We start from the raw sequence: 57,671 nt of genomic DNA, 5'->3' as shown, positions 1-57,671 counted from the left end.
ATGCGGCAACGGTGGATGCACAGGGTAACTGGACGGTCACGCTTAGCAGCGCAGTCTTGCAGGCACTGCCTGAAGGCGCGAATACGGTCGTCGTCAACGTCAGTGATGCCACGGGCAGCAATAGCGGCAGCCTGAGCACGTCGGTCACGGTCGACTTCACACCACCTGAACTCAGCCTTAATCCTGTTACCGGTGATAACCAGATTAACGCGCTGGAAATCCAGCAAAATATTCCGATTACCGGCACCGCATCGCTGGCCGATGCAGGGCAAACGGTGACGGTGACACTGCAGGGTGAAACCTATCAAACGCTGGTTTTGTCGGACGGCACCTGGCGTCTTGAGATTCCAGCCAGCGTGATGCAGGGCTTGCCGGATGGCACCTATCAGCTGGACATTACGCTGACGGATGCCGCAGGCAACCAGACGGCGTTAACCCAGACGCTGACGCGCGTTGCAGACAGCGCGGCATTGCCTGTACTGACCGTTGATGCCATCAGCGATGATAATTATGTTAACCGGGTTGAAGCGGCTGCAGAGTTAACCATCAGCGGCGGCAGTACTAATCTGACGGCGGGTCAGGTGGTAACTGTCTCGCTGAATGGTCAGAATTATACGGGTGAAGTGCAGAATGATGGCCGCTGGACAATTACCGTCCCGCAGGCGGATGTGAGTGCATTACCTGACGGACAGCTGAGCGTCGTCGTCAGCGCCACCGACGCTGCAGGCAACCCGACCAGCAGCAACGTAACCCTGAATGTCATCGCCAGTGACGCGGCCCAGCCGACGCTGAGTGTGGACGTGGTCGCCAATGATGACATTATTAACGCAATCGAAGCGGGTTCGGACCTTGACGTGAGCGGCGGCAGTACGCATCTGGCGCAAGGAACGGTAGTGACCGTCACGCTGAACGGCGTCGGCTATACCGGTTCGGTGGATGCCAGCGGCAACTGGACGGTGTCAGTGCCGTCTTCAGCCCTGAGTGGCCTGCCTTCTGGTTCACAACAAACCTTTGTCATCACGGCGGATGATGTGGCAGGCAATACGGCCCTGACCAATCACAATGTGTCTGTTGATACGACCCTGCCGGTATTGAGCGATATCAACCTGAGCGCAGGCGCGTCACTTAACCAGGCGGAGTCGTTGCAGGATTTAACCGTCAATGGCAACAGCGATCCGGGCGCGCAGATTACCGTCGTGCTGAATCAGATCACTTATACCACCCTTGCAGACGGTAACGGCGCCTGGTCACTGGCGATCCCGGCTGCGGATTTGCAGCAACTTAATGATGGACGCCAGACGTTCACCATTACCGCCACGGACGTCAACGGTAATATCACGACCAATAACAGCACCACGCTGGATGTGGCCTTCCGCACATTGCCTGAGCTGACGCTGGATACGCCGTTTGGTGATGGGCTTGTCAGTCAGGCTGATGCGGCGGGCGAGCTTACACTCAGCGGCAATGCCACCAATCTGCCAGAGGGCACCCCGATCACGGTGACGATCGGCGATCAGACGTTTAATACGGCGGTCGGCACCAACGGTGCCTGGACCTTAACGCTGGCACCGGGCGCGCTGGACGTATTGCCAGATGGTGCAACGCAGGTGGTTGTCACCGCCAACGATGCAGCAGGGAATCCAGCTGAAGTCAGCGCTGGTGTAGAGATCCTGGTGACGACACTGGCCGATCCAACGATAACCCCAACGTTGTTTGGCGATAACATCATCAATACCAGCGAAGCGGCCTCGGTGCAGTTAATTACCGGCACGGCGCCGTTTGGTGACGGACAAACCGTCAGCGTCAGCGTAGATGGCACACCGCTTAACGTGACCATTGATGCGAACGGCAACTGGAGCGCCAGTCTGCCGCCAGACGTGATAGCCGGGCTGGCGGATGGAACGCACACGATCAGCGTGACCACCACTGACCGTGCCGGAAATACTTCGGCGACTGCCACGCAAGACTTCATAACGGCCACTGCCCCCATTGCGCTGCCGACGATCAATACGCCATTTGGTGATGGTCGTATCAACGCTGTCGAAGCGCAAACCGATGGCACGTTAAGCGGCAACCTGAATATCGATAATGCAGCATCCGTTACGGTAACGGTTAACGGCACAGCCTATGCCGCGACCATCAATGGTGATGGGACCTGGTCACTGGGTCTGCCTTCAACCTTATTGCAGTCACTGCCAGACGGTAACTGGCCGGTCACGCTGACCGTGACAGACACCAACGGCAATACGGCATCCATCAACAGCAACATCGTGGTTGCCATACAAACGCTGCCAGATGTCAGCCTCAATTTGCCATTCGGTGACGGCGCATTGAATGCCAGTGAAGCAGCACAAAATCAGACGCTTACCGGTTCGACAGGCATTAGTGGGGATGGTCAGACGGTAACGGTCATCCTCAGCGGCTTTAATAACGATCAGCCGCTCAGTGCCACCGTTCAGCCTGACGGAAGCTGGTCACTGGTGCTGACGCCCGATCAAATGGCGCAGATCCCTAACGGCAGCCATGTGATTACCGTCACCGCCACGGATATTGCGGGCAATACCGACAGCACCACGCTTAATGTGGTCACCGCCGTCACCGTTCCTGTGCCAACCTTTGCCGACCTGCAGTTTGGTGGCGACAATGTGCTGAACATCAGCGAGGCCGCTGCAGGCGTAACGCTGACCGGTACGACCGGCAGCACCGGTGCAAACCAGGCAGTAAGCATCAGCGTGGATCTCAACGGAACACGCTATCCTGGGACGGTCGATGCGAATGGCAACTGGAGCGTCACGATTCCGCCTAATGCATTAAATGCGATTGGCACGGGTCCCCACAGCGTCACCGTGAATGTGGTGGATGCCACGGGTAACCCCGCCACCGCGCAGTTTACCTTTAACGCCGATCTGACCCCGCCGGCACCGAGCGTCGATCCGCTGCCACGTGACGGCTATGTCAACGCCGCTGACGTGACGAGTGGCATCTCTCTGACGGGCAGTACTGGTGAGGCCGGTGACGGGCAACAGGTGGTGGTGACCATTGGCACCACCACGTTCAATGCCCAGATCGCGGCGGACGGGAGCTGGACATTGCCGTTGAGTAACGCGCAGCTGGAAGCCTTTACCGACGGCACCTATCCGGTTTCCATCACCGTCACCGATCCCGCCGGAAACAGTACGACGCTCAGCGAATCGCTGGTGATCGATACCACGGCACCTTCGATCACCGGGGTGACGTTTGCGGGTGATAATGCGCTTGATTACGCCGAGAGTATTCAGTCTCAGGTATTGACCGGGGTCGCTGAGGGCGCGGAAACCGGCACACAGTTAACCGTTTCCTATAACGGCACCGTGCTGGGTACGGCGGTCGTGGGCGCGAATGGCGCCTGGAGCCTGACGCTGACGCCAGAGCAAATGAGCACCTTTACACAACCGACCACCACCTTAACGCTTGCCGTTAGCGATCTGGCAGGTAATCCGGTCACCCAGGATCTGACGCTACAGGTTGACCTGACACCGCCACCAGGCCCGCTCGTCACGCTGGGCACTGTGTCGGGTGACAATATCATCAGTACGGTCGATCAGCAGGCGGGCGGCGTTGTGGTCAGCGGAACATCGCAAAACCTGGGGGATAGCGGCGTCGTCACCGTCGTGATCAACGGGGTGGAGTACAGCACTACGATCGACGCTAACGGTAACTGGACCACGGCAACGCTGCCGGTCAGCGATTTCGGGAGCACTGACGGACCTGTCACCATCACCGTCAACGCCACCGACGGAACGGATACCGTGTCCACCAGCGGTACGGTTCAGATCGATCTGACGGCACCTACACTGACGATTAACAGCTTCGCAGGCGATGATGTGGTTAACGCCAGTGAGAGTTCAACGCGTCAGACGATCAGTGGTACAGCAGACACCAGCGAAACGGGCCGCACGGTGACCGTGACGCTGAACGGTAAAACCTACACAGGGATCGTCCAGAGCGACGGAACCTGGTCCACCAGCGTGCCAGCCAGCGATATGCAGGCACTGGCCAACGGTGAAACGACCATTACTGCGCAGTTGACCGATGCCGCCGGTAACACAGGTACCGCCAGCCGTAATATTGACGTTGATACGACCGCACCATTGATTGAGATTGATAGCTTCCTCGGCGATAACCTGGTTAATGCCGCCGATCTTGCCGTCGGGCAGGTGTTAACGGGCAGTGCAACGGGGGCAGAAGAGGGACAAACCATTTCTCTGTATGTCGGAGATGGTGCCCCCATCGCGACAGGTGTTATTGGCGCTAACGGCGTCTGGAGCATTGATTTAACACCGGAGGTGCTGTCCAGCCTCAATGATGGTGCACTGGTGTTTGGCGTTCGCGTCAACGATCAGGCGGGTAATCAAACGGATGCCACTATCACCGTGAACAAGGTGGTTAACGCCGCCTTAACGCTGGTGGTTGATTCCGTGTTTGGTGATGGCACGCTGAGCGCGATCGACACGACGGTTGCTCAGACCATTACCGGTACAGCAACGTCGGCGGGTGTAGGCGCAACGGTCGCGGTTACGCTTGGCGGCACCACGCTGACCAGCACTGTCGGTCAGGACGGTAAATGGGCGATTGTCGTGCCGCCATCTGTCCTGGGTTTGCTGAGCGATGGTGAACTGGCTGTGAACGTGACGCTAACCGACGCGGCAGGCAACACCCGCAGCGTTGGCGAAACGGTCACCGCGATTGTCGATGCCGTGCCTGTAGTGGGTAACCTGACCGGCCTGTTTGGCGGTGATAATTTGCTGAACATTGCCGAAGCGGCGGTCAATCAACAGATTGGCGGGGTGATTGAGAACGCGGCGGTAGGTTCACGCGTGACCGTTATCCTGGGAACTCACACTTATAACACCACGGTTCAGGCCGGTGGTAACTGGAGCGTGACGCTGCCGTCCAGCGATCTGACGTCGTTACTTGATGGTAATCTGACCCTGGGCGTTACCGTTACCGATGCCGTTGGCAATGTCGCCAGCAACAGCGCGACTATCGGTATCTTTACGCAAACCCCAACCATCAACCTGACGTCACTGTTCGGCGATGGTGTGCTTAACCTGGTCGATATTGCCACCAGCCAGACCATTAGCGGCGTGGTGAACAACGTTGCTGCAGGTTCACTGGTCACGCTGAATGTGGGTAACAGCCAGGTAACGGCAACAGTGGGCAGCAACGGGGCTTTCACCGCCACCGTAACGCCGGATATTCTCGGCACCCTGGCACAGGGTAATCTCACCGTTAGCGCAACGGTCACCGATCCAGCAGGAAATACCGCCTCCACCAGTGCCGGTATTCGTGTGGATACTCTTGCGCCTACGCTTACCATCAGCCCGCTGTTTGGTGACGGCTTGCTGAATGCCGCCGATGCGCTGCTGGGGCAGACCATTGGTGGCGTCGTGAGCGGTGCAGAAGCAGGTTCTCGTGTCGTGGTGACCGTGGGTGGTCAGCAAATCGTCACGGCAACCGACGCCAGTGGCAACTATTCGGTGGCACTGACGCCAAGGCTGCTCCAGGGCCTGACGGACGGTACCTTGACGGTCGGCGTCAGCGTTACGGACAGCGCCGGTAATACCGCCAACAGTTCAGCTTCTGCCATTGTAGGTATCAACAATTTACCTAAAGTGACACTCAACCCACTGTTTGGGGATGGCGTACTGAATATTGCCGAGTCGCTGATAACCCAGACGGTTAGCGGCACCGCAACCGGCGTAGCCGCCGGCAGTACGGTAAGGCTGGCGATTGGCAGCACCACGTTAACAGCGGTGGTCAACAGTGATGGCACCTTCTCGGCAACGGTTTCACCGGCGATTCTGTCAACCCTGCTCAGCGGTAATTTTACGGTGGGTGCCTCGGTAACCGATGCTGTGGGTAATACTACGTCCACCAGCGCGGGCGTGCAGCTGGCCCTGACTCAGCCTTCTCTGACGGTCAATACCGTGTTTGGTGACGGCATTCTGAGCGCCGCCGATCTGGCTTCTAACCAGACCATCAGCGGCACATCAAACCTGTCTGCGGGGGCGACAGTCAGTGCAACGCTAAACGGCATCACCTATTCAACGAAAGTCATCAGCGGCGGCAGTTGGACAATCAGCGTGCCAAAAACCGATTTGACGGGCATCAGCGATGGCGTTAAAGCCGTTGCGGTGACCGGCACGGATGTTAACGGCAATACTGTGACGGGCAGCGGTAGCCTGAGCGTCATCAGTAACACCGCGCCTGCCTTGACGATTACCTCGCTGTTTGGCGATAACGCGTTGAACGTGGCGGATGTTAAAACTACCCAGACCATCAGCGGTACAGCCACTAACGCCGAAGGTTCGGTGGTGCAGGTGACGATTGGCAACCAGACCTTTACGACCACGGTCAGCAGCAATGGAAACTGGAGTATTCCTGTCGCTGCTTCCAGTCTCGCGGCGATTGCAGATGGGCTCTATACCATCTCGGCCAGCGTGATAAACGGCGTGGGTAACACGGGCAATGCATCGGCTCCGCTGGGCGTCGCCAGCCGGACTACGCCAACGGCGGGCATCAACAGCTACTTCGGTGGTGATGGTTATCTGAATATCACTGAGGCGAATGTTGCAGAAACCATCAGCGGCACCAGCAGTAATGCGGTTGGGGGGCAGGTTTCCGTTAACGTGGCGGGTAATATTTTCACGACCACGATAGGCAGTAACGGTACATGGACAATAAGTGTGCCGTCAGCCACCCTGAAAGGCATTGCAGACGGAAGCCATTCTGTTGCCATCACCGTCACCGATGTGGGCGGTAACAGCACCACGACCACAAGTAGCTTTACGGCACTGTCGCACAACCAGCCCCTTGTGGGCGCGGACCCCGTTCTGAGCGTAGTGTCATCGTTGGTAAATGGACTCACCGTGCAAGGGGGTTCGCTTAACGCGGCTCAGGGTACAAAAGTCAGCGTCACCTTGCTACTGGCGAACGGCAACAACGGACCGACGATCAATACCACGACGGATGCGCTGGGACGTTACTCCGCTAACTTCAGCCCTTCGCTGTTGTCGGTAGGTGGACTGCTGCTGTCCTTAAATACGCTGGCTAAGATCACCATTACGGATGTGGCCGGTAACAGCTACACCACAACCAATACGTTGCTGGCAGGTGCTGTGTTGCCGGTGGCCACCACGTCGGCCACCGAATCCGTCGCGCTGTTCTCGGTGGTGGACGACAGTGCTGCGTCCAGTCTGGATACGCATCACAACACGCAGTCCACTGAACAGGCAACACCTACGGTGCATGTGGCTTCAACCCTGACTACCGAGGCCGATGTGGCCGCGCCGGTCAGTGCGGCGGAGGAGAATACGGCTGTCGCGGCGGCTGCCGTGGCTGAAACCGCAGTAGATCAAACGCCAGCAGAGGAAAGCTACAGCATTGGAGGCGTGGTGATTACGCTGGCCGATGGCACGACGTCAGAAGGTGCAACGGTCAACGGTAGCAGTGGTGCTGATACGGTCACGGTAAGCGATCTGCACTTTAACCATATTGATGGCGGAGCCGGTACCGATACGCTGGTGCTGAACGGTGAACATCTGACGCTGGATCTGACCGATCTTGGTCTGAAAGTGGAAAATATTGAAGTGCTCGATCTCGGTCAGAGCGGGACGAATTCAGTGAAACTGGATCTCAACGAGGCACTGAATATTACTGACAAACAGAGCGATGATCTGATGATTAAAGGGGCAGATGGCAGCCTGGTCACCCTGGTTAACAGCCTGGGCGGTACGTGGGAGATCAGTGGAGAGCGCATGGTGAATGGCCAGTCCTATGAGGTCTACCATAACTCGGCACTCACCAATGACAACACGCTTGGGGATGTGCTGGTCCAGCACAATCTGCAGGTACACGTCGTCTAAATTGCCACATCGTAGTTAAGCAGTGACTCACAGCAGCGGTTGCGTAAGCACCCGCTGCTTTTTTCTGCAAAATTGCGGGCCGCCACGCTCTGTGAGCGATGCGCAAAATGGACGCACTGGCTGGAGGCCAGCCTGCTTATAAACCTGCACCAGGCCTTGCGTTGCCGTTTCGGGTAAAGGCTTCCTGTCTGAGTAAAGGGGGCCTCATAGCGCAAACCCGCGGGCCGTGGAAACCTCTGCGCAGTTACCTGTATCCATACGACGGGTTGGCCGCAGCCTTACTTTTGACGCTTTGGCATCCTGCATTGCCGCTTTTAAGAATGGTAAGCCCTGTAACTTCTTCAAACAGGTTGTTGTTTATTTTTTCTTAACTGGTAAAGGAGGATGCAACTGATTAAAAAATCGCCTTTCAGTAAAGATATTTGATAATTGGTGATTTTTAGAATGAACCGCTGGGGGATATGTACTATTAATATTAACTCGCGCTTAGCGGTCTCTATTAAACGCATTAAGTAAATTAACAATAAAATGCGTAATGCTCATCGTGACCTTGCTTTTTTGTATGCTGAAATCACCAGGACGTCTTCAAATGATCATAAGAAAACCTGTTGGTATGAATAATGAACAAAGCGCGTTTAGCCCTGTTTTTTTACGCCCTGAATGGCGTGGTATTACCCGCGGCGTTTGCCGCACCGCTCCCCAAAGCGGAATTTAACTGGCGAGCGGCACCGAGTGAAGAGCAGGTCGCCATTTTAACGCTGCGAGATTCCATATTACGCGCCTTCTCACGTAACCCGAAGATTTCAGAGGCGGCAGCGCAGATTCATATCGGTGAAGGCGATCTCAGTGCTGCGCAGAGCGCCTGGTATCCTCAGCTATCGCTTCAGGGGGCGGCGGGGCGCTCTCATCAAACCGACTCCTCTGGCAGCCTGAATAATAATGGTTCCGGCGGGATCGTGCTGAGCCAACTGCTGTATGACTTTGGCCGCACCAATGGCGCAATAGACGAACAGCATGCCTTGTCGGATGCCTACCAGTTTAGTTTATTCGACGCGATGACGCAGGTCGCTAAAGAGGCCTTGCAGTCTTATCTGGAGGTCAAACGCTACCAGGCGCTGGCCGCTACCGCGCAGACCAATATCGCCTCGCTTGAACACGTGCGTGACATCGCCAAAATGCGCGCGGATGCCGGGCTGAACTCTCAGTCTGACGTCCTGCAGGCCGAAACACGTATCGCCGCCATGCATGCCACGCGTGAGCAGTATCTGGCGCAATTGCGCTCTGCTAACGCACAGCTTACCGTCCTGACCGGCGTGGTGCCTGCCACGCTGCCTGAACTGCCCCAGGCACTGCTACAACAGCAAATTACCCTGGACAAAATTGCCTATGAAAGCAGTGCTGCGGTGCGCAGTGCACAATACAAGCAGGAAGCCGCCAGGGAGCGGGTACGTCAGGCTCAATCGGGGCACTGGCCCAGCATCAAGGTCCAGGCCGGTCGGACACGTTATGAAAATGACACTCGCTCATACTGGGATGATGAAGTCCAGCTTCAGGTCGAAGCGCCGCTCTATCAGGGCGGTCTGGTCAACGCCAAAACACAGTCAGCAGAAGGCGATAGGCTCGCCGCGCAGGCTGCGGTACAGCAAGCCAAACTCACGATTAATCAAAATGCCTCCACATCTTACGCCGACATGATTGGCGCTCAGCAGCGTCAACTGGCGGGTGAGGCGCAGTTAGCCAGCGCTGAACATACACGCAACGTTTATGCCGATGAATACCGGCTGAGTAAACGCAGCCTGAATGATCTGCTCAGCGTCGAGCAGGATGTTTTTCAGGCCGACAGCGCGCGGATAACTGCGCTTTACGACGGCTGGGATGCCACCGTCCGCTATGCCGCTGCGGTTGATAACCTGCTCGACATCATGGGTATCGACCGTCAAAAAAGCAGTGGCGATCTTCTTCCTTCGTTGCAATAGCGAACCCGTTTTAAAAGGCGTTTACGATGAGTGCACAAAACCCGACGACCGATAACTGGATTGCTGCGATGTTGCGCGTGGCGGCCCGTTTCGGCAAACCTGCAGATGGAAAAACGCTGCGCCAGCAAATGCGCTGGTTTGAACACCTGCCGGTGGCACAGCAGCTGGAGCGCCTGTGTGGTCTCCTTGGGCTCCATCTCACGATGGTGCCACAGAACAAACTACGCTGGCGGCAGGAGATCACGCCCGTTGTGCTGGTCATGGAAAATAACAGCGTTGCCGTGCTGGAAGAGATCGATGCTGACGGCGGCGCACGCTACTGGCTGAGCGAAGGCGGTGACGTGATTCGCGAAGGCGAGCTGGCCGGTCTGCTCTCCAGAGCGCAGGGTGACATTGGCGTGATTGGCGTAGCCGCACGCGGCAGAGATGCCCGAATCGATGAGTTCGTGCAGCCCTATGAACCGCACTGGTTCTGGAAAAACTTTCGCGGCATGGGACGTCGCATCGCGGAAATCTCCGTGGCGTCGGTAATCAGTAACGTGCTGGCGCTGGCCGGTATTCTCTTTTCAATGCAGGTCTACGACAGGGTGATTCCCGCCCAGTCCGAGGCCACCTTGTGGGTGCTGTTTGTCGGCGTACTGATTGCCGCCGCCATTGAATATCTGATTCGCCTGATGCGCACGCAGGTGTCTGACCTGATGGGCAAACGCATCGATTTAAAAGTTTCCGCCATGCTGTTTGCCCGGGCAATGAATATCCGCAATGAGTCACGGCCCAAATCCACCGGGTCCTTTATCTCTCAGCTGCGCGAAATCGATCAGGTGCGTGAGTTACTGACCTCAACCACCGTCGGCGCGGCTGCAGACTTGCCTTTTGTCATTCTGTTCCTGTTTATCATGTCGTTTATTGGCGGCTGGCTGGTACTGATTCCATTGGCCGCTATTCCGTTAATCATTATTCCGGGCATGTTAGTCCAGTTCCCGATGGCGCGGCTGGCGAAAGCCGGATTGCGCGAAGGCGCGCTACGAAACGCCGTGCTGGTTGAAACAATCGAAGGCATTGAAGACATCAAAGCGCTGCAAGCCGAACCCTATTTTCAGCGCCAGTGGGAGCAGACACATGAGGTCAGCGCCGCGATCGGTAATCAGCAACGCCTGTGGGGAGCCAGACTGACCGGCTGGGCAGCGACCGTGCAGCAACTGACCTATGCGGGCATGCTGGTGTTTGGGGTTTACCTGGTGCTGGACTCACAAATCACCACCGGAACGCTGGTCGCCTGTAGCATGCTTTCTTCGCGCACTATCGCGCCGCTGATGCAGTTAACCATGGTCTTTTCACGCTGGCAGCACGCCAAAACCGCCATGAAAGGGCTGGATGAGCTGCTGAAAAAACCACTCGATAAACCTGATTCCGCCACCATGGCGCACTGCCCGACGCTGACCGGGCATTATGAACTGCGCAACGTGCACTATACCTACGACGAAGAAAACGAAAAGAACGTGCTTAATGTGCAGCAGCTGAACGTCAAGCCGGGTGAAAAAATCGCCATTTTGGGGAAGGTCGGTGCGGGGAAATCCACCTTACTGAAGATTCTGGCGGGCCAGGCGCAGGCCAGTCAGGGAAAAGTGCTGGTAGACGGCGTGGATATGGCCCATATCGATCCGACCGACCTACGCCGACAGCTCGGCTGGCTGTCCCACGATTCCCGTCTGTTTTTTGGCACGCTGAGGCAGAATTTGCTGCTCGGCAATCCCCACGCCAGCGAGCAGGACATGCTACAGGCATTACGCATCAGTGGGGCACTGTCGCTGGTCCAGCAGGATGCGGCCAGTCTGGATCGCATTATCAATGAGGGCGGGCGCGGGCTGTCAGGCGGACAGCGGCAAATGATTATGCTCAGCCGACTGATTCTGCGCCAGCCGCAGGTCGTGCTGCTGGATGAGCCGACCGCCTCCATGGATGAGCAGCTTGAAGAGCATGTTATCCGCCAGATGCAGGGCTGGATCAGTGGACGCACGCTGATTCTGGTGACGCACCGTCCCGCTCTGTTGAAGATGGTCGATCGTATTGTCGTAATGGAAAACGGCCGCATCATCGCGGACGGCGCAAAAGATCAGATTTTACGGCGCGCGACCCACAACGTCGCGGATGCCAGTCAGGGAGGTGCGGCATGAGCGTGGTGATGGACAAAGATCTGGCCAAACATGAACGGCGTACGTCGGCAATCATCTGGTTATGTACGGCGGCGCTGGCCATTTTTCTTGTATGGGCGCACATGGCGATTCTTGATGAGGTCACGGTAGGCACCGGAAAGGTCACGCCATCCACCCGCGCACAGGTGATTGACAGCCTGGACGGCGGCATCGTTAAGCAGCTCAATGTGCATGAGGGCGATATCGTCGAAAAGGGCCAGATACTGGCCACGCTTGATCCCACCCGTTTTCAGTCAAACTTTGGCGAAGTACAAGCCAGAGTGCGCACGCTGCGTGCGTCCTCAGAACGGCTCAACGCTGAACTGTCGGGGATTCCGCTTACCTTCAGTGCAGAGACGCAGAAAGAGCCGCAACTGGTGGCGCGCGAGAGGCAACTGTATGAGTCGCGCCGCCGTAATCTGACCGAAACCATCAGTAATCTGCAACAGTCTTTACGGCTGGTACAGGATGAGCTGCGTTTAACTGAACCGCTGGTGGCTAAGGGGGCAGCAGGGCAGGTAGAAGTGATCCGCCTGCGCCGCCAGGTAAGCGATCTGCGCGGTAAGATCGATGAGGCGCGTAACGACTATCTGGTTCGTGCTCATGAAGAGCAGGTAAAAAACAATGCTGAACTGGACGCCCAGCTTCAGGTCGCCGCAGGCAAAGAAGATCAGCTGACGCGCGCGACGCTCTATTCACCGGTACGTGGGATTGTGAAGGATATTCAGGTTACGACAGTCGGCGGGGTACTTGAGCCGGGCGGAAAGATAATGGAGATCGTTCCTCTGGAAGATCAATTGTTGATTGAAACCCGCATTAATCCTCGTGATATCGCCTATATCCGGCCCGGCCTGGCCGCGGTGGTCAAAGTCACCGCCTATGACTCGTCGATTTACGGTGACTTAGCGGGCGTGGTGGAAACCGTTTCTCCTGACACCTTGCAGGATGAGGTCAAGCGCGACCAGTTCTATTACCGGGTTTATGTGCGTACGCAAAAAGCGGAGCTGACGAATCGGGCGGGACGGCGCTTCCCGATTGTTCCTGGTATGGTGGCGAACGTTGAGATTAAGACGGGACAAAAATCCGTAATGGACTATTTGCTTAAGCCGTTGAATAAAGTCAAAGAATCGATGCGCGAGCGCTAATATCGCCAGTCCGAATCGGGCGGCCTGTTATAGTTTCATTAAGTGACTAATTATCTGATAAGCCTTACCTGCTGACGCACTATATTTTCTTAAATCAACAAATAAATTTGGTGATAAAAGCGGCAATAATCAAGGCTATTTAGCGCGTATGAAACCAGAGCAGAGGCGATCAGGCAAAAAAAAGCCGGGCAATAAGCCCGGCGATATATAAGGGTAAAAAAAAATCATTCGGGGTGAATGAAGATAAGAAATAAATGATGATAGCGGGAGTAAGTATATTGGCTGGGGCGCAATAAGTTTTACCATTGAGTGCTTAGGAATATTCCCATTAAAATCATCCTGATAACTATTATTTTCGATTTGATTATCATTTTGTGCTTTATTTTTTATCACTCTGTGCGGCTAATAAGTTCCGTGTTATTTACATGTGGAAATAAATTTTACAGATTATGAAACAGTTTCGGAAATTTAGTAGCATTTTTACGATGGATTATTACTCGCTATGAAACAACAATGGTTTGCCGACCGATATTACCATCGGTTTGCAGTGGCAAATATAAAAGGCACATAACAGAGGGTAATAAAATGAAGCGTCACATTCTCTCCCTGGCGATCCCTGCATTACTGGCAGCAGCGGGATCGGCAAATGCGGCTGAAATATACAATAAAGACGGCAATAAATTAGATTTGTTCGGCAAAGTAGACGGTTTGCACTATTTTTCGGATAACGACAGCGCCAATGGCGACCAGTCCTATGTCCGTTTTGGCTTCAAGGGTGAAACCCAGGTCACCGATCAACTGAGTGGCTATGGCCAGTGGGAATACCAGGCCGCACTCAACAATTCTGAGGCACAAGGCACGGCTGACAGCTATACCCGCGTTGGCTTTGCAGGGCTGAAGTTTGGCGATGCAGGTTCATTTGACTATGGTCGCAACTACGGCGTGGCTTATGACATCGGCGCATGGACCGACGTTCTGCCAGAGTTTGGTGGTGATACTTATGGCGCGGACAACTTTATGTTCCAGCGCGGCAACGGCATGGCGACCTATCGTAACAACGGCTTCTTCGGTCTGGTCGATGGCTGGAACTTTGCCGTCCAGTATCAGGGCAAAAATGACAACCCAACGGAAGCGAGCGGTGGTCGTGATGTGCTGGGTGAAAACGGCGACGGCTGGGGCCTGAGCACCACCTATGATCTGGGTTCCGGTTTCGGTATTGGTGCCGCAACCTTCCAGTCCGATCGTACCAGCAACCAGAATGGTAATGCTGCGGGTATCCTGGGACGCGGTGATAAAGCGGAAGCTTATACCGGCGGTCTGAAATATGATGCCAATAATATTTATCTGGCTGCGATGTATACCCGGTCGTATAACGCGACCAGCTTCGGTGACAGCACCAGCCGTAACCAGCCGAATACGGCTTATGGTTATGCGGATAAAGCGGATAACTGGGAATTAGTGGCTCAGTACCAGTTTGATTTTGGTCTGCGTCCTTCTCTGGCCTACGTGAACTCACGCGGTACCGATGTGCAGAACTGGGGCAAGCAGAATCTGAAGAAATACGTCGACGTCGGTGCGACTTACTACTTCAACAAAAACATGTCGACCTATGTTGATTACAAAATCAACTTACTGGACGACAACGACTTCACCAAAGCGGCGGGAATTAATACCGACGACGTGGTGGGCGTAGGGCTGGTTTACCAGTTCTAAAAGTCACAGGGAGCGCAAATGCGCTCCCTGGTTTTATTCATTCGTTATCTGTTCTGGCCCAGTTTCATCCTGCGGCACGATAACGTTGCCATATCTCGCCCCCTCGAATGCCACACCCGACAAGGTGAATGCAGCAAAACTCAACCAGTTTTGCATCGTAGTCATCGCAGTCTCTGTCTTCTCCATCCCACACCTCTCAGCAAATCAGACGATATAACTGGTGCAGGAATCGTGCCAGTCCGACCGCTCTCATAGCCACGGAAAAACAGGGGATCTTGCTACAATAGCGCGCGGATAAAGGGGCGGATGACCTTAAATGGTGCAGAGGCGATCAACGGCGGCGCAGATAGGCTGTCGCCACATTGCGGTTTCGACGCTGCTGCCACGTTTTATAACTTCCTAATACGAACAGGGCCAACGCAGCGGCAAGGATTAATAAAATCATCTGTTACTCCTTTTTCTGACGCCCTCAAGATCGAGCGGAACGAGCTAGTCTGGTAGAACGCATAAGTTTTATCAACCATATTTAAGTTACTTTACTTAGTGTTTGTGCTTTGAAATATGCATAAATTACCTGTTACGGATGAATATTGATGACCTTTAAGATAAATCTGCTGTTAGTGGCCGCAATGGTGCTGCTGGCAGGGTGTGATAACCCGTCGTCAAAAGAGCAAGACGCCATGGTGCTGGAAGGGAAAACAATGGGGACGGTGTGGCGAGTTAGCCTGGCAGGGGTTGATGCCGGACGTAAAGCCGTGCTCCAGCAGCGCATTCAGCAACGGCTTGATGCCGATGATGCGGAACTCTCAACCTGGAAGCCCACCTCTGTGCTGTCGCGCTTTAATCAGAGCCGTGCCACGACGCCACAGCCAGTGAGTGAAAACATGGCTGATATCGTGACGCTTGCCCTGCGAATCGGCAAGAAAACCGCAGGGGCCATGGATATTACCGTCGGTCCGCTGGTTAATTTATGGGGCTTTGGTCCCGATAAGCAGCCCAGCCATATTCCTGACGATCAGCAGATCGCCGCGGCCCGAGCCCTGACTGGCTTGCAACATTTGCGGGTGATTCAGGGAGGAGAAGGGCAGTGGCTGCAAAAAGATCTGCCAGGCTTATATGTTGACCTCTCCACGGTGGGAGAAGGTTTTGCAACGGACCATCTGGCGCGCCTGATGGAGCAGGAAGGCATTAATAATTATCTGGTCTCGGTGGGCGGCGCTGTTTTGTCGCGTGGAATGAATGCGCAGAACCAGCCGTGGCGGGTGGCGATTCAGAAACCGACCGACCGGGAAAATGCCGTTCAGGCGCGGGTCGATCTGCAGGGGCACGGTATCAGTACCTCAGGCAGCTATCGCAACTATTATGAACTGGATGGCAAACGACTTTCACACATCATCGATCCTGCTACGGGGCGGCCAATCGACCATAAGCTGGTGTCGGCGACCGTGATTGCCACCACCGCGCTGGAAGCCGATGGTTGGGATACAGGATTAATGGTATTGGGCACTGAAAAGGCCAAAGCGCTGGCAATCAAAGAGAAACTGGCGGTGTACTTAATCAGCAAGCAAGGAGACAACTTTGTCAGCTGGATGTCGCCCCAGTTTTCCGCTTTTATTATTCCATCTGACTGACAGAGAGAACATCTATGCTGGATCTGTTTAGTGACGCCTCACCCTGGCAGGAACCGCTGGCTGAGGGCGCGGTAATTTTACGCCGCCGCGCCCGCGATGAGGCGGAAGCACTGTACCAGGCGATGATGGCGATTGCCGCGCAAAATCCGTTTGAACACCGCATTACACCAGTTGGTCATCGCATGTCGGTTGCGATGACCAACTGCGGCGATTTCGGCTGGTCTACGGACGCACGCGGCTACCGCTATAGCGAGCAGGACAGCAGCAGTCAGCGTCAGTGGCCAGCTATGCCGGACGCGTTTCGTTTGCTGGCCCGACAATCCGCTGAAGAAGCCGGCTTTCCGGGGTTTAATCCGGATGCCTGCCTGCTTAACCGCTATGAGCCCGGCGCTAAGCTCACGCTGCACCAGGACAAGGATGAGAAAGATTTGCGCCAGCCGATTGTCTCCGTTTCCCTGGGCTTACCCGCGGTTTTCCAGTTCGGTGGCTTTGAGCGAAGTGACCATGCTCAGCGGGTTTTGCTGGAACATGGCGATGTGGTGGTCTGGGGCGGGCCTTCGCGCCTGCGCTATCACGGTATCTTACCGCTTAAGGCCGGTATCCATCCGCTCACCGGCGCCTTTCGCTATAACCTCACTTTCCGACGGGCGTTTTAGCCCGTCGCACAAGGTGCGAATAACGATTGCTATCATTTGCCATCACTTTACACTGCTGGCTGATTTTCATGTCTGGTAAGGTTTTATGGCACTGTTAAATGTGGTTTTTCGCCAGTATCGCTGGCCTTTTATTGGCGTAATTCTGCTCACGCTACTGAGTGCCGCGTTAGGTATTGGCATGATCGCGTTTATTAATAGCGAGATGATTGTCGCGATTAATACCTCCCTGACGGTCCTGCCCGCGTTCCTGTTCCAGGTGGTTATGTTGATGGCGGTAACGCTGGCCTCGCAGTTGGCACTGACCTGGCTGGGCCATCAGTTTGTCTGGCGTATGCGTGGTGAATTTATCAAGCGCATCCTGGACACGCGCGTGGAGCGCATCGAACAGATTGGTAGCGCACAACTGCTGGCGGGATTAACCAGCGATGTACGGGCCATCACCCTTGCTTTTGTTCGTTTGCCCGAGTTAATTCAGGGAATCATTATCACGCTGGGATCGGCACTCTATCTTGCCTGGCTGTCCCCGAAGATGTTACTGGTGACCAGCGGCTGGTTGGTCGTGACGATAGCAGGCGGCTGGATGCTGGTGTCGCGGGTCTATCAGCACATGGCAAAATTACGGGATGTTGAAGACAACCTGTATCGCGATTACCAGACCGTCATAGAGGGACGCAAAGAGCTCCAGCTTAACCGTGAGCGCGCCAGACTGATCTACGACAAGGTATATCAGCAGGATGCCAGTGATTACCGGCACCATATCGTGCGTGCCGATACCTTTCATCTCAGTGCCGTTAACTGGTCAAACATCATGATGCTTGGCGCGATTGGCATGGTATTTTTCATGGCCAACAGTCTGGGATGGGCCAATACGGCGGTGGCAGCCACCTTTTCCCTGACGTTGCTGTTTCTGCGCACGCCACTGCTGTCAGCGGTTGGGGCACTTCCAACGCTACTCAGTGCTCAGGTCGCCTTTCGCAAACTCAACAGCTTTGACCTCGCCCCGTATGAGCCGGACTTTCCTGCCTTTTCTGGCGACACCGCGTGGCAAACTCTTGAGCTGCGTGATATCACCTTTCACTACGGGGAGAAGGGTTTCCAGGTCGGGCCGATTAATTTAACGCTTCATCGTGGCGAGCTGGTGTTTTTAATTGGCGGTAACGGAAGTGGGAAATCGACACTGGCCATGTTACTCACAGGACTCTATCGGCCTCAGTCCGGCAGCTTGCTAATAGACGGCAAACCGGTTGATGTCAGCGACCTTGATAGCTGGCGTAAACACTTCTCAGCGGTCTTCACCGATGTGCATTTGTTTGACCGTCTGATAGACAGCAAAGGCGATCCCGCTTCGCCTGGCCGGGTTCAGCAATGGCTCGAAAAGCTCAAAATGCAGGACAAGCTGAAAATTGAAGGGAATAAAATACTGAATTTGCAGTTGTCGAAAGGGCAGAGTAAAAGGCTGGCGCTGCTGCTGGCCGTCGCTGAGCAACGCGACGTCCTGCTGCTGGATGAATGGGCCGCCGATCAGGACCCGCATTTCCGTCGGGTTTTCTATCGTGAGTTACTGCCCGCGTTGCAGGCTGCAGGAAAAACCGTTTTTGCCATCAGCCATGATGACCACTACTTTATCCACGCCGACCGCCTGCTGGAGATGCGCGATGGCGTCCTCTACGAGTTAACGGGTAACGAACGCGATCACGCCAGCCTGGATGCCGTCAAGCTTACCGATACGGGTTTATAATTTTTGCTGAGATCGTCTCAGGCTCAGTCAGTCACACCGTGCTGAGCGCGTTGCTCATCGGCGGCGAGCGTCAGACAGGGGCACTGAGAAACGAGAAAGCCGCTCAGTGATGAGCGGCTTAGAAAAGTTCTGGTTGGCGCTTGAAATCACACGGTGCCTGGCCGTAACAACAGGGAGGCGGTGTGAGGTTGGGAGCTTGTTATAATCAATCGTTGGGCGGGATGGGGAAGTTTTTTACTGAAACGACAAAATGCTGTTGGCTTTTACTGATGCGCGCACCGCGTTCGCACCACTGACTTGCCAGACGAAAGAAATCGTCACAACCGATGTCGTATGCCAGCTCCACCTTATTGATGCCTGAGTGCAGTAAGTTTTCTGCATCCTTCAGGTTTTTAGCTTTGATGATCATATCTGTACCCTCGATTTCAGGAGCAAACAGAATACGTTTTTTTCATGACAGAATTGTTTCAATTTAATGAAAGGCTGTCATATTTGTTGTTTTTGTGAAGTAATCAACATTTGCATTTTATTAATAAATAAATGATTTTTATAATTAATGTTGTATTTATTCGCAATTTTTCAGGAAAGTCCGATACACCAACGATAAGCGCCAGGCGGGGCTGAACAGCCTGGCGGACCGAATTTGTTTAGCCCTGCTCACGTCTGAAAAAGAGCAGGCAGGGCAAAGGCTTCTCAGGTCTGGGCTTCATTATGGGTTGCCGGTTGCTGACGTTCCTGTGCCAGAAAACTCAGGTCGCTTCCTGACGGGCGCTGGTAGATGCGCAATGAAAAGACGTTAGCGATGGCATAGATATATTCGAAGATTGTTGATTGAGTATTTTCATAGTCGACCCACAGAATTGATGACGTGAAGCAATAGATTTCAATGGGCAGCCCCTCAGAAGAAGGCTTCATCGACCTCACCACGATATACATGTCTTTTTTGATGTCATCTCGCTGAGCCAGCCAGGCTGTAAGATAGTGACGGAAGATCATCAGGTTAGTCATACCGTTTTCAACAAACCAGCGGTCACCTACGGCACTCAGTTCCCGACCATCCATAAGTTTGGAGAGTTGCTCACTGATGCCGCGAATCTGCGTCATGGGCTCCAGCATGGCGTGGTCCACAAAACCTATCGACGTCTGATCAATGTAAAAACTGCGCATGATTCGGCGAGCACCGGATGAGAACATGGCCTGCCAGTTGGTATAGGTTTCAGTAAGAAAGGTTTTGGTGGGAACACGGGAAAGCGTGTTGTCCCAGTTGCGAATGGTGATGGTGTGAAGGGCGATATCAATCACTTCACCACTGATGTTGTTCGCCGGGATTTCAATCCAGTCGCCCAACTGCAGCACATCATTGGATGACAGCTGAATATTCGCCACCAGCGACAACAAGGTATGCTGAAATATCAACATCAGCACCGCCGCCACCGCACCGAGACTGGAGATAATAATCACTGGCGATTTATTCGACATAATGGCCAGGATCATAATCGCCGAGATGATATGCACCAGGATTTTGCCGACCTGAATATAACCTTTAATCGAATGATTTTTACGTTTCGACTTTTTAACATAGGAGATATTGATAATCTCCAGGACTTCATTAAAAAACAGCGACAGGTAAACCATAAATAAAATGCCGCAGATAGTCTTAATCGCGATTAACAGGTGCTCGGGCAAGTCCGGCATAAACTGCAGCAGAAAGTAAACGGTGATAACCGGAATGAAATTAGAGATTTTTTCAGACAACCTGACATCTTTGTCGAGCGGCACCTGTTTCTTATGGGTACTAAAAAACACCTTACGCACCACTTTTACCACAAAAAACTTACAAATCAGATGCGCAACCAGGCCCGCGACGATCAACACAACGAGGTTAATAGTAACAGAAAGTGCAGGTTTGTTTTCAATATAGTGTTGTATGTCGTTCAAATAATTCATGTTAATCGTATGCCTGAAAATGTTGTTTGTATTCAACCACAAACCCAATGATGCCGATAAGCGTAGCGTGCGTTTGGGCTTCCTGCGACGAGTAAGTTAATGGAATTTATTCATAATGTCATTTCGAGGTTGCACGGTGGCAGCGCTGACCGCCGCTTTCAGACCGCCGCAGCAGGGCAGCCGATGACAGAGCAGATGGCCCTGCGCATGCACTGAGGGTGGGCTGCTTTCTGCACGCGGCAGGAAACACGTGCTGCACGCTGAGGATGTATTGGCGGTCAGCCTGGTACGTTGCCGCCGTAAGGGCACTTTCACCGCGTTTTTACAACATTAAATATGCATGTTTCTGCACTGTATATTTTTAGCTTTCATTATTTAACGATAATGCATTTCATCAGGTTTATATCGATTGAACAATATCTTAATTGACCTCTTTTACTTAAATGATTGGTTAATTCAAACCCACAAGAGGGTGAGTGAAGCGATTCTGTTTTATTCCTCTTTACTCTCCTCTTAATGATCTTTTTGTCGCCATTCAGCACGATATTTATATACAGGAAATCACACCGTTCTCCATCACAGGAGGTTACACAATGGGGTAACGTCCTCCGGCTTTTATGCCTGCATAAGCTAAATATATGGAAAATATAGTCATGATTTTGCTTATGCGAGGGTTATCGTAGGCCAAAAATAGCTCTAAAACATATGCTTATCGCCACCTCTTTTCAGGAAGGTGAAAGGTGAAAAATGAAAACGAATATTACGTCAAACAGTGATACCGCTTATCGTGCCCAGCCGGTGCGCTCGGGTCGCGTTGGCTTTGTTGAAAAGGCCGGATTTGGGGCCGGTGATGCCGCCTGTAATATGCTGTTTAATCCGATAACCATGTTCTTGTCTTTTTTCTATACGGATATATTTGGACTGGCACCGGGGGTTGTGGCGACCATATTTCTTGTTGTACGTTTTGCCGATGCGGTTTTCGACCCCTTTTACGGCGCTTATATTGATAAAACCACGACGCGCTGGGGGCGTTTTCGTCCGTGGATTATTGGTTTTGCCGTGCCCTTTGCCATTAGCTGTATGGTGATGTTTTACACGCCGGATTTACAGGGCCATGCAAAGGTCATGTATGCCTTTATTACCTATCTCATCCTGTCGCTGCTTTACTCTGGGGTGAATATTCCTTACTGCTCGTTGGGCGGGGTGATCACCACCAATGCGCAGGAACGGGTTTCCTGCCAGCAGTTCCGCTTTATGGGCGCAGGGCTTGCCAGCTTGTTCTGCACCCTGACCTTACTGCCGATGGTGGCGTTTTTCGGTAACGGAAACCGGCAAATTGGTTTCTTCTGGGTCATCACGCTGTTTGCCGTGATCTCCCTGTTTCTGTTTGTTTTTTGCGTCGCGACCACCCGAGAGCGCATTACACCTAAGAGCAATGCCGGGGAGTCGATTTTCGCGATCATCCGGCAAATTACGAAAAACGATCAGTGGGTTGTTTGTGTTTTTGCCATGTTTCTCGACTGCATTCCTTCCTTTGTACGCGGCGCGGCCTGTATCTATTTCGCAAAATACGTGATGGGACTGAACGACTATTACGCCACGCTGTTTCTGAGTACCGGCATTATTGCCGGTATTCTTGGCTCGTACATTACCCCGTATTTCACCAACCGCTGGTGTAAAGTCCAGGTTTATCAGGCCGCTAAATCGACAGCCCTGGCAATGTCGATCGTGTTCTTCTTTTTACCCGCCCAGAGTAGTGTGCTGGTTTTCATCTGGTTTTTTATCCTGTCTGTCATTCATCAGATTGGTGCACCCATCCTGTGGTCGTTCATTGGCGATGTCGATGACTACGGTGACTGGAAAACGGGCAAGCGCTTATCCGGGATCTGTGCCTCCGGCAACCTGTTTTCACTCAAAATTGCCCTGGCCGTCAGTGGCGCGATTGTGGGCGGGGTTCTGTCGTTTACCGGCTATCAGGCCAATGTGGTCGAACAAAGCCGCAGCGCGATCGATGGCATTTACGCACTGATGGTCTGGATTCCCGTGGTCGGTTATCTGCTGTCTGTGTGGCTGGTCCGCACGCGCTATATCCTGACTACCGCCAAAATGAAAACCATTGAAGACGATCTGTTCTCGACTCATCCCGACTGAGTCTCCAGCTGTAATCCATTGTGAAAACAGAAGGGAAGAAAATGATTAAGTACTTTTTTCAAAAACAAAACACCATCGATCGGGTGGACGATGCCCTGTACGGTTCCTTTGTGGAACACCTTGGACGGGCCGTCTACAGCGGCATCTATGAACCGGGCCATGCCACGGCGGACGCACAGGGTTTTCGTCAGGACGTGGGCGAACGGGTAAGAGAGCTGGGGATTAGCACCGTCCGTTATCCCGGCGGTAATTTTGTCTCGGGATACAACTGGCGCGATGGTATTGGCCCAAAATCAGCGCGCCCGGTAAGGCTGGATTACGCGTGGCTGACCAAAGAAAGCAATCAGTTTGGCATAGATGAGTTTGCCACCTGGTGCGAAAAGTATGGGGTTACGCCGATGATCGCCGTCAATCTCGGCACAGGCACGCCGCAGGAGGCCGGTTACTTCATTGAGTACTGTAATCTGGCATCCGGCACCGCACTCAGCGATCTGCGTATCCAGCATGGCCGGCAAAAACCCTATAATTTCAAGCTCTGGTGCCTGGGTAACGAGATGGACGGCGAGTGGCAGACCGGGCAGTTGAGTGCGGAAGATTACGTTAAAAAAGCGCGTGAAACGGCAAAAATCATGCGTTGGGTTGATCGGGATATCAAGCTGGTCGGATGCGGCAGTTCTAATTCGCTTCAGGCCAGCTATCCCGAATGGGATCGCATTGTACTGGAGGGGCTTTATCATCAGATTGACTACCTGTCGTGCCATCATTACTTTGAAAACAGTACCGGTCATCCACAGGATTTCTTAGCCTCGTTCCAGAAAATGGATGATTTTATTCATACCATTACGGCAACGGCCGACTATGTTAAAGCCAAACTGCGCAGCGATAAAAAGATGATGCTGTCGTTTGATGAATGGAATATCTGGTCTATCGAAGGCGAGCCCTGGCAGGATCACTTTATCGACCCGAACAACCTGTATCAGGAAGCGCCGCCGTTACTGGAACAGTCTTATACTTTTCTGGATGCGCTGACGTTCGGTGGGCTAATGTGTTCGTTGCTCAATCACTGTGACCGGGTAAAAATGGCGTCCCTGGCTCAACTGGTCAATGTGATTGCTCCCATTTTCACCCGCCCCGGTGGTGAGGTGATTCGCCAGACCATCTTCTGGCCTTTCCAGATGGTGAGTCAGTATGGACGGGGACAGGCATTACGCTATTTTGCCAATGTTCCTACGGTGAACACCGTGCATGGCGAAACCCGACAGGTTCAGAGTGCGGCCGTTTACAACGAAGAGAAACAGCAGATCGCCTTCTTCGCGTTGAACACGCACGCCCATGATGCGGCAGACATTACCTTTGTGCTCGATGAGTTTGGTGAGGGGACATTATCACAACATGTCGTGTTAGCGGGCCATGCGCTGGACGCTAAAAATACCTTTACTGAGCCGGATAAGGTGGTGCCGCAGCCGCGCACTGTCACCGATGCACAGCGTCGCCAGAAACAGGTGTCACTTCCGCCTCTCAGCTGGAATATGGTGGTGATCGATCTGCAGCCCTGAGGGTTTGATCGCCCAGATACCAGAAAGGCGTGGGCATCTGGGCTGTCAGAATGGATATTGCCTGACTCAGTTCGCAGGCAATAAAAAAAGCAGCCGTAAATGGCTGCTTTTAAAGGGATTATTTGGTCGGCACGAGAGGATTTGAACCTCCGACCCCTGACACCCCATGACAGTGCGCTACCAGGCTGCGCTACGTGCCGAACTTTGGAAAGCTAGTCTACTGATTCTTCGCACGAATGCAAGCTACCCGGCAACTAACTGCCGCATTATTAATCAGTTAGCGATAAAACGTTTCTCTTCTGTGAGCACCTGCAACAATAGCGCCAGCTCCGGTTTATGATCTTTCAGCACTTTTCCACTGGCGTCATAAGCACGGTAGCTCCCGTTATTGTTCAGCACCAGCGTGATGTCACGCGTCGTGATCACCAGCTTGTTGTCTTCACTACTGGTGACCCAGTCATGGCGACGCTGAGCAGCAAACAGATCTTCACCCTGGGCATAATTCACCGGATTCGTACTGACGTGCAGCAAGCGCTGCATCAGCGTCACCATCACATCCTGATGATCGGAAAGGCGCGTCACCGTCTGTGCTGGCGTATCCGGCCAGTGAATAACCAGTGGAACCTGCAGGATTTGGCGATTGCCTTCATTATCGGGATCGCCATCCAGCGGCACGCCATGCTGCGCCGTAATGACCACCACGGTGTTTTTCAGCAAGTCACGTTGCTGCAATGTAGAGAGAATGGCCTGAATCTGATCATTGAGCGCCGGTGCCTGACGCATATAGCTGCGCTGCCGTGCTTTGGCGTTATCGCCGCTCACTGTCGGGCCATGCAGTGCCACCCAGGAGAACCATGGCGTACCATCGCTCTTTTGAGCGCCCAGCCAGTTTTGCCATTGCGAGACGGTGCTGGCATTGGGCTGTTCTTCACTGGCAGGCAGCGTGTAGTCGGACAGCAGAGCCTGACGATAAAGTGGCTGACTAAATCCATCCGATGAGAACAGGCCAAACTGATAGCCCTGGGTGCTCAATGCGGTGAGAAGGGCGGACGGCGTTCGCTGTGCCAGCACACCGTTCATATAGCTGGCCGAGATACCGTAGAACAGACCAAACAGGCCTTTTTCTGCATTATCGCCCGCGCTGAAATGTTGGGTAAAGCGTACGTTCTGGCTGGCAAACTGGTTCAATGCTGGCAGGGCGCTGTCACTACTGGCGCTGTTCAGCCCATCCACCGTAATCACTAACAAATTATCGCGTGCGCCTTTATCCGCAAAGGTGATATCACTGAGCGGATACTGTACTGCTGCGGCTTCAGGATCGCCTTGTTGCACCAGACGGCGCTGATATTCCTGCGCATCCAGCAAACCGTGGCGCTCCAGAAAGCGACGTGCCGTCATAGGATAGGAAAGGGGCAAATTTGCGCGCTGCATGGTAATCGGGCGATAAAAATTGGCATCAGCCCAGATATACATTAAGTGGCTGGCAAAGAAGGCGCTGATAAAGAGTGCTGCCAGCGGCTTGCCAAAAGAGCGGCGGTTCAGGCTGCGCAGCTTCTGCCAGCTCCAGGTAGCAAACAGAATCTCCACCAGGAAAATCAGCGGCACACCGATAAACATCAGCTGCCAGTCGCGCGCCATTTCACTTTGATCGGGGTTAATCACCAGTTCCCATACCACCGGATTAAGGTGTAAATGGAAACGATTGAACACGGCACTGTCGACCATCAGCAACGTTAAGCCGGCGGTGGCGACCACCGTCGAAAGCACCCGCATCAAACGTTGCGACATGACGACAAACGTCAGCGGGAAGATAATCAACAGATAAGCGGCAAAAACAATAAAGCTGAAGTGACCCACCCAGCTTGTGTACGCATAGATACGTCCCGCCAACGAGGCAGGCCAGTCGGCAACCAACAGATAGCGGCTACCCAGAATCAGCGCGAAAAAGATATTGAACAGAGCAAACCAGTGTCCCCAGCTAATCATCTGGGAGACTTTCTCGCGGTAGCGCTGTCGGTTGGTTACCATAGTTTTACGTCAGATCAGCGAATTAATGGGTGCTGTCGTCTACCGATGCCTGCAGAGCATCAGCAAAAGAACGTGCCAGAGAGCGACGTTGCGCAGGCGCAACATCGCTGTTAATCAGGTTGGTTACCATGTTCCCCAGTACCATCAGGGAGAGGTCGGTGGGTGCCTGGTCTTTTTGCAAAACCTGCGCCATTTCCGCGAGGAGTTGTTCAACGCGTTGGTCGCTGTAACGGGATGATTGTGGCATAGCGAAAAGTTATCTCGTCTCAAAAGGCGATATAGTACCGGAACAGCGCACTTTTTTCCGCAAATTTATCGAAAGCGCACTGTTCGCATGATGCATGGAGTTGAAAGCTGCTGCTGGCGGTGTTTGAATACGCGCCTGTGCTATTAGGAGAGTTTACCATGAGTCTGGATATCGACCAGATTGCCTTGCATCAGTTAATTAAACGTGATGAAAATCAGTTAGAGCTGGTGCTTCGTGATTCGTTACTGCCTGCCACCAACACCGTCGAAGCGATGGTGGAAGAGCTGCACCGTGTTTACAGTGCGAAGAGTAAAGCTTACGGGCTGTTTAATGCTGAAAGCGAGCTGGCAGAAGCGCTGCGCAACTGCCGCAAAGGTAACGATGATTTTCTCGCTTTTAGCCGGGCTGCGACCGGACGTCTGCGTGATGAACTGGCAAAATATCCGTTCGCCGAAGGCGGCGTGGTGCTGTTTATTCAGTACCGCTACCTGGCGGTCGAATATTTACTGGTGGCGGTGTTGAACAGCCAGTCCAGTATGCGCGTCAACGAACAAATGGATATCAGCAGTACCCATTATCTGGATATTAATCATGCCGATATTGTGGCACGTATCGATCTGACCGAATGGGAAACGAATCCGGAATCCACCCGTTACCTGACTTTCCTGCGTGGACGCGTCGGGCGCAAAGTTTCTGATTTCTTTATGGACTTCCTGGGTGCGGAAGTCGGACTGGATACCAAGGCGCAAAACCGGGGACTGTTACAGGCAGTGGATGACTACTGTGACGAGTCGAATCTGGATAAAAACGAACGCCAAAATTACCGTCAGCAGGTTTACAGCTACTGTAATGAGCAGCTTCAGGCGGGCGAAGAAATTGCGCTAAAAGAATTATCAGGCGAGCTCCCTCCGCTGGGTGAAAAGACGTTTGAAGCCTTTACCCAGGAACAGGGCTATGAACTGGAAGAACATTTCCCGGCGGATCGCGGTACGTTACGCCAGTTAACCAAGTTTGCCGGCAGCGGCGGCGGTCTGACCCTGAACTTCGACGCACTGTTACTTGGTGAACGCATTTTCTGGGACCCGGCAACGGATACGCTGACCATCAAAGGAACACCACCTAACCTGCGCGAACAGCTTCAACGCCGCACCAGCAGTAAGTAATACCAGGCCGGGGCGATGCGTTCCGGCGGGCAACAGACAAAATAAAAGGGCCGGTTTCGCAACCGGCCCTTCTACGTTCAACCCATTCGGCGATTAAGCGCGAACGAAGTCGATGTGGTGCAGTTTTGGCTTGAACGGGTGACGCTGAACAGCCTGCACTTTAACTTTGGTGTCTTTACCGTCAACCACCAGAGTCAGAACTTCATCGTAGAAGCCTGGCTTAGTTTGCAGGTTCATCACCTGGTCGTGGTCAAGGTCGATAGCAACCGCTGCTTCTGAACCACCGTAGATGATGGCCGGGAAACGGTTTGCTGTGCGCAGGCGGCGGCTCGCACCCTTACCCTGCTCTTTACGTTCTGCTGCTTCGATAGTGAACATTGATACGTCTCTTTATGATTCCTGCTACAGGCGACCCAGTAACAGAAGGGTTATTCAACACTGCTTATGCACATGCAAAAGCGGGCGGCATTATAGCCGTAATAGGCAGCAGGGGCAAACGCTAATCCGGCCTAACGGAGTTCGTTAGCGCGGCGAAAGCGTCCCTGGTAGTCAAAGAGCTTTTCACGGATCTGCCAGAAGTGGCCTTTGGCGCGCGCCACAACAAAATCGGGATGGCGCAGCAGGGGTTGCAAAGCCAGCACATCGGCAGCGGTTTGCCAGCCTAATGGCACGCCAGGGGCGCGCTGATGAGGGAGCATAAACAGTTGCTCAAACGCTTTGCGCTGTGCAGGCGTTTGCAGGCGAAACCGTTCGCTGACGCTGGTGCCATCTTCATCAAAATAGGTGGCTTTCAACCATTCGCCTTTGTCGTCCTTACCCTGTTCCAGCGTCATGCCGCCGCAGCGCAGTACGCGTGCATCTTTCAGCTTCAGGGCGGCTTTGAGCATATCGTCGGGATCGACCAGAATCTTGTCGCATTCCCGACAGCGGCGAGCGGCGATATCGTTTTCAGCGTTACAGTCCGGGCAGTTTTTAAAGCGAAACCGATAGTCGCACTGTTCCCGCTCGCCTTCATCGTCTTCCAGTACGCCCTGACAACGTCGGCCAAAGTGCTCAATCACCATGCCGTCCTGAGTGGCCTTACCCCAAAATGTATTCGCGAAACCACATGCAGGACAGAATACCTGCACCGGCTGATTGTCGCTTTTGCCTTTTGGCGCGCCCACTTCAGGGGTAAAAAGATCGTGCGGATTTCCGGCGTAGTCCAGAATCAGGCAATCTTTTTTACCGGGCGACAAACGTAAACCGCGTCCCACAATTTGTTGATACAGGCTGACTGACTCGGTGGGGCGCAGGATTGCAATCAGATCCACATGCGGCGCATCAAAGCCGGTCGTTAACACCGCGACGTTAACCAGAAATTTAAGCTGCTGGGCTTTAAACGCCGCGATCACCGCATCGCGCTCCTGCGCATGGGTTTCCGCCGACACCAGTGCGCTGTTCTCGGGCAGCAGGCCCAGAATTTCGCGCGCGTGCTCCACGGTGGAGGCAAAAAGCATGACGCCGTGGCGATCCTCGGCAAACTCTACAATTTGCCGGATGATATGCGGAGTAATCCGCTGCTGCTGTTTGAGCTCCCGATTCAGGTCGGCTTCGCTGAACAGACCATTAGCCTGAGCGGTGAGGCGGCTGAAATCATATTGAACCACCGGCATATCCAGCCGCTCTGGCGGCACCAGAAACTGATGCTTGATCATGTAGCGCAGAGGCAGCTCGTAGATGCAGTCGCGGAACAGAGCCTTCTCATCGCCACGGACCATGCCGTGGTAATGAAAGCGATAAATCCATCCCTTGCCCAGGCGAAAGGGCGTGGCGGTCAGACCCAGCAATCGTAACTGGGGATTGTGCTGGCGCAGATGATGAAAAATCTGTTGGTACTGGCTCTCTTTATCGTCGCCAATACGGTGGCACTCATCCACAATGACCAGTGAGAAAGCACTGTCAAACAGGCTGAGATTACGTGCAACGGACTGGACGCTGCCGAACACCACCTTTCGCTGGCTCTCTTTACGCTGCAACCCTGCCGCAAAGATATCGGCCTCAAGTCCGTAAGCCTGATATTTGCTGTGATTTTGCGCCACCAACTCTTTGACGTGCGCCAGCACCAGCACCCGACCGCGTGCCAGGCGCGCCAGTTCGGCAATCACCAGGCTTTTTCCGGCCCCGGTGGGCAGGACGATCACGGCAGGTTCATGATGGCGACGGAAGTGGGCGATGGTGGCATCGACCGCGTCCTGTTGATAAGGGCGTAAGGTAAAAGACATGCTGCTCACTTTTGTAAAATCTGCCGCAATTATGCCACGAATCCACTGTAAACGCGCTGTCAGCGAGGCGCAGTTCAGGATATACTTCTCATACTTTTTCAACGGTTAAACAGGCCGTTTTAGTTTCCCTCCGCAGTAACAGGCAAAACGAATTCATGCGACTCGACAAATTCATCTCTCAGCAACTGGAAATCAGCCGTGCTATCGCTGCACGTGAAATCCGTGGTCAACGTGTCACCGTTAACGGTGACGTGGTGCGCGACACCGCTTTCAAACTCCAGCCCGATCACGAGGTTGAGTATGACGGCAACGTGTTACAGATGCAGACCGGGCCGCGCTACTTTATGCTGAACAAACCGCAGGGTTATGTCTGTTCCACGGACGATCCCGATCATCCCACCATTATCTATTTCATTGAAGAACCGATGGCATTTAAGCTGCATGCCGCAGGCCGGTTGGATATTGATACCACCGGTTTAGTTCTGCTTACGGATGATGGTCAGTGGTCACATCGCATTACCTCACCGCGTCACCATTGCGAGAAAACCTACCGTGTGACGCTGGAAGCGCCGGTGAGCGAGGATACGGCCGCGCAATTCAGCGCAGGTGTGCAACTGCATAATGAAAAGCACCTGACAAAACCTGCTCAGCTTGAGGTCATCACGCCCACTGACGTGCTGCTGACGCTTAGCGAAGGCCGTTACCATCAGGTGAAACGTATGTTCGCCGCCGTGGGTAACCGGGTCGTTGGCCTGCATCGCGAGCGCATTGGCGCGATTGCGCTGGACGACGCGTTAGAACCGGGTGAATACCGCCCGTTAACCGCAGAAGAGATAGCCAGCATTGGCTTGCCAGAAGAACTTAAACAGAAATAGCGAGAAACCCGGTGCGTAAGGAAAAGAATTCGCCGATGGGCCTGGTCGTTATTCTCGGCCTGTTAGCGATGTTGATGCCGTTATCGATAGACATGTATCTGCCAGCGATGCCACAAATTGCGCGCCAGTTTGCGGTGTCCGCCGGGAGCGTGCAGATGACGCTCAATCTTTACATCCTGGGGTTTGCCATCGGACAGTTGATCTACGGTCCCCTGGCCGACAGCTATGGCCGCAAGCCGGTCATTACGCTGGGTACCCTGATCTTTGCCTGTGCGGCGGCGGCCTGCGCACTCTCGCAGTCGATTGAACAGCTTATTGCGATGCGGTTTTTGCACGGCCTGTCTGCGGCCGCCGCCAGCGTCGTGATCAATGCGTTGATGCGCGACAGTTACTCGAAAGAGGACTTTTCGCGCATGATGTCATTCGTGATGTTAATTACCACCATCGCACCGCTGCTGGCCCCGATTATCGGCGGCTGGCTGCTGTTAATCTGGAGCTGGCACGCCATTTTCTGGACGCTGTCGATAGCGGCCGTTATCACCACCGTGCTGGTGGCGACTCAGATTCGCGAAACCCTTAAACCTGAGCAGCGGCAGCGCTTTCACCTGCGCACCACGCTGGGGAATTTCGTTATCCTGTTTCGCCATAAGCGGGCGTTCAGCTATATGTTATCAAGCGGATTCTCGTTTGCGGGGCTGTTCACTTTTCTCAATGCCGGCCCTTTTGTTTACATCGAACTGAATCACATTTCGCCGCAGAGTTTTGGCTACTACTTCGGCCTGAATATTGTGTTTTTGTTCATCATGACGCTGATTAACAGCCGGGCAGTGCGCCATTTTGGCCCCGTCGCCCTGTTCCGTTTTGGGTTGTTGGTGCAGTTTGCGATGGGCATCTGGTTGTTGATGGTGAGCGCTTTCGATCTGGGGTTCCTGCCGCTGGTATTGGGCATTGCGATGTTTATCGGCTGTGTTTCCATGGTGTCGTCTAATGCGATGGCCGTCATCCTTGATGAGTTTCCGCATATGGCCGGTACCGCCTCCTCTCTGGCGGGTACGTTACGCTTTGGTGTCGGCGCACTGGCTGGCGCGCTGCTGTCTCTGTTCAGTTTTAACAGTGCCTGGCCTATGGTGGGAACCATTGCGCTGTGCGCGACCCTCTCTGTTTTGTTATTTCTCTACGCTTCACGTCCTCGTTCCGTCGCCCGCTAAGCGGGCGTCGCGCCTTGCTGCGATCCGCCTTTATCCGCTTATAAAATAATGTTTCTTATTTGTGAAAAAAAATAGCAAATAAAGTAATCACATTGGGTCTAAAATGATTGTTAGTTATCATTAAACGCGGTACATATAGCCCAAAGTGAGATTTAACTCTCAAATTTGCTTTTACAGGACGCCTTGCAGGATCTGCGCTTTAGCATGATTTAACGGCTCTCGATGCAGACACCGTTGGTTGTAAATTGAGCTTCATTCTCTGGAGATACTGATCACTATGTTGCAACTTTCGGTTGTGCATCGCTTGCCACAGCGGTTTCGCTGGATTAGCGATCGTCGTGGCGTGATTGAAACCGACGATGTCGGCTCAGAAGAGCATGATGTGATTGCGCTGCGGCTGATCAGCCATGATGGCGTCCCGGCATGGGAAATTCTGCACGAACTCAAAGACATGCTGGCAGCCATTCAGGTGGACGGAAAAATCGCCGAGTGCGAAGGGCAACCCTGCCTGTTTATCCGCCGGTGTGATGAGAGCGCCACGAACTGTTGCCTGAAGAATCAGGGCGTGGCTATTGCGGAAACCTTTATTGGTCACTGAGCGTGACGGAACCCAGCAACTCGCGGGTATAAGCCTGCGCAGGCGCGGCAAACAACGCTTCACAATCGCCTTGTTCAACGACCTCGCCCTGACGAAGTACGATCAGCTGATGGCAGAGCGAGCGTACCACTTCTAAATCATGACTGATAAACAGATAGCTCAGTTGACGCTGTTGCTGTAATCCGCGCAGCAGGGTCAGAATCTGTTTCTGCACTGAGCGGTCAAGCGACGACGTCGGTTCATCCAGTACCAGTAGTTCCGGTTCAAGAATCAGGGCGCGCGCAATGGCAATGCGCTGACGCTGGCCGCCTGAAAATTCCGCCGGGTAGCGATGGCGGCTCTCTGTATCCAGACCCACCTCTGTCATTACCGCATTAACCCGTTCATCCTGCTGGGCCGCACTCAACTGTGGATAATGCACCGCCAGGCCTTCGGCGATGATCTGCTGCACCGTCATACGGGGATTCAGCGCAGAATTAGGGTCCTGAAACACCACCTGAATACGGCGACGTAACGGCAACAGTTGCTTTCGTGACAGCTGATGCAGCGGTCGATCGTCAAACCAGACCTCGCCCTGAGCCGCAATAAGACGCAGCAGGGCCAGGCCCGTAGTGCTTTTGCCTGAGCCAGATTCGCCTACCAGCCCCAGACTTTCTCCCCGTCTCAGGCTAAAACTGAGGTTATTTACGGCGATTTTCTCGCCCGTTTTACGTTTAAATAACCCCTGGCGCAGGGGAAAACCGACGCGCAGATTATCCACTTTCAGGATAACCGGCGTCGCTGCAGGAAGGGGCACGGCACGGCCTTCCGGATCGGCCGCCAGCAGTTGCTGGGTATAAGCGTGCTGTGGCTGCGTGAGCAGCGGTTGGCTGCGGTTGTGCTCAACCACCCGTCCAGCGCGCATTACGCTCACGCTGTCCGCCAGTTGGCGAACAATTTTCAGGTTATGGGTAATAAACAGCATCCCCATATTCAGTTCCTGTTGCAGTTCGCGCAGCAGGTTAAGGATTTGTGCCTGAACCGTTACATCCAGCGCAGTCGTGGGTTCATCGGCAATCAACAGTTTCGGCTGGGTGAGCAGGGCCATGGCTATCATCACGCGCTGGCGTTCTCCCCCGGAGAGCTGGTGGGGAAAATCATTCAGGCGCGAGGCCGGCTGGCGAATACCGACGCGATCCAGACAGCGCAGTATTTCTGCCCGCGCGGCTTCACGTCGCATCCCACGGTGTAGCGAAAGCACTTCGTATAACTGTTTTTCAATACTGTGCAGAGGGTTCAGGGACACCATCGGTTCCTGAAAAATCATGGCCATCTGATTACCGCGCAGACCGCGAAGCCGTTGCTCCGATGCCTGTAGCAGGTCTTCCCCAGCCAGCAGGATTTCCCCCTGGGGATAGGTCACCGCGGCGTCATGAAGCAGGCGCATGATCGACAGGGCAGTAACGCTTTTCCCGGAACCGGATTCGCCTACCAGAGCCAGGGTTTCACCCGCCTCAACGCGCAGCGAAACATCCTCCACCACCTGATGCAGCTGTTTGCCCTGACGAAAGGCGACGGAGAGATGATTAACAGCAAGCAGCGGGGCGCTCATTCAGACTCCTTTACTGGGATCAAAAGCGTCGCGCACGGCTTCGCCAATGAAAATAAGCAGCGACAGCAGAATCGCCAGCGTGAAAAAGCCAGATAAACCCAGCCACGGTGCCTGCAGGTTATTTTTACCCTGTAGCAGCAGTTCACCGAGTGAAGGCGAACCAATGGGCAGGCCAAAACCGAGAAAATCGAGCGAGGTCAACGTGGTGATGGAACCGCACAGGATAAAAGGCAGAAAAGTCAGTGTGGCCACCATGGCATTGGGTAATATATGGCGCAGCATGATCCGTCCGTCACTGACGCCCAGCGCCTGCGCGGCGCGAATATAGTCAAAGTTTCGCGTACGCAGGAACTCAGCGCGTACCACGCTGACTAAACTCATCCAGCCAAACAGCACGGTGACCAGCAGCAGCCACCAGAAGCTGGGCTGGATGACGCTGGACAGTAAGATCAGTAAAAACAGCGACGGCATTCCGGACCAGACCTCAATCAGGCGTTGACCAATCAGATCCACTCTGCCACCAAAATAGCCTTGTATCGCGCCGATCACGATGCCAATCACGCTGGAAAACAGGGTTAGCATTAAGCCGAACAGCAGCGAAATACGCAGGCCGTACAACAGACGCGCCAAAACGTCGCCACCGTTCGCGTCTGTGCCCAGCCAGTTTTGCCATGATGGCGGGGAAGGGAAGGGCACCTGTGACGCAAAATTAATGCTGTTGGCACCAAAGCGAATCGGTGCCCACAGCGCCCATCCCTGTTTTTCAATACGCTGTTGCAACCAGGGGTCCTGATAATCTGCCGCGGTAGCAAACTCGCCACCGAAATCGCTTTCGCTGTAGTTGAAAAATAGCGGGGCGTACCAGCGTTGCTGATAATGCACCAGCAGCGGTTTGTCATTGGCGACTAACTCGGCACACAGGGAAAGGACGAAGATAAGCAGAAAAATCCACAGCGACCAGTAGCCGCGACGGTTATGACGAAAGCGCTGCCAGCGCTGCTGATTCATCGGGGAAATATGCATTACCGCCCCTCGAAATTAATGCGTGGATCAACCAGGGTATAGGTTAAATCGCTCAGGATATTCATCAGCAAACCAATCAAGGTAAAAATATACAAGGTGCCAAACATCACCGGATAATCACGCTGGACGGTAGCGTCAAAGCCCAGTAAGCCCAGGCCATTCAGCGAGAACATCACCTCAATCAGTACCGAACTGGTAAAAAACATGCTGATAAAAGTGGCAGGAAAACTGGCAATCACCAGCAGCATCGCATTGCGAAACACATGGTGATAAAGGATGCGCCGTTCCGAAACGCCCTTGGCCCGGGCGGTGACCACATACTGTTTTCGAATTTCATCAAGAAATGCGTTTTTAGTCAGCATGGTTAAGGTGGCAAAACCGCCAATCACCGTAGCCAGTACCGGCAGCGCGATATGCCACAGATAATCGGTTACTTTGCCGTACCAGGGGAGCGTATCAAACTGTGGAGAGGTCAGTCCGCGCAAGGGGAACCAGTCGAAATAGCTGCCGCCCGCAAACAGAACAATCAAGACAATGCCAAACAGAAACGCCGGAATGGAGTAGCCAATGATAATGAAGGTGCTGCTCCAGATATCGAACGTGCTGCCATTACGCACGGCCTTTTTAATGCCCAGAGGAATCGACACCAGGTAGATGATCAACGTACTCCACAGACCAAGGCTGACAGAAACGGGCAGGCTCTCTTTGATTAACTGCAATACGGAGGCGCTGCGGAACAGGCTGTCGCCAAAGTCGAAGCGCACATAATTCCACAGCATCGTAAGATAGCGTTCCCCGATAGGTTTATCGAAGCCGTAACGTCGCTCAATTTCCGCGATAACCTCGGGGTCCAGACCACGCGCGCCGCGATACTGATTATCCCCGGGCGTGAGGCGATGCAGACTGGCCTGCGTACCGCCGCTGTCACCGCCGCCCGCACCGGGCAGCCCGCTGGTTTGTCCAAACTGAATATTTGCCAGCGCCTGATCGACCGGGCCACCTGGTGCTATCTGTACAATAAAAAAGTTGAGCGTAATGATCGCCCACAAGGTAGGAATAATCAGTAACAGTCTGCGTAAAAAATAACGTGCCAACCGGGCTCTCCTCAGCGTCTGTCGGCCGGCAGTCGCCCGGCTTTATTCACGTCATACCACCAGTTATCCACACCTGTGCTGTAGGCAGGTTTAACGGCAGGATGGGAAAATTTATCCCAAAAGGCAAGCCGCTGCTCGGCGCTATACCACATCGGGATCATATAAGCATTCCACAGCAAGATGCGGTCCAGCGCCTGTCCCAGCGGCAGCAACGCGTCGGCATCGTCCTGATGAGCGATAATTTGTTTGACAACATTATCGACCATGGGATCTTTTACCCTCGCCGTGTTCCACGAAGACTGGATATAGTCCGACTGCCAGTTGGCCTGAAGATTGCGTGAGGGCGTCGGCATAGCATGATAAATATTACTGACCATATCATAGTCGCCGCTACGCAGGCGGCGCAGGTATTGCGAGCTGTCAATCTGGCGCAGGGTTAACGTGATACCCAGCCGCGACAGACTATGCTGATAGGGAAGCGCCCATTCACTATTCACACCGGCAGGCAGCAACAACTCTAGGGTAAAGGGCTGCCCGGTTTTATCGTTCACCAGGCGCTGGTTGTGGATATGCCAGCCAGCCTGATTCAGCAGTGACATGGCCTTAAGCAGGTTAGCGCGATCGTAGCCGCTGCCGTCAGTTTTCGCGGGCGCATAGGCTTCAGTGAAGATTTCAGGAGGTAACTGTGATTTGAACGGTGCCAGTATTTTCCGTTGTGCAGCATCGGGCACGCCTTGCGCCGCGTACTGCGTATTCTGAAAATAACTGCTGGCTCGCTTAAAAGCATTATAAAACAGTGCTTTATTCATCCATTCGAAATCAAAAGCCAGCGCCATTGCCTGCCGTACCCGGCGATCGTGAAACAAGGGTTTTTCATTATTCAGCGCCAGCCAGCGCGTATCAATTGAGGCCGTATTCGGCGTGGTCTCTTTAACGATCTGCTGATTATCGAAGTTACGACCCAGATACTGAGTGGCCCATTTCTTCCCCGACGTTTCTTCGCGGAGATCAAAGGCACCGGCTTTGAATGCCTCAAACGCAACGTTGTCATCCAGATAATAGTCATAACGCATGACATCAAAATTGAAACGGCCACGATTGACCGGCAAATCCGCCGCCCAGTAGTTTTTGACCCGACTGAATTCAATAAACTGGCCCAGTTTCCACTTACTCACGCGATAAGGCCCGCTCGACAACGGAGGCTGGCTGAGCGGTTCATTGAATTTTTTATTTTGCCAAAACGTTTGAGATATCACTGGGAGCGTCAGCAACCCCAGCATCAGGTCTTTATCCGGGGCCGGTAAGGTGATTCGTACCGTCTGGGGGTTAAGGGCTTTAATTGTTACACCACGATAAAATATTCGGAACTGTGGAACGCCCTCGGTCATAAATTTTTGGAAAGTAAAGGCCACATCGTCAGCCGTGATGGGAGAACCGTCGTGAAACTGTGCGCGGGGGTTAAGCGTAATTTCCATCCAACTGAAGTCATCAGGATGTCGGGCTGATTCAGCAATCAGCGGATAGTAGCTGCTGGTTTCATCATCCGAGGTAGTGAATAAGCTGTCATACAGTGGCCCGGTGCCGACGCCAGGGTTGCCTCGTGAGGCATAACGGTTGAAGTTATCGTAAGTGCCGATGACCGACAGGACAATTTTGCCGCCCTTTGGTGCCGCAGGATTCACATAGTCATAGTGACGGAAGTCTCTGGGGTACTTCGGCGATCCCAGTTGAGCAAAGGTGTAACTTGTCTGAACGGGAGAAGCATGCAGCGGGGTGATGAGCAAGCTACACAGCAGCAAAATGACAAAGCGGAGCGGCATAAGGGATGTTCTCTCCTGTGAGTGTCTTGCACCGCAGCGATAATCGACGGTGATTAACGCGTGGGTTGACTGTTTTGACGTTGAAAATAGTCTCTTACCTGCTCTGGACGTAACGGCCGACTGAAGAAATACCCCTGTAAATGGGTGACGCCGCGGTTGATCAGCCAACTGGCTTGTTCATCGGTTTCCACACCTTCAGCCACGCTCATCAGGTTGAGCCTTTTAGCCAGTTGTAACACTGTATCCAGCACGGGTGAAGTGATCGTTTCGGTGCCAATACTTTGCACAAATCCACGATCGATTTTCAGATAATCAAAAGGGTACTTTTCAAGATAGATTAGCGCACTGTGCCCGGTGCCAAAATCATCCACTGCGATTTTAATTCCCCGCTGATGTAGCCAGTGAAACAGTTCAGTTGCATTGCCGTTTTCAACTACGGCCCGTTCAGTGATTTCGAAGACGTACTGAAAATGATCGTGAGGCATATTGTCCTGCCAGTACAGGACATCGTCACGGAAACTGCAGGCGCTCAGATGCAGGGGGGAAATATTTAAGCTGAGGCAGGTTCCTTTGGGCAAGCTATGACGTAGCTGGTGTGCATCGCGGGCGACCAGTTCAAACAGGTGGCGGGTCAGGGGGATAATTTGGTTTTGTGCTTCAGCGTAACTGATAAAAATATCGGGTGAGACCGTTTCACCGGACGGATGCGTCCAGCGTAGCAGCGCCTCCATACCGTAAGATTTGCCATCCTGAGCCGTAATTAAAGGCTGATACTCGACGCGAAATTCACCACGCCGGATGCCCAGAGTAATTTCTTTACCGGGTCGCTGAACCCGGGTCAGTAAAAACCAACAAGTACAGCCAGCGAGTAATGACATCAACAGGCTACTCAACATAATGGTCTGAAAATCGCCTGCGGATAAGGTTGAGCCGTAGAGTGCAAACTGGAACGGCAGCCCGTCCATAGTGATCTGCGTTAACGGTGGAGGGAGTTGATGATTTCTTACGAGAGTGGTTTGCCAGCTGGTCATCGCGGTATTATGCGCGAGTATCGCAATACCGGTAATTTCAGGATGCGAGGACGCTTTTATTTGGTAATCGGCCAGGCTCAGATTCAAGGTGGTAAAGATGCCGGACTGTAGGGTGCCGGGTTGCTTGATCCATATCGCCAGTACCGGTTTCGTCGGCTGCATAGGGGTACCCGGCAATAAACGGATATCCCGGTCGCGTGTGGTATCGGTACGGGCCGAAATCGCGCTCAGTGGCTGAAAAAAGCTGCCGGTGGCTGAAGAGCAAAAGGCGTTACCGTCTTTCACTAAAATGATGGCGCGTATGTCGCCAGCAAACGCGGCACGCGCAGTTAACTCATGATTGCCGATATAACATTCTGACTTGACGAACGGAAGCAGGGGAGAAAGGGTATCTGTAATCAGCGTCGCCACGTGACGCTGGAAGTCGTTGCTGCTGTCGATGAGCAGCTGCTTATGTTGATTTTCCCGTTGATGTTGGGTCTCGGTAAGTAAAACAGAGGTTAACAACAAAAAAAACAGACTGCCAACAATCGCGCTATTCCACGCGATTCGACGAGGATAAGTTGCCTGGCGTATCAGCGCCCGCGACAATGGCATGAAGTGCTTCCCCTGATCAAAATACAAAACTTAATGGTGCGCAATCGCCCGAATATTTGCGTCTGAGAATATAACGAGTCTGTTAATAATGTCTCGTTATTATTTTGATAAACAAGTATTTTTACGCGGATTCGAGGGATTCAAAAAAAAACGCTGCAAAGGCAGCGTTCTGTTTTTCTCTGGCTGAGAGGACGTTCGAGAGTAGCACTAGCTCGGGTTTTTACTTAAGACCCGGCGAGCTTCGCTATAACGCTTTTTCCAGTAGTCTTCATTAAGGCTGGAGATCATGACACCGCTACTGGTTGAGGCGTGAACAAAATTGTCATTGCCGAGGTAGATACCCACATGGCGACCAGTGGAGCCTGCACGAAACAGAACTAAATCACCTGGACGCAGTCTGGTGCGAGAAATTTCTTTACCCGTTCCCTGCTGCTCGGAGGTGGAGCGGGGAAGGTCTAAGCCAAACTGTTCGCGGAAAGTGCGCTGAACGAAAGCGGAACAATCAATACCACGCTTGGTATCACCGCCAAGACGGTAACGTACACCTTTCCAGCTTGCGTATTGCTCCATGATGCGCGACTTAACGTCGACGTTACGCACCATCTCTTCGAACTCATCCTGAGACGCTTGAAGTAAAAAACCATTCTGGTTGTTAACTTCATGATTCTCGTTTTTTACGGTGTTATGGGTACTGCTACAAGCTGAGAGAAGTGTTGCCAGCGCAAGAGCGGGAACTATCCGCGAGATATATCTCAGTATTGGTTGAGACTTGACCATTATACGGGTTTTCCTTCGAAGTCCTTACGACAAGATTGTCGCCAGCCAGATGACAAAACGGAATGAGATTAATAAGCCAGTCAGAACAAGACAATGCTTTAATTATAAAAATGTGTAAATCACCACATTTTACCGATGAAAGCGTGCTTAATACTGCTACTTCTTTCTCACTGCGACCGAGATTAACCGATTACAGAGGCCGTGGCGAGAGCTTTTAATCAAATTCTGATAGGTTTTTTTGATACTTATCAAACTTAAATAACTTGTTCACTTTATCAACAGTTATTCAGGGCTGATAACCTGAGGAAAGGGATGATCTGGCGCTAATTCCAGGCATAGTGCGGGTTAACAGAAGCACGGCAGCGCCGCGAGCGTTGCGGGCTGACGCTAAATGCTGGATTATCATAGGGTTCAGAAAAGGGATTTCTAGTTAGCTTGCTAATTATTTCATTCGGTTTTTTATAAATAAGGGCGGTTTATAATGTAAACATTATTCCGCCCGGGCTAATGAATTACTGTTGGGGTTTATTTTTACCCGGTAATTTGTGATAAAACCAATTAACCAGGTAATCACTTGCCGGGGTTAATAACCACCAACTCAATCCCACCAGCGTAACCGAAAGTGATCCAACGGCAATATCGGTAAACCAGTGTGCACCAGCCATTATGCGTGGAAGAGAAAACACCACCACAATGACCACGCTGACTAAAAATGTGCGAAAGCCAAAATAGCGCCACATAAATGCCGCGAAGATCATCAGCATCATGCCATGATCGCCCGGAAAACTGTCTTTAGACGCGTCTTTGGCTGGAATGCCGGTCAACTCACTGACGCGATGAACCCCTTCAAAAAACAGCGTTGGACTGGCGTGCTTCACCGGTAGCAAATGACCGGCCTGATTCAGGATGACGGCTGTCAGCAACATCGTAATGCCAATGGCCAGCATACGACGTCGGCCTGTCGGTGTTTCCCGTTGCCATAGCCACAGATAGAGTAAGCCCATTACCAGTAATGACACGGCGTCAAAACCGCGGAAGTTGGTAATCGCGACCAGCAGGGCAAACCCCGGGTAATTAACCATCTCATTATTGAAAGCGAAGAAAATCCCTTTATCGATATCAAACCAAAACCCATGACCGGGCGGTAAATACCAGGAAAAAAACAGCATCATTCCCAGTGCATTCAGCAGCAGGATGGTGACAAGGCGTGTTGCGTGCATAATTCTGCCCTAATAAAAAATAACCGCCGACCTTAACCATGTCAGCTTAAACGAATCTTCAACAAAGCGGATTGTAGACTATTCCAGTCGGCAGATGAGGAATGAATCATCTCAACGCGGCTGTCAGGCGGGGTTGAACCCAGTATTTCAATATGAACGTCTTCTCCCTGACGGTTAATGCTGACGGCACCCTCCGCAATGCGCAGCACGCCTTTAACCCGATCAACTGGGGCAAGCCGTGCCCACTCCAGCAACGGCAGAGTATCAAACACCGTTTCATCATCAAAAATCCAGCCACAGGCAACATAACCCTGACCCTGATTGGCCGCCCGACGCCAGGTTGCGTGCCCGTCGAGTCGCATTGCGGCAATACCACTGGCCGGGGCTGAGTGATGATGATGGTGGGCCGGATGCGGAATGGCGCGCGCTTTCCCTCGCGGCCTGTCGAGCAAAGTGAGGGGAATCTGACCAAACTCGGCAGTAACAAACTGACGATCGTCCTGGTGTGCGGCAAGCCACTGCTCCAGGCGCTGCCGATCGGCTTCGCTCCAGCGATCGCGTTTATTGCCGACAATAATGTCGGCGGCGGCCAGTTGATCGCGAAAGTTTTCATTTTTCGCCACGCGTTCATCTGCAAGCTGCCGTGCATCCAGCAGGGTAAGCGTTGCCTGCAGTTCGAGCGAGGGCTGATAAACCGGCGAGGTCAGCATCTGTAATAACTGGCGCGGATGGCCCAGTCCAGTGGGCTCAATCAGCAGGCGATCGGGTTTATTCTGCTTTAACAGCCTGTTTAACCCGACCTGCATGGGCAGTCCGTTGACGCAGCACATGCAACCGCCGGGTATCTCTTTCAGGATGGCACCGCTGTTGGCGAGTAACGCACCATCAATACCAACTTCACCGAATTCATTCACCAGCACAGCCCAGTTTTCCTCTTCGGGCTTATGCGCTAACAGATGAAGCAGCGTGGTGGTTTTACCACTGCCCAGAAATCCGGTAAGAAGGTTAACGCGCGTCATGCCAGCGGCTCCTGTAAAGTAAAGACGGTGATATTGTTATATTATAACATTATTTAGCCGCCAACCTGTAACGCAGGCAATTAGTCTGCGCGCCCCATATAGCGACGTTCTGCCACATGGATTCGGATGCGATCGCCGTTGCTGAGGTACTCCGGTACCTGAACAACTAAACCGGTACTCATCCCGGCAGGTTTGGTGCGGGCACTGGCTGACGCGCCTTTAATACCGGGCGAGGTATCCACAATGTCCATGTCCACGGTTTGTGGTAATTCCAGCGCCAGAACCTGTCCGTCCATGGTGAGAACCTGAATGCCGGGAATGCCACCTTCCGGAATGAACAGCAGCTCTTCTTCTATTTGCTCTTTTTTGAAGGCGTAAGGCGTGTAATCCTCATCGTCCATAAAGACGTATTCATCACCGTCAATATAGGAGAAGGTGACGCTGCGACGGCTCAGAGAGATAGCCTCGATAATCTCGTCGCCTTTAAAGCGTTCTTCGACCTTCATCCCCGTACGGACATCCGTAAAGCGCATTTTATAAAGCGTTGCCGCGCCGCGCGCGCTAGGGCTCTGGACGTCAATATCCTTGACCAGCAGCAGTTTTCCATTGTGGGTAACGGCCATTCCTTTTTTAATTTCATTCGCTTTTGGCATTGCTGTTCTCACTCGCAAAGTAATAGTGCGCGCAACGTTACTCGCGCGCCTCTTAACAGGCAAGATAGCGCGAAAAATTTTGTTGTCGATAGCGAGTGGCAGGACAGAACAGGCCCGTTGTATGAGTAGATAAGCCTGGTTTTACGAGGTCTTCCTCTTGCAACGGCGATTTCAGCATAAACCGCAATGCCTTTCGCTTAGGCGTTAACCTCTTTTTCTGTAAAGGTGATGTCGGGGTAATCCTCATTCTGTTATCGTCCGCGGTTTACCCTATCCCGGATGTGAAAGATGGAATGTCGTACAGATTGCGGTGCCTGTTGTATCGCCCCCAGCATTTCCTCGCCCATTCCTGGCATGCCTCAGGGTAAACCCGCTAATACGCGCTGCATTCAGCTCGCGGATAATAACCTCTGCAAAATTTTTGCATCTCCCCTGCGGCCAGACGTGTGCGCGGGACTTCAGCCATCGGTTGAGATGTGCGGCAGCAATCGTCATTACGCCATGGAATATCTGATTCACCTTGAGCAGAGCACCGCGCCATAACCTTTTTCGGCCTCCCTGTTGTTGAGCTATCACCGCGCGTTTGGTTTTTCCTTCTGTCCGTCCCAAAATCAGGCTGTTAACGATGCGCTGACCAGGCTCTCGGTGGCGCATGGCCAAACCCGGATGATGGCGATGTAACTGACTTCCTTATCGGCGTGATGTTGCCTGATTAAGGGGATAACTCTTCAAGCGACTTTTCTTTGGTTTCAATCGCGAACAGCAGGGTGATCACGCCACCGATCAGGGCAATGACGGCAAACGTGATAAAAACAAATCTGATCCCAAAGCCAGACACAATAAACCCCACCATTAATGGCCCAACGGACGACCCGGCGCGTAGCCAGGCGCTGGAAAAGGCAGTACCTGTCGCCCGAAGCCGGGTCGGATAGAGTTCGGCAGAATAGAGATAAAGTGAGAAGGCGATAGTTTGCAAAATGGCATAGGCGATGCTGCCAAAGATCAGTATCTGCCAGGGCGCATTAGCCCCTAATACACACAGCACGATGAGCGGAATAATGGCCAGCATAAATGCCCAGCTGTACCAGCGCTTACGCCCCACGTGATCGATTTTAAAGGCACAAATTACAGAGGCAATGACGCCGCAGGCCGAGGTGATCCACCCATAGGCCAGGCTGGTTTCTAACGGCAGGTTGAACAGGGTCTTATACATGGTTGGAAACCAGGTAACCATACCGTTATTGATGGTATAAACCGTCAACCACAAACCCCACAGCATAAACGTCCGGGATTTGTAGATACCTGAGAACAGGGCTTTCACCCCGCTGGATGAGGCGGGTATCACCGTTACAGGTTTAATGACGGGCTCGAGTAATGGCATACCACGACGTACAGCTTCTGCCTCGAAGGACTGGACAACTTTTTCAGCCTGTTGATGGCGGCCTTTAGAGACTAACCAGCGCGGAGATTCCGGCATTAACCAGCGCAAAGGTGCCGCCAGGGCCGAGGGGATCAGGCCAATGAGAAACATGATTTTCCAGCCATAAACCGGCACCAGAAAGAACCCGATAAGGCCGGCACACATCATGCCAACCGGAAAGATAACTTCATACAGCAGAAAAAAACGACCGCGTTTCTTTGCACCGACAAACTCGTTGATATAGGCACTGGCGACCGGGACCTCTGCACCAATTCCCAGCCCCTGCAAAAAACGGATAACCAGAATCGACCAGCCGTTCCAGGCGAAAAGGCAGGCGGCATCCATGATGACAAACATAATGATGGTGATACGCAAAACACCAATCCTGCCAATTTTCTCTGCCAGCGTACCAAAAAAGAGCGCACCTACCAGTTGCCCGATATAGCTTGCTGCAATGATCAAACCGACAAATGTCGGCGTGAGTCCCCATTCCTGCGTCAGTTGTGGCAGGGCAAACGCGATAGCAATAATGGTATAGGCATCAAAAAAAGTGGACAGCCCCACCACAACACGAATAGCCATTAACCGGCGTGTGATGGGCAATCGCTCAAGCCGCGCCAGTAATACAGATGAATCGGCGGGACTGGCGTGGGAAGCGATAACCTGAGTTGACATAGTGACACCCTGTTTAGTGATGGATAGGGGGCAAACGTGCAAGACAACGACCGTGCCGGAGCCATGCGTTTACCGCCCACTCACTGATGGTTATTGCATAAAAAAATATGCAAACTGATAATATGAAAACGTTAATGCAATCGTTTTCACATGGGTTATCGTTGGTTTAATATTCTGCTGCGTCAATCAAGCGGCGTAGTTAATTGTTAACGAGTTCACATTCCGCTCTCAGGCAATCAAAAAAGCGTGAATCAGGTCATACTCTTTCTCATTGAGTTTGCGGAGAGGCTAAGACGGGGGAGAACTATAAGAGCGTAATGGCTGAAAATGGCACTCTGTGAGCGTTAAGAGAAGGATAAGTGCGGCCCCCAGGCAGTGCATGTTAACCGCGTATCCCGTTGTTATCGCGTCTGTTGTATATTGTTGCCGTCTGCAGATGGATCTTTGCCACCCACATTAATCCCCGGAGTGATATATGGATCAGGAAAGCCAGGAAAAGGAACAGTCGGATAAAAGGCTGATAACGATGCGTGATGTTGCCAATGCCGCAGGCGTAAGCATTTCAACCGTATCGCGAATTCTGGATGAAAGGCTTCCACAGTCAAAAAGTGCGTCAGCTGAAAAAGTTCGCCAGGTTGCTCGTGAACTTGGCTATCGGCGCGATTATGTTGCCTCCAGCCTGCGAAGGGGCGATACCGGTACGCTTGGTGTACTGGTTCCCCGCATGACGGATGCGGTGACGGCGATGTTGTTTGAGGCTATCGCCACTGCTGCCTCACGACGCGGCTACTTTGCCATCGTGGCGACCTGTGGTGACGACCCGCAACAGGAAAAAGCGTCCGCTGAATCCTTACTGGACAGACGCGTCGACGGACTGATTCTTTCAACCTGCCGTCTGGGCGATCCGCTTCCGCAGACGCTGCGGGAACGCGAAATACCGCACGTACTGGTATTGCGCACCGACGGCGTAAGCCCCTCTTCCGTGGGTGATGACGAAATGGGCGGCTACCTTGCCGCGCGCCATCTGATCGATTTAGGCCATAAAAAAATCGGTATGATTGGTGGGCCGGATTTTGCCTCTAATGCATTGAATCGTCGGAAAGGTTTTGAACGGGCAATGAAGGAAGCCGGTTTGTCTGTTCGACCAGAGTGGTGTCGTTCCTCTGACTTTAATATCCAGTCGGGCGAAGAGGTGGGTTCGTCGATGTTAAACCATTCCTCGCGGCCTACAGCGATTTTTGCCGTCAATGACGAGATTGCGATTGGCGTGATGGCGGCGGCGCATCATGCAGGGATCACCATTGGCAAAGAGCTGTCATTGGTAGGATACAACGATATTCCTCTCGTCAGCCGGTTGCCTGTCGCCTTAACCTCAGTGCGTACGCCACTGGAACATATTGCAGGTAATGCCGTGGATATGCTCATCAATGGCAGGAATGAGCCGCATTTATCGACCATTATTCCCACTTTAATCCCGCGAAAATCCACCGCTTCCCCTCATCTGTAACCGTCTGACCAATGACTGCATTGCGAGTGTAATGCGGTCATGAACCCTCTGCGATCTGGATCGCAGACAATGATTTTCTCCCTTGGTGTTTTGTGATGGCTGCCGCACTTATTAACAGTTGCCGGTTGACACGATGAGATTACATTGCGAATTTAACTTACGTGAAAACGATTGCAGTAACGTTTGCATTTATTTTTCATCCTGACTGCACTTATGAGTAAACGTCTATTACATCAAGGAGTTAATTATGATTAATATCGACCTCAGAGGCTTAACCCCAGCACCCGTTACCCCATTCACTCGCGAAGGAAAAGTCGATTTTGACGCTATTCAACGTCTGGGCAGCTGGCTGGGAAGTATTGACGGCGTAAAAGGGCTGGTGGTCCTGGGGCACGCAGGTGAGGGCACGTTTCTGACCCAGGATGAGCAGGCCGACGTCATTCGGGCATTTGTAAAATCCGTTGAAGGCAAGATCCCCGTCATTGCCGGTATTACTGGGGAAGGAACTGAAGTGGCGGCACGTGAGGCAAAACGCGCTGTTGAGGCTGGGGCGGCTGCCGGTTTACTTTATCCTTCACACGGCTGGTTGCGTTTTGGTTACCAGGACGGTGCGCCACAGGATCGCTATCGCGTCGTTTATGAAGAAAGTGGCTTACCGCTTATTTTATTCCAGTATCCCGATGTCACTAAAGCCACCTATAACCTGAAAACACTGCTGGATATTTCCGCTCAGCCGGGCGTGTTTGCGATGAAAAATGGTGTACGCAACATGCGTCGTTGGGATACTGAAATTCCTGTCATCCGCCGTGAACGTCCCGATCTTCAGATTCTGACCTGCCATGATGAATATCTGCTGCATACCATTTTTGATGTTGATGGCTTTTTGGTGGGCTACGGCAATATTGCACCTGAGCCACTGATTGAAATGATCAATGCCGGTAAAGCGCAGGATTATAAGACAGCCCGTGCATTACATGACCGACTGATGCCTGTGACTAAAGCGGTGTACCATCGTGGTTCACATATGGAAGGCACCGTCGCACTTAAACATGCGCTGGTTGCGCGTGGCATTCTGGAACATGCCACTGTCCGTTCACCGCTGTTACCGCTGGGTGAAGGCGCGGCAGAAGAGATTCACGCGGCAATGCGTGCTGCTGAGCTGGGCCGGGTGAAATAAAACGGGCGAGTCTGGCAGGCAGGACGCCTCAATGTGGGAACTGCCTGTCGTAACGACGTAGCGCGATTCAACGTATTTCTCTGAGATGTCCCGGTCTGCTTACCGGCAGGCATCCAGAGAAATCATGCATCAACGCAAAAAGAATTTACGCCCCTCAGTGCACCCGATGCGCAGAAAACGGTTATTAAGCCGTGTTCCATTTCTCTGTAGGACATATCGACAAATAACCTGATGCAACCTTACGGGGGTAAATGAAGCCTGGACCGGCATTGAGTGTGGGCGGTAACGGTGTCAACCGCAGTCAGAAGGAATGGAATCATGCTAATACTACAGTTTATGACCGTGCTTTTTTTCCTGTTTTTGGGCATGCGTATTGGCGGCATCGGTGTGGGGTTTGCAGGCGGGGCGGGAGTATTAATGTTGTGCGCGCTGGGTGCCACACCTGGCGACCTGCCGATGCTGGTAATGATATTTATCATGGTGGTGATTGTCGCCATCTCGGCCATGCAGCAGGCAGGAGGCATTGATTATCTGGTGCAACTGACCGAGCGTGCCTTGCGCCGTTATCCACGGCTGTTGGTGATTACGGCGCCACTCTCAACCTGGTTATTGACCATGATGGCCAGTACTGGGCAGGTATCTTTTGCCTGTATGCCCGTGATTGTGGCAGTAGCCAAAGATAATCATCTTCGTCCAACCCGCGCATTAGCGCTTTCTGTCGCCGCATCGTTACTTGGCATTGTGGCATCACCCATTTCGGCAGCCGTGATTTTTTTCGCTGGTATTCTGGAACAGGGGCCGCACGGCTGGGGCTATATAGAACTGATTGCCGTGACCATTCCTGCCACCTTCATGGCGCTCTTATGTTCCGCATTGTTTTACCTGTGGTGGGATCGCTTACGTCACACTGACCAACTTGAACATCAGGATAATGCGGTGAAAACCGTGCAGCTTACGCATTCCGCTATTCACGGCAGACGTTCGGTTCTGATTTTTATTATTGGCTTGGTGACGGTGCTGATTTATGCCATTATCAGCAGCCCCAAACTGGAAATCATTACTCGCCCCGTGCTCAATAGCGGACAGGCGCGCATTGCCGTGATGTTAGCGGTGGCAATGGCTATCGTCATGTTCTGTCGGGTGAATGTGCATACGATTCCGGGGTCGTCGGTGTTTAAAACCGGTATGACGTCGTGTATCTGTATACTTGGCGTGGCCTGGCTGGGTTCCACGTTTATGGAGAGCAATCGCCTGTGGTTAGAGGATATGGCCGCGCGCTATTTTCTGGATTCCACAGTGTTACTGGCACTGATTATCGTACTGGCATCATGTTTTCTCTATTCTCAGGCGGCATCGACCAAAATTCTGTTTCCGATGGCCTTGAGTATGGGCATTGCGCCCGCCACACTTGTCATCTGTTTTCCGGCAACCGCGTCCCTGTTTATCTTGCCTAACTATCCCACGTTGCTGGCCGCCGTTGCGCTGGATGATACCGGCTCCACTCGTCTGGGCCGACGAGTAATCGATCACCCGTTTATTTTGCCAGGTTTACTGGCCACCGGCTTGTCGATGCTTTTTGCCGCCGGTTTAGCCATGCTGTTCTAACCTTTAGCCTCATCCTGGGAATTAACGTGCGGTCCATGCTGTTGTGCACGTGCGGATGGCCTATCACTGTCGGGCAAGGTGCCTTCCTGAGCTTAAGGTAACTGTGTTTGCGGCGTCAGCTGACGCTGCTGAAATCCTCCTGAAAAGACTGACCTTGTGTCGTCCAGACTTCAGCACTATTTTTAAGATAATTTCCCAACCTCTCTGAATTGTGCGTAACGTCAAAGATCTGTTATGTCGTTTACGCATTTTCTTGCCTGTAAAGCCAAGCTGAATAACAATCCCTGAAACGTTTCAGCGTTGCTGTGACAACCTTCACGGGTTCAAACAGCAAGTTCCAACACCAATGAGCTGAAACGATTCAATCAGCAAGCGAGGAGAATTATGTTCCAGCTCGAATTGCAGGCCATCCATACCGGAGCCAGCGCCCAAAACAAAGAAGATGCGATTCGTCAGGTTGCGGCGGCACTTACCGCTGCAGGTAACGTGGCGGAAGGTTACGTCAATGGCATGCTGGCGCGTGAGCAGCAAACCTCAACCTTTTTGGGTAATGGTATCGCCATTCCTCATGGCACCACCGACACGCGCGATCTGGTGCTGAAAACCGGCGTTCAGGTCTTCCAGTTTCCACAGGGAATTGCCTGGGGTGACGATCAAACTGCCTATGTCGCGATTGGCATTGCCGCGAAATCGGATGAACACCTGGCGTTGCTGCGTCAGCTGACCCATGTACTCAGCGACGACAGCATTGCTGAACAGCTCAAAACCGCCTCCGCCGAGGATCTTCGTGCGCTGCTGATGGGTGAGAAGCAATCAGCAGAATTCAGCTTCGATACGTCGTTAATTACGCTGGACGTTAACGCACGCGACCTGATGACATTGCAGGCACTCAATGCCGGACGCTTACAGGCCGCTGGCGTGGTCGATGCCAGCTATGTTGCCGACGTGGTGTCAGGCAATCCCTTAAGCCTGGGTCAGGGTATTTGGTTAAGTGACAGCGGCAAGGGCAATCTGCAAAGCGGAGTGGCTGTCAGCCGCGCGGCGAATGCCTTCGAGCACCAGGGTGAATCCGTGGCAATGTTAGTAAGCGTGGCCGCTGTTGATGAACGACCATTAGAGGTCCTGGGCTATCTGAGCGCACTGTTACAGAACAACAAAGCCGACCGTTTGCTGAAAGCGGATGCAGCAGGCGTTTATGCCCTGCTGACCAGCGAAGTTGACGAGCAGGCAGATCAACTAACGGCTGAGTTTACTATCCGCAATGAGCATGGCCTGCATGCGCGCCCGGGTACGGCGCTGGTGAGCGTGATCAAACAGTTTAATAGCGACATCACGATTACCAACCTTGATGGCAGCGGTAAACCAGCAAATGGACGCAGCCTGATGAAGGTCGTCGCGCTGGGCGTGAAAAAAGGCCACCGCCTGCGTTTCACTGCCAGTGGTGAAGATGCACAGCAGGCGCTTAATGCCATTGAAGAAGCCATTAACAGTGGTTTAGGTGAGGGGGCGGCATGACCAGACGTGTTGCAACCATCACGTTGAATCCTGCGTATGATTTAGTTGGTTTTACGCCCGAAATTGAACGTGGCGAAGTCAATCTGGTGAAAACCACCGGTTTGCATGCTGCCGGTAAAGGCATCAACGTTGCCAAAGTCCTGAAAGATCTGGGCATCGACGTGACCGTTGGCGGTTTTCTCGGCAAAGACAATCAGGATGGCTTTCAGCAACTCTTCAGTGAGTTGGGTATCGCCAACCGTTTTCAGGTCGTCAATGGTCGTACGCGCATCAACGTCAAGCTTACCGAGCAAACCGGTGATGTGACCGATCTTAACTTTTCTGGCTTCCAGGTCACGGCGCAGGACTGGGATCGCTTTACCAGCGATTCATTAACCTGGCTGGGTCAGTTTGACATGGTCTGCGTGAGCGGCAGTCTGCCTGAAGGCGTCGATCCCGATGCCTTTACTCGCTGGATGACTGAACTGCGTACGCATTGTCCTTGCATCATCTTTGACAGCAGTCGCGAAGCGCTGGTGGCGGGCCTGAAGGCCGCGCCCTGGCTGGTTAAACCTAATCGTCGCGAGCTGGAAATCTGGGCAGGGCGCAAACTCCCTGCGCTCCAGGACGTGATTGACGCAGCGCATGAGTTGCGTGAGCAGGGCATTGCACATGTGGTGATTTCTCTGGGCGCAGAAGGCGCACTTTGGGTCAATGCCTCAGGTGAATGGATTGCTAAACCGCCGGTGTGCGAGGTTGTCAGCACCGTTGGCGCAGGTGACTCCATGGTAGGTGGCCTGATTTATGGCCTGTTAATGCGTGAATCCAGTGAACATACGTTACGTCTGGCTACTGCGGTAGCCGCGATGGCTGTCAGCCAGAGCAACGTCGGCGTTACTGATCGTACCCAGTTGGCCGCAATGATGGCGCGCGTCGACTTACAACCCGTTAACTGACAGCAGGAGAGCGATAGTGAAAACGCTGCTGATAAAAGATCCTTCAACAGGACTGGCTTCTGCCTACATGGCAAAACAACGCCTGGCTGCTGCGGCTGCGCAGGCTGGTTTAAGACTAACCGAAAACCCGGCAGAGGCCGAGCTGGTGATCGTCACCGGTAAAACTGTGCCGGATGATGCCGCGCTGAACGGAAAATCCGTTTGGCTGGGTGATGTACAACAGGCGGTCAGCGAACCTGAACAGTTCCTGAATCGTGCTAAGGCTGAAGCTAAACCCTGGCAAGCCAGCGCGGCAGCACCTGCCGCGGCTGTTGCCTCTACCGCTGCGCCAGCGAATGGACCAAAACGCGTCGTTGCCGTGACCGCTTGCCCAACGGGCGTCGCGCATACCTTTATGGCGGCCGAGGCTATTCAGACCGAAGCCACCAAACGTGGCTGGTGGGTAAAAGTGGAAACCCGCGGCTCTGTTGGCGCGGGTAACGCGATTACGCCTGAAGAAGTTGCCGCAGCCGATCTGGTGATTGTGGCAGCGGATATCGAAGTGGATCTGGCAAAATTTGCGGGTAAACCGATGTATCGCACCTCAACCGGTCTGGCGCTGAAAAAGACTGCACAGGAGCTGGATAAAGCGGTTGCAGAAGCGAAGCCTTACCAACCTTCTGGCTCGCAAAACAGTCAGCAGGAAGAGAAGAAAGAGGGCGGCGCGGGCGCTTACCGTCACCTGTTGACCGGCGTGTCTTACATGCTGCCAATGGTTGTGGCGGGCGGCTTAAGTATCGCACTGTCGTTTGCTTTTGGTATCACGGCCTTTAAAGAGCCAGGTACTCTGGCGGCGGCGCTGATGCAAATCGGTGGCGGCAGTGCGTTTGCACTGATGGTTCCGGTTCTGGCGGGCTTTATTGCTTTCTCTATCGCAGATCGTCCGGGTCTGACGCCTGGTCTGATTGGCGGTATGATCGCCACCAGCATTAACGCGGGCTTCCTTGGCGGTATTATCGCAGGCTTTATCGCAGGTTACGCTGCCAGGCTGATTAGCGGTAAAGTGAAGCTGCCACAAAGTATGGAGGCGTTGAAGCCCATCCTGATTATTCCGCTGTTTGCCAGCCTGATCACCGGTTTACTGATGATCTATGTGGTAGGTAAACCGGTCGCGGGCATCATGAGCGCTTTGACCCACTGGCTGGCTAATATGGGTACCGCCAATGCGATCCTGTTAGGTGCTATCCTGGGTGGCATGATGTGTACCGACATGGGCGGTCCGGTTAACAAAGTGGCTTATGCGTTTGGCGTTGGGCTGCTGAGTTCACAAACCTACGCACCGATGGCAGCGATTATGGCGGCCGGTATGGTGCCACCGCTGGCCATGGGTCTGGCTACGCTGGTTGCGCGTCGTAAATTTAATAAAGGTCAGCAGGAAGGCGGTAAAGCCGCGCTGGTTCTGGGGCTGTGCTTTATTTCAGAAGGTGCGATTCCTTTTGCGGCTCGTGATCCGATGCGCGTTCTGCCATGCTGTATCGTCGGTGGTGCTGTGACGGGTGCAGTTTCGATGGCGATTGGTGCCAAACTGATGGCACCGCACGGCGGCCTGTTCGTGCTGCTCATCCCTGGTGCGATTACCCCAGTGCTCGGTTATCTGATGGCGATTTTGATTGGTACAGCGATTGCCGGATTAGGTTATGCGGTACTGAAGCGTCCTGAAGAAGAGCTGGCAAAAGCCTGATAGTTAAGTTAAAAACGAAAAAGGAGCCGCAAGGCTCCTTTTTTTTAACGTTGCTCTGACTTGAGCCAGGCGATTTCATCTTTCCAGATATCCGGATTAATGGTTTCCAGAATCAGCGGGATGCCATCAAAACGCGCATCTTTCATGATCCAGCTAAACACGGTTTTACCGATATTCCCCTCACCCAGGCTGTGATGACGGTCAACCCGGCTGCCCAGCGTGCTCTTGGCATCGTTCAGGTGCATCCCGCGAAGATAGTTAAAACCCACAATGCGATCGAATTCAGCAAAGGTTTCGGTGCAGGCGGCTTCGCTGCACAGATCGTAACCGCCCGCAAAAGCATGGCAGGTATCAATGCAAACCCCTACGCGGGATTTGTCTTCAACATGTTCAATAATGGTTGCCAGGTGCTCAAAGCGGAAGCCGAGATTGCTGCCCTGACCGGCGGTATTTTCGATAACGGCGGTGACGCTGTGGGTTTGATCCAGGGCGATATTGATTGACTCAGCGATGCGTTTTAAACAGCTCAGCTCATCGATCTGCTGTAGATGGCTGCCCGGATGAAAATTCAACAGCGTCAGACCCAGCTGTTCGGCGCGTTTCATCTCATCAAGAAACGCATCGCGGGATTTTTGTAATGCTTCCATGACGGGATGACCCAGATTGATCAAATAGCTGTCATGCGGCAGAATCTGGCCCGGCGCAAACTGGTATTTCTCGCAGGCAGCGCGGAAGGCCGCAATCGTTTCATCTGACAGCGGGGCTGCTTTCCACTGACGCTGATTTTTAGTGAACAGCGCAAAAGCCGTGGCTTCCAGTTCATGGGCGCGTATCACCGCCTGATCCACGCCACCCGATGCGCTGACGTGCGCGCCAATATACTTCATGCCGTTCTCCTGAAGGATTTAACTCAGATTTAACGGCATGATACACGATGGCGCGATGGCAAAGCGCGGTGCGCAGGAAATTTTTAGCCAGGTCAGGAGCGGTTTAGACCGGGAGAACAGCCGGGCTGGGACGCGCGCGTTCCTGACAGCCATTAACGCGAGAACGCGCTCAGAGAGAAGATTGGGCAAGGGGAAATCAGCCGTTGCCCCACCGCGCATGTGTGTCAGAAGTCAGAATAAGGCAGAGGATTAATGGCGGAGTTTCGCTAACTCTTCTTCGGTCAGGCCGGTCATTTTGATCACAGTAGGGCGGTCAAGACCGTTATTTAACATGGTCTGGGCAATCTTCAGCGCTTCTTCCTTCCTGCCTTTTACAATGCCTTTTTCGATGCCTTTTTGTTCCAGCTGTTCTGCAATGGTCATCAGAGCCTCTCCGTGTTGCGGCACCCGCTGTGCCAGCTTATGAACAAAGGCGTGCGCATCCGACGCTTCGCCTGCCTGTATCATGTAGTTTACCAGCGATATTACCTGCGATGAAGAGAGATATTCGTTCAGGAGAAGGGTGACCAGCCTGTCCATCAGCGCCGTCAGGTTACGCTGGTGGATATGCTTCTGCAGTAATGTTAAAGCGGCCATGCTGCGATGGCGCGCAATCTCGTCGTCCGGGATAATTGTTACGTCAACCAACGGGAAAGCCGTTGTATACAGCGCCTGTGCGATGTCTGGGTTGGCAAATTCGTCCAGCCAGCAGAGGGAATACGGATAGGGGCTGCGTTTACCGGTGTAGAACAACATTGGGATAACCAACGGCAGTGTTTTATGCCCGGCCTGCAGGTGACGGTGCATGGCGGCAACCGCATAGCGCATCAATCTAAAGGCCATGTGTTTATCCGGACCTGACTGATGCTCGATAAGCACATGGATATAGCCTTTGCCGGATGAGGTTTTGAGGCTGTACAGCACATCGCTGAAGTACTGCCGCAGGTCATCTTCGACAAACGAACCTGATTCCAGTTGCAGAGTAGAAAGATCGCAGAGCACGCGTAACGATGGCGGCAGATGGATCGCCATAAAATCCCGGGCAATGTCTGGCTGTGTCAGAAACTGCCGAAACAGAGCATCGTGAGGCGTAGGCGTGGTATTTTTTATCTTCATGAGTCCCGGCTCGTAAACATCCATCGGCGTAAAATAAAGCAGCCAGCAACGTTCACCTAACAGCGGCAGGGTAATGTTCGGCACGTCTCGCAAAACCGTCGCCATTGTGTCAAGCCCGCGCCGAAGCACCGGGATAACCGGCTCGGCGTCGAGCCGGTCAGAGACTTCCATGTTCGCGCGCTCACGCCATAAAATGTTGAACCAGCAGATTAATACTGCCGCCGCCAACAATCAGCCAGCTGAATACCAGCGCCCCCAACAGCACAGGCTTAAATCCGGCTGCGCGCAGGGCAGTAAAGCGAGTGGTTAAACCCAGAGCCGCCATCGCCATGGTCAACAGTATTCCACCGACGGTATTGAGTGCGTTAACCCAGACGGCAGGCAACCAGTGCAGAGAATTAAACAGGGCGACAGCGACGAATAGCAACGCAAACCACGGAAAGGTGATGGGCTGCGCCCTGTGCTGTGTTGCCTGTTCACGTCGAAGCACACCGCTCAGCAACAGTAAAAAGGGGGCCAGCATCATCACCCGTAGCATTTTCGCAATGACCGCACTGCTTTCGGTTTCTGGCGCAATACTGTGCCCGGCAGCGACCACCTGAGCCACTTCGTGGATCGTTGAACCGATAAACACACCAAACTGGGTAAGACTCACCGTGGGGAAAAGATGATGAACCAGTGGCCACAGTAGGGGATAAATAAAGATTGCCAGGGTGCCAAACAGCACCACGGTTGCCACGGCGACCGCCACCTTTGACGGGGCCGCTTTTAAGACCGGCTCCGTGGCCAGCACGGCCGCTGCGCCACAAATACTGCTGCCTGCACCGATTAACCACACGGTTTCACGATCCAGCTTCAGCAGGCGTCTTCCCAGCAGACAGGTCATAAAAAATGTGCTGCTGAGCGTCAAAACATCAATGAGTACGCCGCTCAGGCCGACATCCGCCATTTGCTGTAAGGTGATGCGGAATCCGAACAGAATGACGCCCAACCTGAGCAATTTTTGTTTTGCCAGCAGCACCCCTGCATCACATTGACCGGCCATGGGTGAATACACCGTGTTACCGATAATGATGCCGAGCATAATGGCCAGGGTTAATGAACCCAGTCCCAGACGCGAGACGGCCGGCACCTGAGCCAGCAGGGCGGTGACGGCGGCAATTGTACCGCATAACAACAGGCCCGGCAGCCATTGCTGCACGGGATGAGATTTAGAAATGCTGATGTCGGCCATGATTACGCTCCTGGTTGAGTA

The 57,671-nt window shown here is 53.2% G+C and carries 41 protein-coding genes and 1 tRNA gene (1 of these 42 cut by a window edge); 21 read left to right on the top strand and 21 right to left on the bottom strand.

Going from position 1 to position 57,671, the window contains the following annotated elements; genetic code table 11:
• The 5 genes from CMR03_RS04190 to ompC form a co-directional block, all read left to right on the top strand.
• A protein-coding gene (locus CMR03_RS04190) for an Ig-like domain-containing protein (RefSeq protein ID WP_096010870.1) crosses the window boundary here: on the top strand, window positions 1-7,907 show its 3' portion. Its footprint begins 4,957 nt before the window's first position; only the last 7,907 of its 12,864 coding nucleotides appear in the window; its start codon lies off the left edge, out of view; the stop codon is at window positions 7,905-7,907.
• Between the two features lie 620 nt (window positions 7,908-8,527).
• Window positions 8,528-9,883 carry a TolC family outer membrane protein gene (locus tag CMR03_RS04185; RefSeq protein WP_096010869.1) on the top strand — a complete coding sequence of 452 codons (1,356 nt, stop codon included), beginning with the start codon at window positions 8,528-8,530 and terminating at the stop codon, window positions 9,881-9,883.
• A gap of 26 nt (window positions 9,884-9,909) precedes the next feature.
• Window positions 9,910-12,057, top strand: a complete 2,148-nt coding sequence (locus CMR03_RS04180) for a type I secretion system permease/ATPase (protein ID WP_063880268.1) — start codon at window positions 9,910-9,912, stop codon at window positions 12,055-12,057.
• Window positions 12,054-13,220 (top strand): beta-barrel domain-containing protein, encoded by a 1,167-nt coding sequence (locus tag CMR03_RS04175; protein WP_063880267.1) that lies wholly within the window; start codon window positions 12,054-12,056, stop codon window positions 13,218-13,220. The genes CMR03_RS04180 and CMR03_RS04175 overlap by 4 nt, the downstream gene beginning before the upstream one ends.
• A 585-nt stretch (window positions 13,221-13,805) precedes the next feature.
• Window positions 13,806-14,933 (top strand): porin OmpC, encoded by a 1,128-nt coding sequence (gene ompC / locus CMR03_RS04170; RefSeq protein ID WP_063880266.1) that lies wholly within the window; start codon window positions 13,806-13,808, stop codon window positions 14,931-14,933.
• A gap of 331 nt (window positions 14,934-15,264) precedes the next feature.
• On the opposite strand, the gene CMR03_RS04165 is transcribed toward ompC, so the two are convergent.
• Window positions 15,265-15,378 (bottom strand): response regulator, encoded by a 114-nt coding sequence (locus CMR03_RS04165; RefSeq protein WP_096010868.1) that lies wholly within the window; start codon window positions 15,376-15,378, stop codon window positions 15,265-15,267.
• A gap of 145 nt (window positions 15,379-15,523) precedes the next feature.
• Here CMR03_RS04165 and apbE point away from each other — a divergent pair, with 145 nt between their 5' ends.
• From apbE to CMR03_RS04150, 3 genes are all read left to right on the top strand, one after another.
• Window positions 15,524-16,564, top strand: coding sequence for an FAD:protein FMN transferase ApbE (gene apbE, locus CMR03_RS04160; protein WP_063880264.1), 1,041 nt, complete (start codon window positions 15,524-15,526; stop codon window positions 16,562-16,564).
• Window positions 16,565-16,578: 14 nt separating this feature from the next.
• A complete protein-coding gene (alkB, locus tag CMR03_RS04155; RefSeq protein ID WP_096010867.1) occupies window positions 16,579-17,220 on the top strand; it encodes a DNA oxidative demethylase AlkB in 642 nt (213 codons plus the stop codon).
• Window positions 17,221-17,305: 85 nt separating this feature from the next.
• Window positions 17,306-18,958, top strand: coding sequence for a multidrug ABC transporter permease/ATP-binding protein (locus tag CMR03_RS04150; RefSeq protein WP_096010866.1), 1,653 nt, complete (start codon window positions 17,306-17,308; stop codon window positions 18,956-18,958).
• Window positions 18,959-19,163: 205 nt separating this feature from the next.
• Here CMR03_RS04150 and CMR03_RS04145 read toward each other — a convergent pair whose 3' ends face one another.
• Window positions 19,164-19,367 (bottom strand): hypothetical protein, encoded by a 204-nt coding sequence (locus tag CMR03_RS04145; protein WP_063880261.1) that lies wholly within the window; start codon window positions 19,365-19,367, stop codon window positions 19,164-19,166.
• A gap of 284 nt (window positions 19,368-19,651) precedes the next feature.
• The gene (locus tag CMR03_RS04140) at window positions 19,652-20,905 is read right to left on the bottom strand and encodes a mechanosensitive ion channel family protein (RefSeq protein WP_096010865.1); all 1,254 of its coding nucleotides are present in this window, start codon (window positions 20,903-20,905) and stop codon (window positions 19,652-19,654) included.
• A gap of 747 nt (window positions 20,906-21,652) precedes the next feature.
• On the opposite strand from CMR03_RS04140, the gene CMR03_RS04130 reads away from it, so the two are divergent.
• Together CMR03_RS04130 and arfA are read left to right on the top strand one after the other, a co-directional pair.
• On the top strand, window positions 21,653-23,056 hold the full coding sequence (locus tag CMR03_RS04130) for an MFS transporter (RefSeq protein WP_096010863.1): 1,404 nt from the start codon (window positions 21,653-21,655) through the stop codon (window positions 23,054-23,056).
• A gap of 41 nt (window positions 23,057-23,097) precedes the next feature.
• Window positions 23,098-24,612: an arabinosylfuranosidase ArfA gene (gene arfA / locus CMR03_RS04125; protein ID WP_096010862.1), complete on the top strand. Its 1,515-nt coding sequence runs from the start codon at window positions 23,098-23,100 to the stop codon at window positions 24,610-24,612.
• 123 nt (window positions 24,613-24,735) lie between these two features.
• On the opposite strand, the gene CMR03_RS04120 is transcribed toward arfA, so the two are convergent.
• From CMR03_RS04120 to CMR03_RS04110, 3 genes are all read right to left on the bottom strand, one after another.
• Window positions 24,736-24,812 (bottom strand) — tRNA-Pro (locus CMR03_RS04120).
• A gap of 73 nt (window positions 24,813-24,885) precedes the next feature.
• Window positions 24,886-26,640, bottom strand: coding sequence for an LPS biosynthesis-modulating metalloenzyme YejM (gene yejM / locus CMR03_RS04115; protein ID WP_096010861.1), 1,755 nt, complete (start codon window positions 26,638-26,640; stop codon window positions 24,886-24,888).
• A 22-nt stretch (window positions 26,641-26,662) separates the two neighbouring features.
• A complete protein-coding gene (locus tag CMR03_RS04110; RefSeq protein WP_063880245.1) occupies window positions 26,663-26,887 on the bottom strand; it encodes a YejL family protein in 225 nt (74 codons plus the stop codon).
• A 158-nt stretch (window positions 26,888-27,045) separates the two neighbouring features.
• Between CMR03_RS04110 and yejK the strand changes: the two genes are divergently transcribed.
• Complete coding sequence (yejK, locus tag CMR03_RS04105) at window positions 27,046-28,050, top strand: nucleoid-associated protein YejK (protein ID WP_063880244.1); 1,005 nt, start codon at window positions 27,046-27,048, stop codon at window positions 28,048-28,050.
• A gap of 93 nt (window positions 28,051-28,143) precedes the next feature.
• Here the strand turns inward: yejK and rplY are convergent, their stop codons facing one another.
• Window positions 28,144-28,428, bottom strand: coding sequence for a 50S ribosomal protein L25 (gene rplY, locus CMR03_RS04100; RefSeq protein WP_063880243.1), 285 nt, complete (start codon window positions 28,426-28,428; stop codon window positions 28,144-28,146).
• A gap of 131 nt (window positions 28,429-28,559) precedes the next feature.
• Window positions 28,560-30,314 (bottom strand): DNA repair helicase RadD, encoded by a 1,755-nt coding sequence (gene radD, locus CMR03_RS04095; protein ID WP_096010860.1) that lies wholly within the window; start codon window positions 30,312-30,314, stop codon window positions 28,560-28,562.
• A gap of 155 nt (window positions 30,315-30,469) precedes the next feature.
• Here radD and rsuA point away from each other — a divergent pair, with 155 nt between their 5' ends.
• The 3 genes from rsuA (at window position 30,470) to CMR03_RS04080 (ending at window position 32,995) form a co-directional block, all read left to right on the top strand.
• Window positions 30,470-31,189 carry a 16S rRNA pseudouridine(516) synthase RsuA gene (rsuA, locus tag CMR03_RS04090; protein ID WP_096010859.1) on the top strand — a complete coding sequence of 240 codons (720 nt, stop codon included), beginning with the start codon at window positions 30,470-30,472 and terminating at the stop codon, window positions 31,187-31,189.
• An 11-nt stretch (window positions 31,190-31,200) separates the two neighbouring features.
• Complete coding sequence (locus tag CMR03_RS04085) at window positions 31,201-32,397, top strand: Bcr/CflA family multidrug efflux MFS transporter (protein ID WP_063880241.1); 1,197 nt, start codon at window positions 31,201-31,203, stop codon at window positions 32,395-32,397.
• A gap of 277 nt (window positions 32,398-32,674) precedes the next feature.
• Complete coding sequence (locus CMR03_RS04080; protein ID WP_063880240.1) at window positions 32,675-32,995, top strand: YejG family protein; 321 nt, start codon at window positions 32,675-32,677, stop codon at window positions 32,993-32,995.
• Here the strand turns inward: CMR03_RS04080 and yejF are convergent.
• From yejF to yeiP, 9 genes are all read right to left on the bottom strand, one after another.
• The gene (yejF, locus tag CMR03_RS04075) at window positions 32,982-34,586 is read right to left on the bottom strand and encodes a microcin C ABC transporter ATP-binding protein YejF (RefSeq protein ID WP_096010858.1); all 1,605 of its coding nucleotides are present in this window, start codon (window positions 34,584-34,586) and stop codon (window positions 32,982-32,984) included. The genes CMR03_RS04080 and yejF overlap by 14 nt on opposite strands.
• A complete protein-coding gene (locus tag CMR03_RS04070) occupies window positions 34,587-35,609 on the bottom strand; it encodes an ABC transporter permease (protein WP_096010857.1) in 1,023 nt (340 codons plus the stop codon).
• Entirely contained in the window at window positions 35,609-36,703 is a 1,095-nt protein-coding gene (locus CMR03_RS04065) for a microcin C ABC transporter permease YejB (protein WP_063880237.1), read from the bottom strand. Before CMR03_RS04065 ends, CMR03_RS04070 begins: the two co-directional genes overlap by 1 nt.
• A gap of 11 nt (window positions 36,704-36,714) precedes the next feature.
• Window positions 36,715-38,523: an extracellular solute-binding protein gene (locus CMR03_RS04060; protein WP_096010856.1), complete on the bottom strand. Its 1,809-nt coding sequence runs from the start codon at window positions 38,521-38,523 to the stop codon at window positions 36,715-36,717.
• A 53-nt stretch (window positions 38,524-38,576) separates the two neighbouring features.
• The gene (locus CMR03_RS04055; RefSeq protein ID WP_096010855.1) at window positions 38,577-40,151 is read right to left on the bottom strand and encodes a cyclic di-GMP phosphodiesterase; all 1,575 of its coding nucleotides are present in this window, start codon (window positions 40,149-40,151) and stop codon (window positions 38,577-38,579) included.
• Window positions 40,152-40,358: 207 nt separating this feature from the next.
• Window positions 40,359-40,928: a bifunctional murein DD-endopeptidase/murein LD-carboxypeptidase gene (gene mepS, locus CMR03_RS04050; RefSeq protein ID WP_096010854.1), complete on the bottom strand. Its 570-nt coding sequence runs from the start codon at window positions 40,926-40,928 to the stop codon at window positions 40,359-40,361.
• Window positions 40,929-41,440: 512 nt separating this feature from the next.
• A complete protein-coding gene (locus CMR03_RS04045) occupies window positions 41,441-42,148 on the bottom strand; it encodes a phosphatase PAP2 family protein (RefSeq protein ID WP_063880234.1) in 708 nt (235 codons plus the stop codon).
• 41 nt (window positions 42,149-42,189) lie between these two features.
• Window positions 42,190-43,167 carry a CobW family GTP-binding protein gene (locus tag CMR03_RS04040; protein WP_096010853.1) on the bottom strand — a complete coding sequence of 326 codons (978 nt, stop codon included), beginning with the start codon at window positions 43,165-43,167 and terminating at the stop codon, window positions 42,190-42,192.
• A gap of 80 nt (window positions 43,168-43,247) precedes the next feature.
• Window positions 43,248-43,820, bottom strand: a complete 573-nt coding sequence (gene yeiP / locus CMR03_RS04035) for an elongation factor P-like protein YeiP (protein ID WP_063880232.1) — start codon at window positions 43,818-43,820, stop codon at window positions 43,248-43,250.
• Between the two features lie 288 nt (window positions 43,821-44,108).
• On the opposite strand from yeiP, the gene CMR03_RS04030 reads away from it, so the two are divergent.
• Window positions 44,109-44,363, top strand: a complete 255-nt coding sequence (locus CMR03_RS04030; protein ID WP_096010852.1) for a YkgJ family cysteine cluster protein — start codon at window positions 44,109-44,111, stop codon at window positions 44,361-44,363.
• Between the two features lie 169 nt (window positions 44,364-44,532).
• Here CMR03_RS04030 and CMR03_RS04025 read toward each other — a convergent pair whose 3' ends face one another.
• A complete protein-coding gene (locus CMR03_RS04025) occupies window positions 44,533-45,915 on the bottom strand; it encodes an MFS transporter (RefSeq protein ID WP_096010851.1) in 1,383 nt (460 codons plus the stop codon).
• 475 nt (window positions 45,916-46,390) lie between these two features.
• Between CMR03_RS04025 and CMR03_RS04020 the strand changes: the two genes are divergently transcribed.
• The 6 genes from CMR03_RS04020 (at window position 46,391) to fruA (ending at window position 54,374) form a co-directional block, all read left to right on the top strand.
• On the top strand, window positions 46,391-47,422 hold the full coding sequence (locus CMR03_RS04020; protein WP_096010850.1) for a LacI family DNA-binding transcriptional regulator: 1,032 nt from the start codon (window positions 46,391-46,393) through the stop codon (window positions 47,420-47,422).
• 247 nt (window positions 47,423-47,669) lie between these two features.
• Window positions 47,670-48,599, top strand: coding sequence for a dihydrodipicolinate synthase family protein (locus CMR03_RS04015; protein ID WP_208625005.1), 930 nt, complete (start codon window positions 47,670-47,672; stop codon window positions 48,597-48,599).
• 318 nt (window positions 48,600-48,917) lie between these two features.
• A complete protein-coding gene (locus CMR03_RS04010; protein WP_096010849.1) occupies window positions 48,918-50,204 on the top strand; it encodes an anaerobic C4-dicarboxylate transporter family protein in 1,287 nt (428 codons plus the stop codon).
• Between the two features lie 384 nt (window positions 50,205-50,588).
• Entirely contained in the window at window positions 50,589-51,719 is a 1,131-nt protein-coding gene (gene fruB / locus CMR03_RS04005; RefSeq protein ID WP_063880226.1) for a fused PTS fructose transporter subunit IIA/HPr protein, read from the top strand.
• Window positions 51,716-52,654, top strand: a complete 939-nt coding sequence (fruK, locus tag CMR03_RS04000; protein WP_063880225.1) for a 1-phosphofructokinase — start codon at window positions 51,716-51,718, stop codon at window positions 52,652-52,654. Before fruB ends, fruK begins: the two co-directional genes overlap by 4 nt.
• A 16-nt stretch (window positions 52,655-52,670) precedes the next feature.
• Window positions 52,671-54,374 (top strand): PTS fructose transporter subunit IIBC, encoded by a 1,704-nt coding sequence (gene fruA / locus CMR03_RS03995; protein ID WP_096010848.1) that lies wholly within the window; start codon window positions 52,671-52,673, stop codon window positions 54,372-54,374.
• Window positions 54,375-54,418: 44 nt separating this feature from the next.
• Here the strand turns inward: fruA and nfo are convergent, their stop codons facing one another.
• The 3 genes from nfo to CMR03_RS03975 form a co-directional block, all read right to left on the bottom strand.
• Window positions 54,419-55,261: a deoxyribonuclease IV gene (gene nfo / locus CMR03_RS03990; RefSeq protein ID WP_096010847.1), complete on the bottom strand. Its 843-nt coding sequence runs from the start codon at window positions 55,259-55,261 to the stop codon at window positions 54,419-54,421.
• 249 nt (window positions 55,262-55,510) lie between these two features.
• Window positions 55,511-56,416: an Rpn family recombination-promoting nuclease/putative transposase gene (locus CMR03_RS03980; protein ID WP_096010945.1), complete on the bottom strand. Its 906-nt coding sequence runs from the start codon at window positions 56,414-56,416 to the stop codon at window positions 55,511-55,513.
• Between the two features lie 181 nt (window positions 56,417-56,597).
• The gene (locus CMR03_RS03975) at window positions 56,598-57,650 is read right to left on the bottom strand and encodes a YeiH family protein (protein ID WP_096010845.1); all 1,053 of its coding nucleotides are present in this window, start codon (window positions 57,648-57,650) and stop codon (window positions 56,598-56,600) included.
• Between the last annotated feature and the right edge of the window lie 21 nt (window positions 57,651-57,671).

It is taken from the genome of Pantoea allii, assembly GCF_002307475.1.
GTDB lineage: Bacteria > Pseudomonadota > Gammaproteobacteria > Enterobacterales > Enterobacteriaceae > Pantoea > Pantoea allii.
The sequence above is the reverse complement of the archived record's forward strand: the minus strand, read 5'-3'. Positions and strand labels throughout refer to the sequence as shown.

What these genes read in the sequence shown, in the direction of transcription:
- CMR03_RS04040 (WP_096010853.1), bottom strand. Translation starts at nt 43,167, where the DNA reads ATGACGCGCGTTAACCTTCTTACCGGATTTCTGGGCAGTGGTAAAACC.
- arfA (WP_096010862.1), top strand. Translation starts at nt 23,098, where the DNA reads ATGATTAAGTACTTTTTTCAAAAACAAAACACCATCGATCGGGTGGAC.
- CMR03_RS04015 (WP_208625005.1), top strand. Translation starts at nt 47,670, where the DNA reads ATGATTAATATCGACCTCAGAGGCTTAACCCCAGCACCCGTTACCCCA.
- CMR03_RS03980 (WP_096010945.1), bottom strand. Translation starts at nt 56,416, where the DNA reads ATGAAGATAAAAAATACCACGCCTACGCCTCACGATGCTCTGTTTCGG.
- CMR03_RS04080 (WP_063880240.1), top strand. Translation starts at nt 32,675, where the DNA reads ATGTTGCAACTTTCGGTTGTGCATCGCTTGCCACAGCGGTTTCGCTGG.
- CMR03_RS04045 (WP_063880234.1), bottom strand. Translation starts at nt 42,148, where the DNA reads ATGCACGCAACACGCCTTGTCACCATCCTGCTGCTGAATGCACTGGGA.
- CMR03_RS03975 (WP_096010845.1), bottom strand. Translation starts at nt 57,650, where the DNA reads ATGGCCGACATCAGCATTTCTAAATCTCATCCCGTGCAGCAATGGCTG.
- CMR03_RS04175 (WP_063880267.1), top strand. Translation starts at nt 12,054, where the DNA reads ATGAGCGTGGTGATGGACAAAGATCTGGCCAAACATGAACGGCGTACG.
- CMR03_RS04140 (WP_096010865.1), bottom strand. Translation starts at nt 20,905, where the DNA reads ATGAATTATTTGAACGACATACAACACTATATTGAAAACAAACCTGCA.
- CMR03_RS04020 (WP_096010850.1), top strand. Translation starts at nt 46,391, where the DNA reads ATGGATCAGGAAAGCCAGGAAAAGGAACAGTCGGATAAAAGGCTGATA.
- yejM (WP_096010861.1), bottom strand. Translation starts at nt 26,640, where the DNA reads ATGGTAACCAACCGACAGCGCTACCGCGAGAAAGTCTCCCAGATGATT.
- CMR03_RS04180 (WP_063880268.1), top strand. Translation starts at nt 9,910, where the DNA reads ATGAGTGCACAAAACCCGACGACCGATAACTGGATTGCTGCGATGTTG.
- rsuA (WP_096010859.1), top strand. Translation starts at nt 30,470, where the DNA reads ATGCGACTCGACAAATTCATCTCTCAGCAACTGGAAATCAGCCGTGCT.
- fruK (WP_063880225.1), top strand. Translation starts at nt 51,716, where the DNA reads ATGACCAGACGTGTTGCAACCATCACGTTGAATCCTGCGTATGATTTA.
- radD (WP_096010860.1), bottom strand. Translation starts at nt 30,314, where the DNA reads ATGTCTTTTACCTTACGCCCTTATCAACAGGACGCGGTCGATGCCACC.
- ompC (WP_063880266.1), top strand. Translation starts at nt 13,806, where the DNA reads ATGAAGCGTCACATTCTCTCCCTGGCGATCCCTGCATTACTGGCAGCA.
- CMR03_RS04150 (WP_096010866.1), top strand. Translation starts at nt 17,306, where the DNA reads ATGGCACTGTTAAATGTGGTTTTTCGCCAGTATCGCTGGCCTTTTATT.
- yeiP (WP_063880232.1), bottom strand. Translation starts at nt 43,820, where the DNA reads ATGCCAAAAGCGAATGAAATTAAAAAAGGAATGGCCGTTACCCACAAT.
- CMR03_RS04145 (WP_063880261.1), bottom strand. Translation starts at nt 19,367, where the DNA reads ATGATCATCAAAGCTAAAAACCTGAAGGATGCAGAAAACTTACTGCAC.
- CMR03_RS04010 (WP_096010849.1), top strand. Translation starts at nt 48,918, where the DNA reads ATGCTAATACTACAGTTTATGACCGTGCTTTTTTTCCTGTTTTTGGGC.
- mepS (WP_096010854.1), bottom strand. Translation starts at nt 40,928, where the DNA reads ATGGTCAAGTCTCAACCAATACTGAGATATATCTCGCGGATAGTTCCC.
- CMR03_RS04185 (WP_096010869.1), top strand. Translation starts at nt 8,528, where the DNA reads ATGAACAAAGCGCGTTTAGCCCTGTTTTTTTACGCCCTGAATGGCGTG.
- nfo (WP_096010847.1), bottom strand. Translation starts at nt 55,261, where the DNA reads ATGAAGTATATTGGCGCGCACGTCAGCGCATCGGGTGGCGTGGATCAG.
- fruB (WP_063880226.1), top strand. Translation starts at nt 50,589, where the DNA reads ATGTTCCAGCTCGAATTGCAGGCCATCCATACCGGAGCCAGCGCCCAA.
- CMR03_RS04070 (WP_096010857.1), bottom strand. Translation starts at nt 35,609, where the DNA reads ATGCATATTTCCCCGATGAATCAGCAGCGCTGGCAGCGCTTTCGTCAT.
- alkB (WP_096010867.1), top strand. Translation starts at nt 16,579, where the DNA reads ATGCTGGATCTGTTTAGTGACGCCTCACCCTGGCAGGAACCGCTGGCT.
- CMR03_RS04030 (WP_096010852.1), top strand. Translation starts at nt 44,109, where the DNA reads ATGGAATGTCGTACAGATTGCGGTGCCTGTTGTATCGCCCCCAGCATT.
- yejK (WP_063880244.1), top strand. Translation starts at nt 27,046, where the DNA reads ATGAGTCTGGATATCGACCAGATTGCCTTGCATCAGTTAATTAAACGT.
- CMR03_RS04060 (WP_096010856.1), bottom strand. Translation starts at nt 38,523, where the DNA reads ATGCCGCTCCGCTTTGTCATTTTGCTGCTGTGTAGCTTGCTCATCACC.
- yejF (WP_096010858.1), bottom strand. Translation starts at nt 34,586, where the DNA reads ATGAGCGCCCCGCTGCTTGCTGTTAATCATCTCTCCGTCGCCTTTCGT.
- CMR03_RS04110 (WP_063880245.1), bottom strand. Translation starts at nt 26,887, where the DNA reads ATGCCACAATCATCCCGTTACAGCGACCAACGCGTTGAACAACTCCTC.
- CMR03_RS04055 (WP_096010855.1), bottom strand. Translation starts at nt 40,151, where the DNA reads ATGCCATTGTCGCGGGCGCTGATACGCCAGGCAACTTATCCTCGTCGA.
- CMR03_RS04025 (WP_096010851.1), bottom strand. Translation starts at nt 45,915, where the DNA reads ATGTCAACTCAGGTTATCGCTTCCCACGCCAGTCCCGCCGATTCATCT.
- CMR03_RS04130 (WP_096010863.1), top strand. Translation starts at nt 21,653, where the DNA reads ATGAAAACGAATATTACGTCAAACAGTGATACCGCTTATCGTGCCCAG.
- rplY (WP_063880243.1), bottom strand. Translation starts at nt 28,428, where the DNA reads ATGTTCACTATCGAAGCAGCAGAACGTAAAGAGCAGGGTAAGGGTGCG.
- CMR03_RS04165 (WP_096010868.1), bottom strand. Translation starts at nt 15,378, where the DNA reads ATGATTTTATTAATCCTTGCCGCTGCGTTGGCCCTGTTCGTATTAGGA.